The organism is Mixta sp. BE291, from assembly GCF_031457955.1.
GTDB lineage: Bacteria > Pseudomonadota > Gammaproteobacteria > Enterobacterales > Enterobacteriaceae > Mixta.
In genome coordinates this window covers 288,183-345,068 of the sequence record NZ_JAVDXN010000001.1, presented here as the reverse complement: position 1 = coordinate 345,068, position 56,886 = coordinate 288,183, and the positions used below count along the sequence as shown (strand labels likewise).

Here is a 56,886-nt window from a genome sequence, read left to right as displayed (position 1 = left end):
AAGAACCCCAGCGCTGACAAGGTAAACGTCACCATTAACACCAATAGCGTTGATACCAACCATGCCGAACGCGATAAACATCTGCGCAGCGCCGACTTCCTTAATGTCAGCAAATTCCCACAGGCCACCTTTGTTTCAACCGGCGTGAAAAAAGATGGCGACGAACTGGATATCACCGGCAACCTGACGCTGAATGGCGTCACCAAACCGATCACACTGGAAGCGAAAATGCTGGGCCAGGGCGACGACCCCTGGGGCGGCTACCGTGCTGGCTTTGAAGCAGAAACCACGCTGGCGCTGAAAGATTTCAACATCACCAAAGATCTCGGCCCGGCTTCGCAAGAAGTGGAACTGATGATTTCCGTGGAAGGCGTGCGCCAGAAATAAACCAACGCGACACATAAAGCTAACGCGTAAAAGCCAGGCGCTTAAAAAGCTCCAAGGCTAGAGTTAGGGCTAAGTGCTAAGGCTGAGAAGTGTTACGTGCTACGTGCTACGTGCTACGTGCTAAGTCTGAAAAGATTTTAGACTAAAAGGCTAACGCGAAACTTAAGGCGGGGGGAGTCCCGGCAGAAGAGTAAAGCGTCCCGCGCCATGAATGGCGCGGGCCGAGCTGTCAGGGATGACGTTTTTTGCGTCTTTACGATCGGCCGGGACTCCCTGCGCAGGCACGGTTAATTCCGCTGAAACCTGCGCACCCACAAGCAGGCACGGTTAACCCCGCTGAAACCTGCGCACCCACAACCAGGCACAATTGTGCGCCCTGGAACCCTCGCACCCAAAAGCAGGCACGGTTAATCCCCGCTGAAACCCCCGCACCCACAAGCAGGCACGGTTAATCCCCGCTGAAACCCCCGCACTCACCCAAAAGCACAGTGAAGAAGCCCCCTGAAACCGCTGCTACCTACTTATCTTCAGACGGTGCCGGAATCGTCAGCGTGGCATTTAACAGCCCGCGCGACTTATTGAAAACCTTATTACTGGTCTCACGTCCGGCGCGACGCGCGCGCTGCTCCTCTGGCGGCAACGCAGCCTCCTCCATACACATCGGGCTACAGCAATGCTGAAACTTCTCGGCGCAGGAAGGACACTGAATAAACAGCAAATGACAGCCATCGTTCACGCAATTAACATGCGTATCACACGGCGCGCCGCACTGATGACAATGCGCAATCACATCATCGGAAATACGCTCGCCCATACGCTCGTCAAAAACAAAATTCTTGCCTTTAAAACGCAGCGGCAAACCCTGCTCACGCGCACGACGCGCATACTCAATAATGCCGCCCTCAACGTGATAAACCTGCTCAAAACCGTTGTGTAGCATCCAGGCGCTGGCCTTCTCACAGCGAATACCGCCGGTGCAATACATAACGATCTTCTTATCTTTCTTATCCTGCAGCATCTCCACCGCCATCGGCAGCTGATCGCGGAACGTATCGGCAGGAATCTCCAGCGCCTGGTCAAAATGGCCCACTTCATATTCATAGTGGTTGCGCATATCAACAAACACCGCATCGGGATCGTCCAGCATGGCGTTCACTTCATCTGCCTTCAGATAGGCGCCCACCTGACTGGCATCAAAACTCTCATCCTCAATGCCATCGGCCACAATGCGATCGCGCACCTTCAGCCGCAGCACCCAAAACGATTTTCCGTCATCGTCCAGCGCAATATTCATACGCAGATTATTCAGCGCCGGATCAAAGCCGTACAGCGTCTCCTGCATGCGTGCGTAAAGACTCGCCGGCACGCTGATCTGGGCATTAATCCCTTCATGGGCGACATAAATACGGCCAAACACCTTCAGTTCGGTCAGCGCCAGATAAAGCGCATCACGAAACGCCTTCGGATCGGCAATGGTGAAATATTTATAGAAAGAGACGGTCGTGCGCGGCTCGGTTTCGGCCAGCATGCGCGCTTTCAGCTCTTTATTTGAAACAAGGTTATGTAACACTGGCATGGTGTTCTTTCCCAATAGTGAGCGTTTTTTTGCGGGCGACATCATACCTGATTTAACAGTGAAGCAAAGCGTTGCAGCATTTTTTCTACATTTGACGATCCCTTCTTACCGCACATACTGACAATTAACCGCACTGCCAATCGCGCTACACCGTGTTATACCATTAGCGAACTTACTATCACGCAAGTGATAACAGATGGAGAAAAAAATGAGTCAGCTTTTTACGCCGCTAGAACTGGGCAACTTATCGCTCAGCAACCGCATCATTATCGCGCCAATGTGTCAGTATTCAGCGGAACAGGGCAAAGCCACACCCTGGCACCGTATTCACCTGGGACACCTCGCCTTATCTGGCGCTGGGCTGCTGATTATCGAAGCCACCGCCGTTGAGCCTGCCGGACGCATTACGCCGCAGGATCTGGGCCTGTGGGATGATGAAACCGAGCAGGCGCTGGCGGAAACCATCAATGACGTAAAACGCTACGCCACCATGCCGCTGGGGATCCAGCTGGGTCACGCCGGACGTAAAGCCTCCTGCGACGTGCCATGGCGCGGCGGCGGCTTCCTCACTCCGCAACAGGGCGGCTGGCAAACCTCCGCGCCTTCCGCCCTGCCCTACAGCGAAAACGACGGCACCCCGCAGGCGCTGACCAAAGAACGCATTGCTGAAATCAAACAGGCCTTTATCGATAGCGCCATCCGCGCCGATCGGCTCGGCTTTGATCTGGTGGAAGTCCATGCCGCGCACGGCTACCTGCTGCATCAGTTCCTCTCGCCGTTATCCAATCAGCGTGACGATGAATATGGCGGCTCGCTGGAAAACCGCATGCGTCTGGTGCTGGAAATTTATGATGAGGTGCGCCGCGTCTTCCCGCGTGATAAAGCGGTGGGCGTGCGTATTTCCGCCTCCGACTGGGTCGAGGGCGGCTGGGACGAAGAGCAATCTGTTGCGCTGAGCAAAGCGCTGGAAGCGGCTGGCTGCGACTACATTCACGTCTCCAGCGGCGGCCTGTCGCAGCAGCAGCAGATCAGCGTCGGACCCAATTATCAGGTGCCTTTCGCCGCTGGCATTAAAGCAGCCATGACCACCATGCCGGTGATCGCCGTAGGCTTGATCACCGAGCCAAAACAGGCGGAAGCGGTGCTGGTCAGCGGCGAAGCTGATGCCGTGGCGCTGGCACGCGCCATGCTTTACGATCCACGCTGGCCGTGGCACGCCGCCGCCGAACTGGGTGAAAAAGTGCAGGCGCCACCACAATATTGGCGTTGTGAGCCGCACGAAGTGAAAGGTTTGTTTAATCTTTAATGCTTTCCGGCAGCGCAATAACGCGCTGCCGTATCATCTGGCTGATATCCCGCTTTCAGCAATAAGTAAAAAAATGGCACAATAGCGCCTTTAAACTGGACACTGCAGCATTTTTGACCTGCTGCAACGCATAACTGGAAGAACATGACTCAGTTGCCTACATTTTCTCGCGAATTATTACATCCGCGTTATTGGTTACTCTGGCTTGGAATTGGCCTACTCTATTTCGTGGTTTTGCTGCCCTATCCGGTGCTTTATCACCTTGGTTGTGGTTTGGGACGTGTTTCAATGCGCTTTATGAAGCGGCGCGCAGCGATCGCCCAACGTAATATTGAACTCTGCTTTCCGCAGATGCCGCCCGCTGAGCGCGATGCGCTGCTGAAACGCAACTTTGAATCCGTGGGTATGGGTTTCCTGGAAACCGGTATCGCCTGGTTCTGGCCTGACTGGCGCGTGCGCAAATGGTTCACCGGCATCGGTGATGAACATATCCAGCAGGCCAAACGCGAACAAAAAGGCATCCTGCTGATCGGCATGCATTTTCTCTCTCTGGAGCTGGGCGCGCGCATGTTCGGCTTGCTCAATCCAGGCATCGGCGTTTACCGTCCTAATGACAACCCGCTGATCGACTGGCTGCAAACCTGGGGCCGTATGCGCTCCAATAAGAGCATGATCGATCGCAAGGATCTGAAAGGCATGATCCGCGCCCTGAAGGCAGGCGATATCATCTGGTATGCGCCCGATCACGATTACGGCCCGAAAAGCAGCGTCTTTGTGCCCTTCTTCGCCGTGCCGGACGCCGCCTCCACCAAAGGCAGCTATATGCTGGTGCGCACCGCGAAACCGGCGGTGATCCCTTTTCTGCCGCGTCGTCTGCCGCACGGCAAAGGCTATGAGCTGATTGTTTTGCCGGATGTGAAAGATGTGCCAACGGATAACGAAGAAGCCACCGCACGGCGCATGAACCAGATAGTCGAGGAAGCGGTGCTGATGGCGCCGGAACAGTATATGTGGCTGCACCGCCGCTTTAAAACCCGCCCGCCCGGTAAAGAGAAGCTTTACTAACCTCTTCTTTTCCCTTTCGTTCCGCTTTAGGGCGAAAGGGTCTGTTTCCCCTGCCCCGAACAGTTTTTTTAGCGCTGGCGCTATGCGGCGGCAAAACTTCGTCTATTCTTTCCTGAAACCATCCTTGAGGAGATTAGGAGAGACTGATGAGCATGTTTAGCACACTGGAAGAAGCTATCGATAGCGCCCGTGAAGAGTTCCTGGCGAATAACCCCGAACTGGATGAAGACGAGATTTCAGTCGGTCAATTCAATCTGCAAAAATATGTGATGCAGGATGGCGAAATCATGTGGCAGGCGGAGTTTCTCGCGGATGAAAGCGATGATGGCGAGCTGTTAGCAAACCGCACCGGTGAAGCTGCACAGGCTGTTTTCGAAGGCGACTTCGATGAAGTTGAACTGCGCCAGGAATGGATGGCGGAAAACACGCTGCATGAATGGGACGAAGGGGAATTTCAGCTGGAGCCGCCGCTGGATACCGAAGAAGGCGAAGCGGTGGCGCAAGAGTGGGAAGACAGCGGCAGCAATAACGAATCTGACCGCTGGTAACGTGCTACTCATAAGGCCCGTGTTGGGCATCGACCGGTAACAGCAGCGTATCCAGCAGGGCCGACAGCGGCACGTCGAGAATGGTAAGAAAACGCCACGGCGTGTCGCGCACATCCCACTGTACACCGGGATAGTATTGATTGCCGTGCCCCTGTCCGGGCACGGTACGGCTGATAATACTGCCGCAGCCGGTTAACAGCAGTACCAGCGTCAGCAGGGCTGCGCTGCGTAATCCTCTTTTCACTCTTCACCCTCTCTGTTTCAGTCGGCATCATACCGGCCGCCGGTGTTCTGCGCACACTTATTAAAAATAGCCCAAAGCCGCAGCGGACAATAAAAAAGCGGCCCGCAGGCCGCTATTGAATCGTGCTTATCGATTACCGGTTATTTCGCTGGCGCTAACGCCAGTGGGTTAAGCTGCAGCGTACGATAGTAATCCTGCCACTCATGGTACTTCTCTGCATTCTGCCACAGGCGATAGTGCAGGCGTGCCAGCGTCACCGGATCGCTAATCAGCGCCAGACGCTCGTCGCGGCTCAGCTTCGCTGGCGCATCGCTTAAGGCGTGTTCGACCCGACGGTCACGCGCATAATCCAGCAGATCGCTTTTCAGGTGACGCGATGTCGCCAGCGCCGTCGCCAGCGCGTTAAATGACGGATGGAACAGCGCATGCATAAAGCCATGCTTCAGCGCACGCTGGCGGTTGAGCTGCAGATAGGCATCGGTATCCACCAGTTCTTGCGGCGGCGCATACTCTTCCGGGATCAGGAACAGCTTCGCGCGTTTCGTTGCCAGCCCGTTGCTTGCCCGGCTGGAAACCACCGACACAAACGGCGACAGAATCAGCGAGAAAACAATCGGCGACAGCCACCACAGGAAGTTCAGATCCAGCCAGCCCATGCCGACCGCCCAGACGATCCCGAGCAGCATCTGCGAACCGTGGCGACGGAACGCTTCGCTCCACGGCGTGGCGTCATCGTCACGCTGCGGCGAGTTCCATACCACTTCCCAGCCCAGGAAGGCGCTGACCACAAACACCGTATGGAACAGCATACGCACCGGCGCCAGCAGCACGGAAAACAGCATTTCCAGCAGCATTGACGCCAGCAGACGCAGCGCGCCGCCATAGCCTTTCGCGCCCTTGAACCAGATCAGCACCACGCTCAGCAGCTTCGGCAGGAACAGCAGCACCAGCGTGGTGGAGAACAGCGCGATCGCCAGCTCCGGTCGCCACTGCGGCCACACCGGAAACAGCTGGCGCGGCTGCAGGAAGTACTGCGGCTCCATCAACGTATGCACCACCTGCAGGGCGGTAGAGAGCGCCAGGAACAGGAACCACAGCGGCGCAGAAAGATAGGACATCACGCCGGTCAGGAACACCGCGCGGTGAACCGGGTGCATCCCTTTCACCAGGAACAGACGGAAGTTCATCAGGTTGCCGTGACACCAGCGACGGTCGCGCTTCAGCTCATCCAGCAGGTTCGGCGGCAGCTCTTCATACGAGCCGGGCAAATCGTAAGCAATCCACACGCCCCAACCGGCGCGGCGCATTAGCGCAGCTTCCACGAAGTCATGGGAAAGGATCGATCCGGCAAACGAGCCTTCGCCCGGCAGCGGCGCCAGCGCACAGTGCTCGATAAACGGCTTCACGCGAATAATCGCGTTGTGGCCCCAATAGTGCGATTCGCCCAGCTGCCAGAAGTGAAGCCCGGCGGTGAACAGCGGCCCGTACACGCGGGTGGCGAACTGCTGACAGCGCGCATAGAGCGTATCCATACCGGATGCCTTCGGTGAAGACTGAATGATACCGGCGTTGGGATTCGCCTCCATCATGCGCACCAGGCCGGTAAGACACTCGCCGCTCATCACGCTATCCGCATCCAGCACCACCATGTAGCTGTACTGGCTGCCCCAGCGGCGGCAGAAATCATCGATGTTGCCGCTTTTACGTTTTACGCGACGGCGACGGCGACGATAAAAGATCTTCCCTGCCCCGCCGACATCACGCACCAGCTCCATCCAGGCTTTCTGCTCGGCCATGGCAATATCGGCATCGTAGCTGTCGCTAAGGATATAAACATCGAAATGTTCGCTCTCTCCGCTGCGTACCACCGATTCCCAGGTCGCGCGCAAACCGGCAAAGACGCGTTCCACATCTTCGTTACAGATCGGCATAATCAGCGCGGTGCGATGATTAGGATCGATCGGCTCATTGCCGGTAAGCGTATAAGAGATACTGTACTTATCGCGCCCAATCAGCAGCTGTAAAAAGCCCATCAGCGCCGTCCAGAAACCGGCCGACACCCAGCAGAACAGAATCGCAAACAGGAACAGGATCCCGGTTTGCAACACATAAGGCAGCAGCTGCAACAGCGACTGTTGCCAGTTCTGGTTGATCATATCCATCGGGTCGATCAGCGCCCAGCCCTGGTAAGGCAGAATGGTTTTCATATACCAGGTGGCGACCACGGTCTGGAAAATGGTCAGAATCAGCAGGATATAACGGCGAATCGACCCCACATGACGCCATTTATCTTCCTGACGCTGCTCTTCCGCCGAGGCGTAGCGCGGCGCTGATTTCCGCCCGCGCAGCGAATCCCACGCGCGCACCAGCGGGTTGGTACGCCAGACTTCCGGGAACATTAGCGAACGCTTTACCGGCGGCATCGCCTTCAGCGTGGTACGTCCGAGGTAATCTTCGCTAAACTGTTTGCCGTCATCCAGCGAGTCCGGCCAGCTCATTTCAATACGCGACTTTACCGAGGTCAGCGGCGCGTCGTCGGGACGCGCTTCGGCCGGGCCGTCGTGGCCCAGCTGCTGATGCAGGTTGCTGTAAACTTTACCGCCCGCCTCCGGGGCGGGCAGCGTTGACGATAGCGCCGCTTTGCCTTCTGGCGGCAGCGGCAGCGCGTCGATATAGTCAGCGGGAGTTAGGATTGATTTATTCATTGGCAGGCAACTGATAGCTCCATGTTTCCGTCAGCGCTTTATCACCGTTAACCAGTGCGGCACGCATTTCGGTCGGCTGCTTATTGTCTTTTACGCGCATACGCAGTAGTAAACGCCAGCCTTTGGTCACCGGGTTATAGCGTACGTTTTGTTCAACAATCTCACCGTTATTGCCGATGCTGACCTGCGGCGTAACCGGCGTATTATCCGGCAGCGCGCTCATCTCCTGGCCGACAAAATCCACCACGAAAGCGAGCGTGCCGTCAGGCTGGCGCACCAGATTCGACTGTTTCACATCGCCGGTTGAACGCAGCGTGTTTTTCACCCACGCGGTCTCTGGCGAATGCAGCTGGTCTTCATCACGGGTAAAGTGCAGACGATATTTAAAGTTCATTTCCTTGCCCGGCTCCGGCAGGTTCTCCGGCGTCCAGAAGGCGACGATATTGTCGTTGGTTTCATCTGCCGTCGGGATCTCAACCAGCTCGACGCGGCCTTTACCCCAGTCGCCCTGCGGTTCGATCCAGCCGCTGGGGCGCAGATCGTAGCGATCGTCGAGATCCTGATACTGGTTGAATTCGCGTCCTCGCTGTAACAGGCCAAACCCTTTCGGACTTTCCACGGTAAAGGTGCTGACCGCCAGGTGTTTCGGGTTATTCAGCGGACGCCAGATCCATTCGCCGTTACCGGCATGAATCGACAGACCATTGGAATCATGCAGAGAAGGACGATAGTTGACTATCGGAGAAGGCTGATTCGGGCCATACAGGAACATACTGGTCAGCGGCGCAACGCCCAGTTTGCCGACTTTGTCGCGCAGGTAGACTTTGGCCTGCACATCGACATTGGTGTCTTTGCCCGGACGCAGTATAAAGCGGTAGGCGCCGGTGGCGCGCGGAGAGTCGAGCAGCGCATAGATAACCAGCTGTTTATCCTGCGGTTTCGGACGCCCAATCCAGAACTCCCGGAAGCGTGGGAACTCTTCGCCGGAAGGCAGCGCGGTATCGATCGCCAGCCCGCGAGAAGAGAGGCCGTAAACCTGACCGCCGCCAATCACGCGGAAATAGCTGGCACCGAGGAAGCTGGTGATTTCGTCATCTTTATCTTTGGCATTTAACGGATAGAGCACTTTAAAACCGGCGAAACCCAGGTTCTTAATGGTTTCCGGATCGTGCTGCACATTGCCAAAATTAAAATATTCCGGATTGTATTTGATTTCCCGCACTGAGTTAGCGGTGATTTCGTGAAGTTTCACCGGGGTATCGAAATACATGCCCTGGTGATAAAACTCCAGCTTGAATGGCGTTTTCAGTTTATGCCAATAGGCTTTATCGTGATTAAACTGAATCTGCTGGTAGTCAGCATATTTCATGTCACGGAACTGAGAGGGCAAATTGCTCTTTGGCGCTTCAAAACTTTTTCCGGCTAACGATTTTGCCTCTTTTGCTACATCATCAATGCTAAAAGCCCAACTGTTGTTGGTCGACAAGGCAAACAGAACCGCCGCGCTTACCCAGCGCAGTTTTTTCAGTTCCGATTTATTTTTGTTAGTAATCAGCACATCCCCCCCTTTCGTGTGCTTAAATCAATCCCATCCATATTAATGGATTATTCGGTTTTCCGACAGTATACCCGCCGTTTTGTTCCTGTATTCTCTGCCTTTCGGGCCTAACTCTTCGTTGATCGTCTGTTACAGAATCGGCTGATATTATATGGATTCCCGTTCCGGTAAAGTAAAGCGCTTACTTTTGTCAGGTTCAGGGCGAACCGGTATATAAAACGTACTAAAACTGGATGACTATGCGTACTAAACCCCAGCAGCGTGAATATTTCTTTGATTCTATTCGCGCCTATCTGATGCTTCTTGGCGTTCCTTTTCATGTTTCTCTTATTTATTCCAGCCACCAGTGGTCCGTAAATAGTGCGGAGTCATCGCTGTGGTTAACCGTGTTTAATGATTTTATCCATGCTTTTCGCATGCAGGTGTTTTTTGTCATATCCGGTTACTTTTCTTATATGCTCTATTTGCGCTATGCGCCGCGCGAATGGTGGAAAGTGCGCGTTGAGCGCGTCGGCATTCCCATGCTCAGCGCCATTCCGCTTATTACGCTGCCTCAGTTCTTTCTGTTGAAGGAATGGGCCGGCAAAATCCACGGCTGGGCGCAATTTTCGCTGTATGAGAAAGTGAATACCTTAGTCTGGGAGCTGACTTCCCACCTCTGGTTTTTACTGGTGCTGGTGATCTTTACCACGCTTGGTTTACTGCTGTTTCGGCACCTGCGCCGCGCCGCGCCGGAGGATGCCGTCGCGCCTGGCTGGATCGTCATGACGCTGGCGATCCTGTTTTACAGCCTTTGCTGGTGCGTTATGCGCCGCCTGATCTTTACCTTTCAGCCCGCGCTGCTTACCGACGGGCTGTTTAATTTTGTGGTGATGCAAACCCTGTTCTATCTGCCCTTCTTCTGCCTTGGCGCGCTCGCCTGGCGCAATCCGGCGCTGAAGGCGCGCTTTGTACGCTTTAATCCCTGGACGCTGCTCGGTTCGCTGCTGGCGTTTTTCGCCTATATGGCTAACCAGCGCTACAGCAGCGGCGAAGGCTGGCTGTATGAAATCGATGCGGTGGTATCGATGCTGATGGGCCTGTGGATGGTCAACGTGGTGTTCGCGTTCGGCCACCGTTTCTTAAATGCCCATTCGCCGCGCATTACCTGGCTGGTGAATGCCTCGCTGTTTATTTATCTGGTGCATCATCCGCTGACGCTGCTGTACGGCATCTTTATTACGCCGCACATTGCCAATAACGCGCTGGGCTTTATCGCCGGTCTGGTGTTTGTCTTCGGCATCGCCTTTATTCTGTATGAAATTCATCTGCGCATTCCGCTGCTGCGCTTTCTGTTCTCCGGGAAAAAGGCGCGCCCCTGAGCAACGAACGGGCAAGGATGCCCGCTACAACAGCCACTCTACCGGCAAACGCCACACCAGGCGCACCAGCAGACGCTGATAAAAGCGCGTTTTCGGCTCATGCTTATGTACGATTTCACCCGGCTCGCCTTCATATTCCACCCAGTTAACCCGGCCCCATTTATCCAGCCGTAACGTCCAGGCACGCTCGCGCATCTCTTCAACAAAGCGCTGATGGATATTGCTTGCCAGTACCTCGCTTTCGATCAGCAGCCCCATTTCGGTGTTCAGCACCGCCGAGCGCGGATCGAAGTTAAACGAGCCGATAAACACTTTTTCGTTATCGACGCTAAAGGTTTTGGCATGCAGGCTGGAGCCGGAGTTGCCGGTTAACCCGCGATCGTGCGGCTTCTCTTCGCTGTGGGCCTGCGGCTTAAGCTCATACAGCTTTACGCCGTGGCGCAGCAGCTTTTTCCGCCATTTGGCATAGCCTGCATGTACCACCGAGACATCATTGGCCGCCAGCGAATTAGTCAGAATAGCGATTTTAACCCCGCTGCGCACCAGCCCCAGCAGCTGCGCCACGCCCGCGCGCGTCGGCACAAAATAGGCGGAAATAATATCGAACTGCTGCTGCGGGCGACCAATAACCTCCAGCATCCGCTGCGGTAACAGCGTGCTGCGGCGCGCTTTACCCAATCCTTTGCGCGGATCGTCGCTCAGCAGCCGCGTCGGCGCCCAGATCATCTTTAATTCGCCGCTGTCCAGCTGCGACATATAGCCGCACGATTGCAGGCGTTGCATATAGCGCAGCACCTGTTCGCTCTCGCGCCAGGCTTCCGGCAGCGTCACCGCCGCGTGCGAATCGTCCGGCGCGTCATCCACTACCGCAGAAAACGCGGTGACCGCCTTGCTCTGCCAGTAGCGCTCAAAATCGGCCGCCACCTCTTCCACCACCGGGCCAATCGCCATCACATCCAGATCGGAAAACAGCGGCTGCTTACCTGCGGCAAAGTATTCATCGCCGATATTACGCCCGCCAACGATGGTGACCATATTATCCACGGTCAGGCTTTTATTGTGCATGCGCCGGTTCAGACGCGCGAAATCGCTGAGATAACCCAGCGCCCGCAGCGTGCGGAAAGAGAACGGATTGAATAAACGGATCTCGATATTGGCATGGCGGTTCAGCTCGCTCAGCGTTTCATCCAGCCCCATGGTGTTGTTGTCATCAAGCAGCAAACGCACGCAAACGCCGCGCTCCGCCGCCTCCAGCAGCGCGCTGAACAGCAGTCGCCCGGACATATCGTTTTGCCAGATGTAATACTGAATATCGATGCGCTCTTCCGCCATCGATAGCAGCTGATAGCGGGCCGCGAAGGCATCCAGCCCATCGCTTAAGGCGTGGATACCGCTGTGCTGAGGATGCTGAACGGTACGCGGTTTGACGGCCCTGGCGAGGCGAGTACGGCTGTCGGCAGGCGAAATGGTATCCTGCGGGTAAAGCGCTTCAGCCATTATTTTTCCTTTTTTTATCAACCTGATGGTTATTATTCACCGGCTGCTCCGCTGGCGTTATCCGACTGTTCTGAATACTGTTGATAGAGACGATAGCTTTCATCGTCAAAGCAGACCAGCCACACCTGCTGCGGATAGTCGTGTTGCTGCAAAAACTCGCGAACGGTGCGCAAAGCGATCGCCGCCGCCGCCGCTTTAGGGAAGCCATAAATGCCGGTGCTGATAGCGGGAAAGGCGACGGTGGCAAAGCGGCGATCCGCCGCCAGCTGCAGGCTATTATTATAGGCGCTGGTCAGCAGTTGCGCTTCGCCATGACCGCCACCCTGCCACACCGGGCCAACGGTATGGATCACCGCGCGCGCCGGTAAATTGCCTGGCCCGGTGATAACCGCCTCTCCGGTCGGGCAGCCGCCCTGGCTCGCCGCCAGCTCGCGGCACTCGGCTAACAGCGCGGGGCCTGCCGCGCGATGGATCGCGCCGTCCACGCCGCCGCCGCCAAGCAGACTGCTGTTGGCTGCATTCACAATCGCGTCTACCGGCTGACGCGTAATGTCGCCCTGGATAATACGTAGTCGGCTCTGCATGTTTCGCTCCTTGTCATATTCACGGTGAAAATCGGGGCACGGGTGCCATTTAGTCTAGACTTAGCGAAACCTTCCGTGCCTGCCTTTTTACAGGAGAAGACCCGCATGCGAGTTACCTCACCCACTGTGCCATCGCAGCGTCACCAGCCGTCCCTGTTTAACAGTTTCTTTCAGGGCAGTTTTCCCTGTTCTACCGCCTGCCGCCGCGAAGGCAAGCGCCTGGATATGATCATTAGCAGCGGGCACGATATGCTGATTCATAAGGATTATGCCGCGCTGGTGGAGCATCGCCTGTTAACCGCACGCGACGGCGCGCGCTGGTATCTGATTGAGAAAACGCCCGGCGAATATGACTGGTCCTCTTTTCTGCCGATGGTGCATGCCGCCAGCCAGCACGGCATCCAGGTTATCTGGGAGGTGGCGCATTTTGGCTATCCGCAGCATATCGATATCTGGTCGGAAAATTTTGTCGCGTCCTTTGCCCGCTTCGCCCGCGCCATGGCGGAAGTGATGCGCAATGAGGGCATTGAGCAGCCTTTTTTCACGCCGATTAACCAAATCTCTTTCTGGTCATGGGCGGGCGCGGAAGTGGCCTGGCTTAACCCTTACGCCAGCGGGCGCGGAGCGGCGTTAAAAAAACAGCTGGTGCGCGCCAGCCTGGCGGCGATTAGCGCGATCCGCGAGGTTTATCCGCAGGCGCGCTTTGTGTTAACCGACCCGTTAGTGCATGTCGCCCCCGTCGCCGACAACGACAGCGCACGCGAAGAGGCGCAGCGTCAGCACCTTGCGCAGTTTGATGCCTGGGATATGCTGTGCGGCAAACAGTGCCCGGAGCTGGGCGGCAGCCCGGAGGCGCTGGATGTTATCGGCCTAAATTATTACCCCGATAATCAATGGCTGAGCGACGGCACCACCTTAAACGCCACGCATCCCGCCTGGCGTCCGCTGCATCTCTTGCTGGAGGAGGTCTGGCAACGCTATCAGCGCCCGATGCTATTAGCGGAAACCGGCGCGGAAGGCGAAGCGCGGGTCAACTGGCTAAACGTGGTGGCGGACGAAGTGGAGCTGGCGCTGGATCAGGGCGTGGCCATTGAAGGCGTTTCGCTCTATCCGGTAGTGGAATATCCGGCCTGGGCTGACGATCGGCGCTCGCCTGGCCCGCTGTTCGGCCTGCCCGATCCCAACGGCAGCCGTACACTGTATGAGCCGCTGGCGCTGGCGTTGCGCAGTCAGCAAATCAAATTACAGAATCGGGCGAAAGGTTAAGGCGACGCCGTATGGTCAGCTTATGACATCCATAAGGTGACAAGCAGCACAAAGAAGATCAGCGTAAGAGAAGTGAGTAACAGCACCACGATGGCGAATTGCGCATCGTCAAGCGGCAGCAGCTCTTCTCTTTCTGGAGGTTCAGGCGGTAAAGATTCATTCATTTTTCATTATCATCGCAAGCAGGCATAACCGATAAACCGGATACCGCTCTGCTTCTGCAATGCGGCCGCTCAGTGTAACACAGCGCGCTGACATCGTAACCGCATACTGAAGCTGCGCTAACGTTTATTGCCTGAGCGGCGGCAAAGGAGGTTAAGGTTGCCAGCCGCCGCCCAATGCCCGGTAGAGATCGATTTGCGCCAGCAGCAAATTACTCTTCAGCTGCACCACATTCAGCTGCGCGCTGAACAGCGTACGCTGCGCATCCAGTTCATCCAGATAGGAAGCATAGCCATTTTGATAGCGATTACGCGCGATACGCAGCGTGTCGGCGGCGATCTCCTGCTGTTTTTCCACTTCCTGTAGCTGCGCCTGGGTTTGCTGGATGGCATCCAGCGCATCGTTCACTTCGCTAAAGGCGTTACGCACCACTTTTTCATAGCCGTAAAGCGCCTGATTACGCGAAGCCATCGACACATCCACCTGTGCCGTCAGCGCTTCACGGTTCAGCAAAGGCGCCAGCACGCTGCCGCCAATGCTCCACAGGCGGAAAGGATTATCCACCAGCTGATGCAGCACCGACGATTGCAGGGTGCCGGAGGCGGTCAGGTTAAGCGAAGGCAGCAGCTGCGCCTGCGACGAGATCAGCGTTTGGTCCGCCGCCAGCAGCAGCCGCTGCGCCTGCACAATATCGGGGCGACGCTGCAGCAGCGCCGACGGCAGCAGCGCAGGCAGACGCTGCGGCATCACTTGGGTAAAGGTTGACTGGCGGGCAATACGGCGCGGATTCATGCCGACCAGAATGCTCAGCGCGTTTTCCTGCTGATGAATTTGATGCGTAAGCTGCGGAATTTGCGCCTTCGCCGCCTGATATTCCGAGGCGGCCTGCATCCACTCCAGGCGTGAGGTATAGCCCGCGGCAAACTGACGCTGGGCCAGATTAAGCGAGTTTTCACGCGTCGCCAGCGTCGCCTGGGTCACGCGCAGCTGCTCATCCAGCGCCAGCAGCGAAATGTAGCCGGAAGCCACCGAGGAGGCGATGGTCAGTTCGGCAGCGGCGGCGGCGGCCTGTTGTGCCGCCAGCGATGCGCGTGCGGCGTCGATACTGCTGCTGCGCGCCCCCCACAGATCCACATCATAATTAGCCTGCAATAATCCCTGATAAACGTTGCCTTCGCGCGGTTGTCCGGTCGCGGCTGACAGTGAGCGCGCGCGCGTTGCGCCCACGCCGACATCCAACGTAGGGAAATTATCGCCAGCGGCGGCGCGCAGCTGCGCCCGATATTGATCGACGCGTGAACGGGCGGTAAGAATATCGGGGTTATTACGCAGCGCCTGTTCCACCAGCCGGTTAAGGTCAGGATCGGCAAAGGTACGCCACCAGTTCGCCTCCGGCGCGGCGGACGGCCCGACCTGCTCGCGCCACTGCGGTGGAATCGGCAACGAGGACGGCGCCTTATCAACCTCGCTGGCGCAGCCAGCCAGTAACGGGATCAGCAACGCCAGCGCCTGCGGTTTCCAGCGCATCATGACTGCGGCTCCTCTGCCCCGGCGGTATCAATGCTCACCTCTACCGACATCCCCGGACGCAGCCGCGCCTGGGCATCATCCGTAATTTTGATGCGTACCGGGATGCGCTGTGCGATTTTCACAAAGTTGCCGGTGGCGTTATCGGGTGAAATGGCGCTGAATTCCGAACCGGCCGCCGGAGAGATAAACTCCACTACGCCATGAAACTGCGCGTTGTTCAGAGCATCCACGGTAAAGGTGACCGGCAAACCAGGACGCACATGCGCCATCTGCGTCTCTTTCATATTGGCGATAACCCATTTTGCCTCCGGCACCAGCGACGTCAGGCGGGTGCCCGCCGAAACATACGCGCCGCGGCGCACGGAGATCTGCCCCAGCTGCCCCTCTTCCGGCGCGATAATGCGCGTGTTGTCTAAATCGATTTGCGCCAGCCGCAGCGCCGCCTGCGCATTGGCGACATCCGCCTCCAGCGAGGCGCGATTAACGATGGTGGTTTGCCGATCCTGTCGCGAAACCTCCAGCGTCGCCTTCGCCTGTTGCACGGCCGCGACCGCCGCGCTGTTAGCGGCACGCGCCGCGTCACGCTCGCGGATCGAGAGCGAACCGTCGGCCACGAGATTTTCCACCCGTTTTAAATCGAAACCGCTTTTGGCCGCCTGCGCCCGGGCGTTTTCCACCTCCGCCTGGTTACGCACAATCACCGCTTCCGCGCTGCGACGCTGCTGCTGGTTATTGGCTAACGCCGCCTGTTTCATCGCCAGCTGCGCCTGCGCCTGCTCGACCCGCTGCCGATAGATACGATCGTCAATGGTCATCAGCACCTCGCCTTTATGTACCGGCTGCAGATCCTGGACGTTTACCGCGGTGATATACCCGCTTACCTGCGGGCTGATAAAGGTTATCTGGCCGCGCACATAGGCATTTTCCGTGGTTTGCACCGCACTGGTAAATGGCCACAGCTGCCAGGCATACAGGATCACCAGTACGCCGACCAAAGCAATGCCGCTACCCACGGCGATAGAAAGAATGCGAAATTTATTGGTGCGCTCGCGCTCGGCGGTGTTGACGTCTTCCTGCTGGCTCATTGTTTCTCTCTGCTGACGGTTGGTGCCGGGATCGCGGCAGCGGCGGCATCGCGTTGCTGCTGGCGGCGGGTAATAATGCGCTGACGCGTCAGGCGATAAAGCACCCAAACCAGGGTACAAAAGGCCATGCCGGCGGTCAGTAAATAGGTGTCATTCCACGCCAGCACGTTAGCCTGTAACGTGGCGAGGTTTTGTAACTGCGCCACCGCCTGCGCGCTGAGCAATACGTTATCGCCCTGTTGGCTGTTAAACAGCGCGCTGTACTGGCTCAGGCGCTCGGTGACGTTGGGATCGAGCAACGAAAGCCGATCGCCCAACAGGCTGGAGTGATATTTTTCCCGCCAGACCTGAAACGTGCCGAGCATGGCGGAGCCGATCAGGCCGCCTAAATTCTGGCTCATGCCGAACAGCACCACGAAACTCACCAGATTTTTCGGCTGGGTAACCACGCGACCAATGCCCAACAGCATCGCCGGAGCCATAAAGAACGCGCTGCTGAAGCCCAGCAAAAACTGGCTGAGGTACATATTGTGCGGCCGCGTCAGCGGGTTGGCATGGCTATCCATAAACGAGGCGATCATCATAATCAGCAACGAGGTGACAATCGGCCAGCTAAAATGCGCAGGCTTTAGGGTCAGCGCGCTGGCGGCAATCCCCAACGCCACGCCGCCAATGATCGCCAGCGCCAGGCCGCGTAGCTGATCGTTCAACAAACCGATCTGCTGCAAAAAGCCAATCGCCCCGCTGTTCTGTTCCGCCAGCACCACGCGCATCATGATCATGACAATGCCCAGCCGGATGATGGCACCGTTGCTTAGCCAACGCGTATTGATCAGCGGATTTTTGCGGTTATGCTCAACCACTATCGCGCTGACAATCAGCACCAGCGACAGCGCCAGGCAGATCCCAAGCCACGGCGTATTGAACCACCATTCGATGCGTCCCAGCGACAGCACGCCGCACAGCAGCGCCATGCCCGGCGCCATCAGCATAAACGTGAGGAAATCCATTTTTTCAAACACTTTGCTGCGGTCGCTTGGCGGCAGCTTCAGCATCAGTACACATCCCAGCGCCACCATCGCCAGCCCCAGTTCAAACAGGTAGAGCCCGCGCCACTCCTCCAGCTGTAACAGCTCGGAAGAGAACAGCCGCGCCAGCGGAATCGCCAGCTGCGAGGCGCTGATGCCAATCGCCAGCGCCTTCAGGCGATGTTTGGCAGGCCAGGCCTGCACCTGGTAATAGATTCCCAGCGAGCTCAGTGCGGCCGCCACCATGCCGTGCGCGGTACGTACAATCAGCGCCGAACTAAGATCGTTAACAAACAGATGGAAAAACGCCACCAGTACATACAGCAGCAGAAATGCCTCAGTAAAGATGCGCAGGCCGAACTGCTGGCGGAACTTCACCAGCAGCAGGTTAATCGAGATATTACCCATCACATACACCGCCGGGAGCCAGGCGATTTCGTTAGAGTAAGCGCCAAAGGTGCCCTGGAGATTAACCAGATTGGCCGTAACCAGCGCATTACTCAGCGCGCCGGTTAAGGTAATGAGCAGGCCAACCAGGCCAAAAGCGATACGTTTGTTGGTGGGATGAATCGGCGTTGAAGGCGAACCCGGCAGCACCGGCTTTTCATGCGGCTGCCACTGGCGCGGAACATAGGGATTTGATTTAGCCACGTCAGAGAGATCCTGTTTTATCCAGCAGCTGTTGCAGGACGCGTTGGGCGACCGCCAGCTCATCGCTGTTAATATCCGCCAGCAATTCAGCGCGTAGCTGGTCCGCTTCCACTTTGACGTTTTCAAACACCGCCCAGCCTTCGGCGGTGACAATCAGCAGACGCTTACGACGATCCTCTTCCGGCTGTAGGCGTTCGATTAGCCGTTGCGTTACCAGCCGATCAATCAGCGGCACCATGCTGGCCTCCTCCAGGCCCAGCACCTGCGCCAGCGCCTTTTGCGTCATGGGTTCGCTTTCGCTGGCCAGCGTGGCGATAGCCAGCCAGCTGTTCATGCTGAGGCCGCTCTCTTTTAACCGGCGACCGATAGCCAGCCGCCAGGCATGCGCCGTCCGCTGCAGCAAACGAGGAAAACGCTGAGAAGCATCCAAAATATAAGGCACCTAATGGTTAGACTTCTATGTAAATAAACATCAGTAAGTATAGGCGTTGCGTAGAGGGGTTGTGAATAATCTGATGGGGTTATTATGAGGTAAAACCTGTTTCTTGAGAAAAATCTTAGTCCACAGCGTTTTTGCCCGTTTTTTTAAAATTTTTTTAGCAAATGTTACAAGCGAAACGTTTTTATGTGCGAACTGTATAGCTTTTTACTACTTAGTTAGCAATGCAACTATTTGATTACTAATAGATAGCATTTTTTGTATAAGTATCCTTTGTACAGCTTTGCCTTTTTTGTATAACTTTATCTGCGCTGAGCTACACAAAGCTCTGTAACGAATGATGCATTTGCGTCGCCTCTGAAGGTGTTTAACTCGGATTTCCACCTTCAGAGGTTTTTTTTCGCCTGAAGGATGTCTTACATCCTGCTTACACCATCATTTGTTGTTGACCGTAAAAATGAAACGTTGGCCATGTTGGCCAATCCCTTAAGCCTTTACGCGCTGCCAGCCGCGTTAAAGAGGATGAACATGCAGACGACTACCTCGCAAACCGACAAGGACATTACCGATTATTTTAACCTGCAGGAGCAGGGAGCCACGAACGAAGGCGAAGTGCTGGGTGCCGTGGTGGCGGAGATCTTGCAGGCAGGCCAGCCCGTAACCAATAAAGCGATTATCACCCGCCTTATCCAGCGACTTGAGCTGGAGAGCGATGTGGTGATGTTAGATATTTATCGTCATGTTCTGGAGCTGGTGGTGAACAAAACGGAAGACGATATTATTGGTTAAGCGCCCCGTTTGCCCGGCTGTCGCGGGTAATCGAGCGGTGTGATGATTTAAGCCGGTTTCAGACGGGCGCTTTCCTGATGGAGAGGCCCGGCCTGAAACTGGTATCAGCAAAGAATTACAGGTAACATGCGCCTCTTGTCCGCGATGGGCAACTCAGACCTTTCAGATCCATGATGCACCCTGCTGCATCTGACATGACGACAATAAGAGCCTGCATTATTATGACTACCTCTTCTGAGGCGAACGCTGAAAAGCACGCCGACAGCGAGCTGACCGTTGCCCGCGTATTGCGTTCGCCTAAGTTATTCACGCGCGAATGCCTGGCTGGCGTGATTACCGCGCTGGCATTGATTCCTGAAGTTATCTCATTTTCCGTGATTGCTGGCGTTGATCCCAAAGTTAGCCTGATTGCGTCGGTGGTGCTGGCGCTTACGCTCTCGCTGCTGGGCGGTCGTCCGGCGATGGTGACCGCCGCTGCCGGTTCGGTTGCGCTGGTGATCGGCCCAATGGTGCGCGCGCACGGCGTGGAATACATTATGCCCGCCGTATTGATGGGCGGCGTGATACAGATCCTGTTCGGGCTTGCCGGACTGGCGCGTATGATGCGCTATATCCCCCGCTCGGTGATGCTGGGCTTTGTCAACGCGCTCGGCGTGCTGATCTTTTTCGCGCAGGTGCCGCACGTTTGGGGCCAGGCGCTGCCGGTATGGCTGCTGTTTGCGCTGACGTTGGTTATTGTGCTGCTGTTGCCGCGTATTTTAAAGAGCGTCCCTTCCCCGCTGGTGGCGATTGTGGTTGTTACCGCCATTGCCGTTTTTTGTGGCCTACATGTGCCGAACGTTGGCGATGAAGGCCCGATGCAAGCTGGCCTGCCAGGACTGAACCAGCTGGCCGTGCCGCTGAACCTGGCAACGCTGCAAATTATCTGGCCGACGGCGGTGAGTGTCGCGCTGGTAGGCATTATGGAATCCCTGTTAACCGCCAAGCTGGTAGACGATATTACCGATACGCCGTCCAGCAAGCGTCGTGAAAGCTGGGGGCTGGGCATCGGCAACATTCTGGCGGGCTTTTACGGCGGTATCGCCGGTTGCGCCATGATTGGGCAGACCATCGTTAACGTTGAACTCGGCAAGGCGCGTACGCGTATCTCTACCGTTGCCGCCGCGCTGGTGCTGCTGCTGCTGGTCACCGGACTTAGCGCGCTAATGGCGCAAATTCCGATGGTGGTGCTGGCGGGGATTATGATGATTGTTGCGCTGAAAACCGTTAACTGGCATAGCCTACAGCCCGCTACGTTAAAGCGGATTCCGCTGTCGGAAACCGTGATCATGGTGCTGACGGTCGCGATGACCGTCTGGACCGGTAATCTGGCGATTGGCGTGGTCGGCGGCGTGGTTCTCGCGATTCTGCTGTTTGCCCGCCGCGTGGCGCATGTTATTCATGCCGAGCGGCAGCTGAGCGCCGACGGCGAAGCGGTACGCTATGTGGTGCGCGGCCCGCTGTTTTTCGGCAGCAGCAACGACCTGTTTGAGCATTTCGACTATGCGCACGATCCGCAGGATGTCACCATCGATCTGACGCATGCGCAGATTTGGGATGCCTCCAGCGTTGCGGCGCTTGATGCTATCGAAAACCGTTATCAGCGCTATGACGCTAAAGTGAAAATTATTGGTTTAGATACGCGCAGCAGCGATTTTCATCGTCGCCTGAGCGGCACGCTGTAAGCCAACCCGCTGATTAACCTTTATTCGCCCGCCTTCGTCCGGCGGGCTTTGCCCAGCGCGTTCAGCGCCAGCAGTGCTAAAAAACCGCCAATCAGCAGCAGAAAACCAGCACCGGTCATTTTATACAACCAAATCCCGCCAACGCCCCCTAATAAAAACGCCGTGATGGTGGAGCCATGCAGCATCAACCGCTGTAGATAGATGGGGGAATATTCTGTTGATTCTTTGCGACGCACAATATCCACCAACATCGCCAGTTCTATGCCGATATCGGTTGCCGTACCGGAAACGTGGGTGGTGCGCACGCGCGCGTTAGAAATGCGCGTAACCACCGCATTTTGCAGACCCATTAAAAAGCTCAGGCTGAGGATCATCAGGATCCCGCCCGCGACCTGCGGGAAAAACACCTCTGCCGCGCCTAACAGCAGCAGCAGCAACGCCTCCAGTAAAATGTTTATCGCATAGACGGAGCGGATGCCATGGCGGCGCCCATGATTAATCAGCAGGGTAGAAAAAGTCGAACCGAGAATAAACAGGCAGACTATCTCGAAAAAGAACAGCGCCAGCGGCAGCTCAGCGCGCGCCAGCCGCTCGGAGAGAGAGGAGACATTGCCGGTCATATTGGCAGAGAAAAACCCCACCGCCTCAAACGCGGCGGTATTTAGCGCGCCCGCGACCAGCGCAAGCGTTGCGGCCAGCCGACTATCGGTAATAAAGGTTCTGGCCTCATCCTGACGAATTAACATAGTGAGTAATGACGTGGCAAGGTAAGCAAGGCGCTATTATGCGCTTTTTCAGCCGCTTTCGTTTGTCGATTGTCAAAAAGCGCCCTGCTGTTGCTGGTTTCTTTTCATCATGGCCGCCTTATGGATTAACTAACAGCAGGCCTGCTGGCTCTGAGAAAACTTTCGCTGCCAGACTGATAATTTGCACAGGACTCGACAGGCAGCATACGAAACCATTTAGTATGTTGTAACTAAGTAGGGGTATAGTGGTGCCGGGTAGCAAACCAGCGATGCTGGACGGCAAATCAGCGATGCCGGGTGGCAAATCAGCCGCGATCTGTCTCCTGCTGAGCTGTAGAAACCGGAACATGAAAATTAAAAAAGCCCGTCGAAGCGAGCCTCTTTTTTAAACACAGTGATAAAATCATTCCGATTTCTTTTCAGTATTGAACAGAAGATTGCCGATTTTCTTTATAGTTAATATCAAACCCAGCGTGCAAAAAACCATCACAAAAAATTTCGAAAAATTGCATGGGAATGAATACCAGCTATTTTTAAATCCAACGCTTGCTCCGTTGAGTAATGGCCCCGAAAGTAACATACCGGCACCTATTGAAATTAAGTCAATAGTTTTCTTTTTCATCACCAGCTGCAACCATTATCACCACAGTCAGAAGATGAGCTTTCGCTGCCGCTATGCCTCCAGTAGCCCTCCCAGCCACCATTGCGGCTGGCACCCGTGACCTGGTTGCTTTCATTTGCAGTTAATAATTTCATATAACCTCCCGATGCGGATTAAGCATAACCATATTCCCCGGAGTAACATGAAAATCAAATAATCTTCAGTTAATAATTAATTGCCATCAGGTAATTTAGTTCAAATAAGGCCTGTTAGAAAATTTATTATGTTTTTGAAACAACGATGATATCACGGGGAAAAGCATCTGGCAGATGCGCTGTGTCGGTATAGATAACCATACCGGCCAGAGCGGATGCAGGCAGGAAAACAGCGAAAAACCAGAATCTCATGATTAAAAATCAATTCATTCCCTTTGTGAAAGTTGATATCGTCGCCATACCCACTCTCATTAAGTGGGTATGGGATTAGCAGCGTTGATTAAATGGAGAATTAAAATTATGGCTATACCGGCATATCTTTGGCTAAGGGATGATGGTGGTGCGGATATTAAAGGTTCAGTTGATGTACAGGACAGGGAAGGTAGTATAGAAGTACTCAGCTTTATGCATGGACTGAGCATACCGACAGACAGTCATACCGGGAAACTAACAGGAACAAGGGTTCACAGTGCTTTAGAATTTGAAAAAGAGTTTGATTCATCAAGCCCGTATCTCTATAAGGCAGTGTCATCTGGTCAGACATTGAAAAGTGCAGAAATAAAATGGTATCGCATTAACCACGCAGGTCAGGAGGAAGAGTATTTTAATATGTTCCTTGAGGGTGTGAAGGTTGTCTCTGTAAACCCGTTAATGCATAACATTAAATCCATAGAAAATATGAATCATCTTGAGTCGGTTACTTTACGCTATGAAAGGATAACGTGGCAATATTGCGACGGGAATATACAGCACTCTGACTCATGGAAGGAACGCGCTTAATTAAATGCGATTATGGCGCATGAGTGCGCCATATGAGGGAGGAATTATGACTTGGGTTTATGATGTAAGAAAAAAAACATTTATGCAAAATGGGAAATATCTATTTGATGCGCTATACGCTGGAGCTGAAGGATATAAAGATGACCCAAGCCTGGAATGCGAAATCAACAAAGGTCCTTTACCAAGAGGAAAATACAAAATTGGAAGTCCTATAGCAAAACACCCAACAGCAGGCCGATTCGTACTTCGCTTAACACCTTATGCAGGTAATAATATGTGCGGTCGGGCTGGATTTCTGATTCATGGCGACAATGGCTATGGCACAGCGTCTAATGGATGTATTGTTGCTTCACTGGATGTCAGGAAGAAAATTGCCGATAGTGCTGACAGGGAGTTAATCGTAAAATGAAATGGTTACCTTTGATTCCATTATTTTTTTCTTTTCCATGTTTTTCTGATACTTCATCTTTAAAAGAACAGCAAATCTATAGTAAGGTAACAACCGCAATAAGTATGGGAAACAGCAAAATCATTTCAGAGAATGAGTATGAAGATATTTCTGGATATATCTCCGAAGGCCAGCAACGCTGGATAAAATTATACCCAAATTTAAATAAAAAACCCTTTCTGAGAGTAACTTATTTTCAGGAAGGGTTAAATATATCAATGGCATATGCATTATCTGAAAATCCGTCAGAGGTATTAAATTTCGTTAACGAAAGGAATATCAACTTTATATGTGGAATTCCTTTCATTGAACCTACTCAGGATGAAATCAAGAAATACTACTCTAAAACCAGAGCTGCAATTATGTCTGTAAATTCCGATACAATCTGGAAAGACAAATGTTTAACTACAATGGATAAAGTCATCGCAAGCGACATTTCATCAGCGGAGGAATGACGATCTCCGTAAAATCACTCCTGTCTGTGGCTAATCCCCATCCAGGCAAACCAGTACATCATTGTCAAAAGGCTCAGAATCCTGACCCTCCTTATAAAATTAATCGATTAACTATAGCGTATACTGATTTTCCATTGATAAAAAACGCCATCCGTGGATGGCGTCAGGTGTCCGTATTGTCAGGCTATATTGTCAGGTCAGTGAGTCACATCGCCCCGGCCTTCCAGTAGCCCTGCAATAGAGATATCTTCATCCAGTGCTTCCCAATGAATACCACGTGGACTGAGTTCAAAGTCATTCAGCTGCTCCGAAGACGCATGAAGCAAACGCGGAAACCACGCCAGCGGCACACCGATTGTCCGGGCATCGTTCAGTTCGACCCACATAGTGGCGTCATCGAATCTGACGTTTTTAGCTGAAATAGTCATTCCATGCCTCCAGAAACAAGATTTGGTTAGCTTCAACGGTTGCCGATAGCTCTTTAGTTCCAATCTTTTCAGAGCAGCGCTACAATAAGACCAGTTAAAAGCATTACTTAAAGCACCCTAAAGAGGTTTCAAATGCCCAACTATCTGCACGCTAATACTACAGCCAGCATTTCCGAGCTGAAGAAAAATCCTATGGCTACCATTCAGGCTGGTCATGGTGAACCTGTTGTTATCCTGAACCGCAACGAACCAGCCTTCTACTGTGTACCACCGGCGATGTATGAAGCCATGATGGAAATCATGGAAGATATCGAGCTGGCGAAGATCGTGCGTGCGCGCGAAGGTGAAGCTACTATTCCGGTAGACCTGGACGACTATGCATGACATATCGGATTGAGTTCAAAGAAACGGCATTGAAAGAATGGAAGAAGCTGGACCCGACCATCCGCAGCATGTTTGTCAAGAAGCTGCAGGAAAGCCCCAGGGTAGAAAAGAACACGCTCCGCGAAATGAGCGACTGCTACAAAATCAAGCTGAGGGCCGCTGGCTACCGGCTGGTTTATAAAGTCCCCGACGGTGTGCTAGTGATAGAAGTGATAGCCGTAGGCATCCGGGAACGGAACAGTGTTTACGGCGACGCAAAGAACAGATTGAAATAAAAGAGCAGCTGATTAGCAGCAATAAAAACAAAAAAACCGCCCTTGGGCGGTTACGACATTACTTCATATTGCTTTGATTTTATTCGGTATTGTTCGTGGTGCCCGGGGCGGGACTTGAACCCGCACAGCCATACAGCCGAGGGATTTTAAATCCCTTGTGTCTACCGATTTCACCACCCGGGCAGGGTGTAAAGTGGAGGCGCGTCCCGGAGTCGAACCGAGGTGGACGGATTTGCAATCCGCTGCATGGCCACTCTGCCAACGCGCCTTAATTCCATTTGATCGTCCGAATTCGAACCATCTAATTCTTCATGGGAGCAGAATCTTTTTTCAGATGCTAACTCGTTGATTCGAGAAGTTTTTTCGCGTTCCCTCATCAGATGGACGGCATTATGGCCTAACTTACCGCGCTTGGCAACCCCCTAAACTTAAATTTTTTAAGAAGCTTTTCCATGCCAGACAAGGCTGTACGAATCATCAACGCTTTCTGTTCTGTTTTTACCCTGCTCGCTCAAAGCATCGCCAGCGTCCCCGATCTGATAGCGAACCGCTATAAGTTATAGACCGGTTTTTGCCGTAGCGACAGCCCCACGGTACATTGGCTGATGCATATAACCCTCCCCTTACCAGGGCGTAGCGCGCTTATCGATCACGCTCCAGCGCAGATACATATCGCAAGCGGTCATAAAATCGGTGTGCCACTGCCAGTAAAGGTGCAGGAAGTAGCAGGCGTTTGCTGGCAGGTAACAAATCAAGAAATAAAGGCTAAACGGCAGTTCCACGGACAGTAACGCCAGCAGCGCATTGATCGCCACAATCCACAGCATCTGCAGCGTAACGAAACCCACCAGCCGGAGAGCCAAAGGTTGCGTCTGCAGCGAGGCACAGGGAACCGCAGCGGAAAAAGAGAAATCTATTTCCTGTAAAAACATTCTGCCGAAAAACAGATACTTTTTGGACCAGCGGGCAAACAGCAAGCTGATGCTGAACACCACCCCACAAAGAATAAACATCGCCACCGTCAGCTGCGGCGACAGCCAGCCGTGCGCAAGCGAGAAATCAGGGTTATTTTTCAGCGGGCTGACCGTCAGGAGATTCAACGCGCTATTAATCAGCACAAAGCAGGCTGTATAGCGGTAAAGCGTAAGACGCGGCACTTGCTCCCGCACCCTGCTCAGCTGCCGGATATATACCACGCGCAACGCCCTGAATATTAGGTAAAGCAGTAAAGGCAACAGGCAATACAGGCCTAAAATAGCGTACCGGCTTGCCAGCAGCGCAAACCCGTAGCTGACCAGCAGCCAGCAGCCGAGCGCGGTAACCGCGCAGACCATCAGCGGACAACAGCAAAAGTCTGTGATACGAGAGAGCGGCTTAGCGCTAAAGCCGGTGAGATCAACGCCTCTGACTGCGCCTTTATACATCCAGTAGGCTTTCAGATCGTGAATAAGGTAGAACAGTACGATAGCTACAATACCGCTGAGTGCGCCCGCATCTTCCTGGTTGAGGGCATAGCCATTATTTTTCCACAACAAGCCCCACAGCACCAATAAGATAAGGTAAATCAACGGCAGTAGCCTTTTGTCCTGATAGCGGGTAAAAGCCAGATAATCGGGGATCATCATCGCCTCACTGGTCAGCCAGAATTTTTCTGCAATGCACTAACCGCTGCGGCGCAAAAGCGGGGAAATCGTTCAGCAGCGCAAGCAGCCAGGCTTTATGACTGACGTCAATCAGCAGCGGCGCGGCTTCTGCGGCTAAAAGCTGCGCAAGACTATCGCGCCATTTTACGGTGTGGGTTAAATGCAGCGCCAGGTTTTCCCGAATCGCCTCCGGCTGATCTTCCGGCTGACCGCTGACATTCATCCATACCCGATGCCGCGGCGGCGTGACCGTCATCGTCGCCAGCAAATCCCGCATCGGCTGCACCCCTTGCTGCATCAGGCGCGTATGCCACGCGCCGCTGACGCCCAGCCTGATGGTCTCGCAGCTGGCGCGACGGGCAAATACGCTTAGCGCGGCAGCGGTTCCTCCGATCACCTGCTGGCGACAGCTGTTATCACAGCTGATATCCAGCTCAGCGCCATATTCCCTAATCAGATCGCGGGTTGTCAGATAATCCAGCCCTTTTATCGCCAGCATACTGCCCGGCTGCTGTTTGCTTAGCGCATGCATCGTTGTCGCGCGAAAGTGAATCAGGGCGAACAGGTCTTCCAGCGTTATCGCCTCCGCGGCATATAGCGCACTGTACTCCCCCACGCTATGACCGCAGGAAGCGATGATATTTACGCCTTTTTCCCGCAGCAGCGTATAAAACGACAGATTGATGGCGGTCACCACCAGTTGCTGCACCGGCGTTTGCACCAGCTTGTTTAGCGGGCCTTTTAAACAGGCGCGCCGGATATCGCTACCCGCTACATCGCTGGCGCAGTCCCAAATGCTGCGGGTTTGCTGATTGCGGTTCCAGAGATCGGCACCCATGCCGATCATCGGGTTTCCCTGGCCGGCGAAAATTAACGCCACCGGCTGTTGTTGATGTTCCATATCCTGTTTCTCAGAAATAATATTTAAACCCGGAATAAAGCCCCGCCGTTTTGCCAAACAGGCCAAATTCAGTGGCGTTGCCGCCCTGCGTGCAATAGACGCCGCTGTAGATATCCGTATTGCGCTGCCGTAACGGCTGATTAACATGCAGCCCCAGCAGTGCGCTGCGATCCTGCAGATTAACCCTGGCGTACGCCTGCAGGCTGGCGCCATCGCCAATCATCAACGTGGCGTAAGGATGCATATAGTGTTTGCCCTGCAGGCGGCCCTGATTGGTAACATTGTCGATTTCCGCCGCCATTAAATATTGGTAGGCATCCCAGGCGCGATCGACGGGCGCAAAACCGCTGCGCTGATGTAAATAACGGATAAAATCCACCTGCCTGCGCCACTGATGGCGAGAATAGCCTTCGCTCTGGAAATAATATTCCACGCCAAACTGGCTGAACTTTTGCGTGCTGTACTGCCCCGACAGCGCCAGCTCGATGCCTGGCTGGTGCTGTCGCTGAAAAAGCGTCGAGGGAAAGGCGTAACGCTTTATCTGTTCAGCGCGCTGCTCAGCGAAATGACGCCACTGCTGCTTTGCGTGCCAGGCCAGTTCGACGTTAAGCGTCCACTGCGGTGCGGGATGAAAACGATCGGCAACGGCCAGCGTTGGACTATCGCCAAGTCGCAGGCTCAGCGTTGGCGTATGGTTGGGCAGACGATAATCACTATAAGAAAACAGATAGCGTTCGTGGGCGTTGGCGCGTTGCAGCGCGCGCCAGTTCCCCGAAGATTCGTAGCGCCTGTCGATACGCGCCAGCTGCGGCGCAACGGTCAGCGACCAGGCATAGCTGAGCGCCTCCTCTGATAAGCGCACGCCCCATGCGGATTCGTTATAGATCGCCTGTAGCGTGGGATGATAAATCCGCCCCGCTTTAAAGCCTGCATAGGCGTTATGCAGCAAATCCGCCGGTGACGTAAGATAAAACAATCCCGGTTGCGCGCTAAATTTACCGGCGGTAATCAGCCGCTGGTCTGATAGCGGGTAAGAAACCGTTAGCCGATGAATTATCGCTCGCGTCCGGCGCTTTTCCTTTTCAAAAGCGCCGGGCGTCCGCCAGGGATAAGAAGCCAGCCCCGCCAGCGAAACATCCACGCTCAAGCCGCTCGCGGTCAGCTCGCAGCGGTTTTCGTAGCGCATAGCCAGGTCGCTTAGCGTGTTATCTTTCCGGTAGGGATGTTGCTGCATGATTTGCCAGCGCGAGGCCTCTCTATGCGTCCCGGCCTGCTGGAGGTAAAGCTGAATATCCGCCTGCGGCAGGCAGGCCGCCGAAAGGCGAAGCGGCAACAGCAACAGCGCCAGCGCCAGCGGTCGCCAGCCGACGTTTGCCATCAGCGCCCTCCCCGCTGCAGATACGCTTTGGTGAAGTGGGAAACGGGAAGCGACTCCAGGCGAATATCGCTGTAGTCCATAACCGAATAGCCCTTCGCATGGCGAAAATCCTCTACCACAATGCGCGTTGGTCTGGCTTTGCCCAGCACCGGCTGATAACGCTGATAGCGCACGCGTTTTAGCAACTTATCATCCAGTGAATAGTAATCTGCCGCCCAGGGCCGATAGTCCCCGCCTTGTTCTACCCAATAAAGGATGCGCGGCCAGCTGGCGGCGGGCGATTTACGCTTCAGTTCCAGCTGATAACAGCGCTTTTCACCGCAGGGTGCTGCTCCGGTAAGTTGCGCATCATAGGCATATTCGAAGTTGGTCACGATGAGATCACCATTGGCGATCTGCCCCAGCAGCCTTTGCTGCGGCGATACCGGCATCGGCCGCCGCAGCTCTGGCGTATAAAACCAGAGCTGATACCAGTCCGACAGCAGCATTTTGCCTCTGTCGTGCGGCGGCCAGACAAAGCGCACCAGCGCCCGCGCATCCGCTGGCTGGCCATTTTCCGGCTTGATAAAGCGCATCGAGACATCAAGGATCTGTTGGTTAACCGGCTCAGACGCGGAGGTAAATTCCCGTATCGTGACCGTATAGCGAAAAGGCTTATTGGGTGAACGCACCTCATCCGCACGACGAATAATCTCCAGCGCCGGTGGCGAGGCCACCCCTTCTGCGCTGGCAAAAAGTAATAGCAGGGCAATCCTTGCCGATTTCATGGCTTTTCCTTTAGCTGAATTTAAACGCGTCCGCGATATTCAAACGGGAGGCGCGTATCGCCGGTAAAATGGCGGCCAGGGCGGAGGTCACTACCGGTAACAGAAAGGTCACGGCAAACAGTTCAGCGCTGTCGGTTTTGATAAAGGCGGTATAGCCGTGGGTTTGTCCGGGCGAAGGCGGCATCGCAATCCCCTGTAAATTAACCAGCCCGGCCAGCACCGATCCCACCAGCAGGCTACCCAGCCCGCCCAGCCCGCCGATAAATATCCCTTCCAGTAACAGCAGCCGGTTAATAGCAAGCGGCCGCAGGCCAATGGCGCGTAGCGTGGTGATCTCGCGGGTACGTTCAACGATATTCATGGTCATGGCATTGCCGATCATAAAAATAACCATCAGCGCCACCATCGCCCGGATAAAGAAAGAGATGCCGGAGAGCAGGCTTTCCACCTGTTGATAGAATGGCGACACCTCTTTCCAGCTGCGGATGGTCAACGGCAGGTTTTTCTCATCGATAACGCGCTGCAGCTTCGCACGAAACGCCAACACATCGGCATCGTTTTTCAACAGGATAAGCACTTTAGTGACGCCCTGCGTGCCCATGATGCGCTGGGCGGTCACCAGCGGTACTTTCATTGCCACGTCGTCATAATCTTTAATGCCGGAGGAAAATATGCCGCGCAGTTTTAACGAGAGCGCTCCCTGTCCGCCGCTGCTGTTCACCACCATTACATCCAGCCAGTCGGCATAGTGCGCGTTAAGCGTTGCGGCTAACCCGCTGCCCAGCGTCGCCTCCAGGGGTTTAATGCGCGAGAGTTCGCTCCCGGATATCTGCTTCTCAAAAGCGCCAAGTTTCAGCGCCGGTAACGGTTCAATGCCCAGCGCGGAAAAATAGCTTGCGGTTTCATTTTCATAATGTGAAATAACGCCGGTGAACTCCAGCTGACCGGACAGCGTGGCAATCGCCGACGACAGATCGGGATGGTTTTCTATTTCCGCTTTCAATGTTGGATAATCGTGAATCAGGCTCAGGTTTCTGTTTGCGGTCTGGAAATAGACGGGATTGTAGAGCTGAAGATGACCCACATTCATCCTGATGGTTTGCTGTTTCAGGATCCAGAACGCGTAATCGCTAAACCCGCCCCAGCAAAAAACCGCCACGCCGCCGATAATCATCGCCATCAGCGTCGAAATGGAACGCCGCTTGTGGCGGAAAAGATTCAACAGCGCGAAGGTGGTTAGCTGCCTGCTGCAGAGCGCGCAATAAAGCACAAAACCGCTAATAAGCGCGGCGGCGATCGCGCTGATGATAACCGCCATTTACTTTCCCTCCGCTAAAGGCAGCACGATTTGCGTGGCTTCGCTGATATCCCAGTCGGGCGTGGCATCCGGCGCTAACGCCAGCGCGGTCAAACGCGGACTTTCCTGCTTTAGCTGGTTCAGCAGCGCGTGCGCGTGCGCCTCTTGCCCACAGCTGACAAGGGCGCGATAACGCATATATTTCACCTTGCTGCGCAGCGCCTGCGGGAAGGTTTGCGCACTGTTCAAAATAAACTGCGTGTCGCTGAGCGCGATAACACAGCGTCCGGCAGACGCGGGAAGAAAGGCGTCGATACGCGCCCTTAAATAGCGCACGCGCGCATCGGTTTCATTACGCTCTGCGGCCTCATCCAGCCAAAAGAAGCCTGCACGGGCATACTCCGCAGCCCCGATCATGTCGTTTTCCTCCGCCCGCTGCGCCGCCAGCTTTAATGTGCCGTAGGCGTAGAACATCAATGAGGTGACGTTTTTCTGCTGCTGATATTCCGTAAACAATGTTTCTGTCACCCTCTGCAATTCGGCACGGTTCACGGGAAACTGATGCTGGATAATGTTTTCCACCGCTGGCGGCACGCGGTTTTTCTCCGCCTGCGCGCTGAAAAGCACCAGCAAACTCAGCGCACAGCTCAGCCTGTGGTTAAGCCTCATCGATGCGTCCATCCCTGATTGCAACCACGCGTCCGGCGCGCGCTTTTAACTGCGCCGAATGGGTTGAGATAACGAACGTGGTGCCGGTTTCCTGATTGATCTTGATAAGCAGATCGACAATCGCCTCGCCGGTTGCGGAATCAAGGTTGCCCGTCGGCTCATCCGCCACCACCAGCTTCGGCTGATGCGCCAGCGCTCTGGCGATGGCGACTCGCTGCTGCTGCCCGCCGGAAAGCTGCCCTGGTTTACGCTGCGCCAGATGCGCCAGCCCGACGCGCTGCAGATAATCCCATGCACGCGCGTTGGCCTCGTTTTTCTGATAGCGCCCGTTAAGCAGCAGCGGATAACAGACGTTGTCGAACGCGCTTAGCACCGGTATCAGGTTAAAAAACTGAAAAATAAAACCGAGGTACTGGCTGCGGATGGCGGAAAGCTGTTTCTCATGAAGCGCGTTGAGCATCTTGCCGAAAAACAGCACCGTTCCGCTGGAAGGTTGGTCGATGCCGGATAAGATATTCAGCAGCGTGCTTTTGCCGCTGCCTGACGGCCCGCACAGCGCCACAAATTCGCCGTGCGCGATCTCCAGGTTTATTGCCGTAAGCGCATCGACCTTACCCTCATTATGGCCGTAGCTTTTACTCACCGCGCTTAGCGCCAGCGCTGGCAGCTCCCTGATATGACTGGTCATTCCTGCGTCCTTACGGCTGATATCGCGTGTCGAAATAGTGATAACTGCCTGACGCGTCCGGCATTACCGTGCGCATTTCCCCGCCAGAGGCGGCGTGACGCGCCAGGTAAACCCAGCTCAGCGCTGGAGAAACACAGCCGCTGTCGCCATACTTTTCGCTCAGGCTGATGATTTCTGCGGTCGGTTGCAGCACAGGCAGCTGGGGGTGTAAACCGGCAACGGCGATCTGAGCGGTATCGCCGTATAACCTTTCCAGCGTCGGGGCGTTAGCGGGCAGAGGCATGTAGCTGCCGCATGCCACCTGAAACGGGCTCGCGCGCTGGCTAAAAATAAAGCAGCCGACGCGCTCTACGGAGATATTCATATGGATCTCCCGGCTGGCGTTGTTAACGCTCTGCGCCGTGGAAAAAGCCAGCAGCGGAATGGCGCGATACGCGGCGCAGATCACCACAAAATCAAACAGATCCCAGTTCAGATAATCCTGCGTCATGCTTATTGCCTGCATCAAAGCGTGCTGTTCTCCGCGTACTTTGCAGGTAAATCCCTTTACCGCGAACTTTTTCAACAGGCTTTTGGGCAGGCTATCCAACATGGTGACATGCAGGGCGCTGGTGATGTTTTCAAATAATCCCGACTCGCCCCAGGCATCGACATAAATCAAAGCGGTACGCGATTTCAGCAGTCGCATGCGCTCTTTCGTCGCCAGCTGCATCAGCGCCTGGTCGGCGGCCTGCTCTACCGCCTCAAGATAGGGCAGATAGTCTGGCTTGCGGATCATCTCCCGCGCATAAAGCTGGCTGTCGCAGCCGAAACGTTTAAAAAGCCAGCCCTGAGCCTGCGTGGCTTTTATCGCCAGGTTATAGAGGTGCGATTCCCAGACGTTTAACCAGCTGGGATGGTAGAGGTAAAACGTCTCCCGCGGCTCCATCAGCGCGAAAGCAGATAAATAGCAGTTATTCATCTTCGCCCTCCCGCCGCACCGCGTCAGACAGCAACACAGCGATAATCGCCCCGTCCACGCTGACGCCGGTTTTCAGCAGATGCGGTTTATCATGCGTGACCGTTTCCTCGCCGGTCAGCAGGTAGGGCGCCAACGCGTTTATAATGGCGTCATTGGCCCGTGCCGGAATCAGCTCGCGCTGGGTTAAGGCGTGGTGAGCGATAATAAGATCCACCAGGCCAGAACTGGTGGCGGTATAGCCAATCTGCCCTTTATAAGCCAGCAGCGGCAGCGGAACGTCCGCTAATAACTGAACGAGCGCCTGCGCCTCAGCCTTATCACTGCTTTGCGCGCCGTTGCCGTGGGGTATAATTGCGCAGAGATCGGCCAGCCCCACGCCGGTTTGCAGCAGCGCTTTTTTCATCAGCCTGAACAGGCTGGCGGTTAACCAGGCGCTGTCATGGCGTCGGTTTGCGCCGATCTGCTCGTATAGCGACCGCAGCCGGATGCCGCCCCTGAGCTGGCGGGCAGCACGATGTCGGCGGCTTTCCAGCAGCATGACGCATAGCCCTTCGGCAGCCAGCACGCTGTTGCTGCGTTCGCCAAAAGGCTGCACCTCTTCGCTCGCCAGCATCGACTGGCTTTCCAGAAACCAGAGATCCTGCGTTTTGATCTCGGCGCAGCCGATCACCATGATCAGATCGACACCCCCCTTTTCAATCGCCTGGCTGCCAATATGCAGCGCCGCCAGCGCCGAATTGCTGGCGCAGTTGAGATTGGGCGGCAGATGCCGCAAGCCATAGCGTTGCGCCAGCTGATGCGCCAGGCGATCCTGCGACATATTTGCCGCATGCAGCTGCTTTACCGCGGGCGTCAGCTTGATATCTTCGATATCGTTGCGGTCGTAGAACGATTTATACGCTTTGGCATCCACCCTTGGTCCCTGCCCCGTCAGATAAACCCGCACCTTTTCTCCGCTCAGGCAGCGCTGATCCAGCCGCGCCTGTTCGAGCGCGTGGTCAATCAGCGCCAGCAAGCGCGCAAACAGGCTCTGTTGGTCAGAAGGCAGCGGCGCATAGCGCCAGTTCCGTTTAAATCCGCCTTTGATGGCATCGCTGTCAGAGTTAAACCATGCGCGGGTCGCTACCTGCTTGCCCTGTCGCAGATTGGCAATCAGCTCATGATGGCTGCTGGCGAACGGCAAGCAGAGGCTGTAACCCGCAATCATCGCTGCGTTATCCACGCCGTTGCCCCTTGATCACCAACGCGTAATAGTTTCCGGCTTCGTTTGCGCCCAGCAACAGCAGGTGCGTGAGCGACAGCGCCTGCGGTTGCCGAACAAAATTCAGCCGCCGATCGCAAAACTGCTGCGTATAGGGAATGGCCGGCACCCGCTGCTGCCTGAAACAGTCGATCAGTACCGCCAGGTTCAGCAGCCCGGCGCAGGAGGCGACAAAGCCAAAGAAGGCGTTATAGTTCACCACCGGCACCTGCGGCTTTTCCTGCCGGAAGGTTTGCCAGATGGCCTCAACTTCTGTCGCTGCACTTTGCTGGCTGCCATTGCTGCTGCCGCAGACCAGATCGATATCTTTGGCGGTCAGCCCGGCATCCGCCAGCGCCCTGCCGATCGCCAGCGTCATCGCCTGCGTTTTCTCGTTTACTTGCCCTGGAGTAAAGTAACTGTTGCTGCACGCCTTGCCGTAACCCACGATCTCCGCCAGCACCGTCGCGCCTCTGGCAACGGCGGTTTCAGGCGCTTCCAGCAGCAGCATGCAGGCCCCTTCGCCGGGTATAAAACCCTGCGGCGTCTTCGCGTAGATCTGATAATCCTGCGCATCCGCCGTGAGCTGTAGTTTCTGCGTGAGAGCATCCATATACAGCGCCATTGAGGGGAAATGCTCATCCGCGCCGCCAACAATCACCTGTGATTGCAGCTGCTGACGAATGATTTCATAGCCATAGGTCAGCGCGCCCAGCGCCGCGTTTTCGCCGGTTGCCAGCGTGGTGGTGTAGCCTTTAATACCTTCAGAGATGCCGCAAAAAGTGGCAATCGCATTCATTAACGAGCCAGGAAACTCGGAGGTGCGCACCTTGCGTGGATTGGGCTGTAGACTTTGCAGATATTTCCCAGTGGTTTCCTGCGGGCCGCGCGCCATGCCCATGATCAAACCGATCTCATCGCCATCTTTGCTGATTTTACGTTTGCCGCTGGTTAACGCCGCACAGAGCGCAATCAAGGCAAATGTGCCGCCGCGCGTCGCCTTGCGCCGATCGTAACGGCGCAGATGCCGACGCGGGTCCAGCCCGCCGATCTGGAAGGTGTTAAAGTTCGGGTTATGCTCCGGCAAATGCGCAGCATCGTCTGGCAGGCTGGCACCCAGCACGGTTTCAAACTGACGAGTGGCGCGCAGCACAGCCAGCAGCTCGCCCACTTCCGCCAGCGTATCCTGATGAAACGCCACCGGTTGCAGCGTAACCGGCCGCTCAGATGACCAGATCGCCTCCAGCATGTCATTGATGGTGTGCCCAAGCGCCGTGACCGCGCCGACGCCGGATATCGCCACGCGCTGTTCCTGATAGGCGCTAACCGGCACCGATGCGGGTTGGGTACTCAGCACCAGGCTGCAATTATTGCCGCCAAAGGCATAATTGTTTTTCACGAAAACGTTGACCGCTTTTTGGCGGAAGTCATTGGCGACATAATCGAGATCGCAGTTAGCGCGAGGCGTGGCGAAATTCAGCGTTGGCAGAATGCGCTGTTCCGGTAAGGTCACCAGACAGGCGATAAGCTCCACCACCCCCGCCGCGCCAATGGTATGGCCGAAAAAGGACTTGGTGGAACTCACCGGCAGGCTGGCGCGCTGCGGGAACACCCTTTTCATCGCCAGCGTCTCAGTGCGATCGTTAGCTTCAGTGCCGGTACCGTGCAGATTGACATAATCTACCTGCTCCGGCGCCACACCGGCATTGTGCAGCGCTTTTATCATGACCTGCACCGCACCGTTCGCCCGCGGATCCGGCCCGGTTTCATGCCAGGCATCGCATGAGGTGGCGTACGACAGAATTTCTCCGTAGAGCGTTGCGCCACGATCAACGGCATGCTGATACTCCTCCAGTACCAGCGCGCCCGCGCCTTCGCCGATAGACATGCCTGGCGTGCCGGAGAAAGGCGTGCAGGACTCGGCATGCATCACATTCAGCGCGTAAAAACCGGCGAAGGTAGGCAAATAGATCGGTTCGGTCCCGGCGGCCAGCATAATCGGGCTTTTGCCGTTCTGGATATAATCAAAGGCCATGCCGATGGCATTGGGGCTGGCGGTGCAGGCGGTGGCGACCAGTTCGACGCCGCCTTTCAGCCCCAACAGGCTGGAAACGCTGGAACAGCAGGAGGAGAAGCCGCCGGAGAAGATCGCTTTCGCCAGCGAAAAGTCATGCATGCGCCGCTCAAAAAGCGGTAGAAAGGCTTCGGTTCCGGCGGAAGAGACGCCGATAATCAGCCCGGCCTGGTCAAGCAGCGCCTGCTGCTGCTCCAGTCCCGCCTGCTTTAGCGCATCGCGGCCAACCTTCCAGGCCCAGAGGGCGGCATTATCGAGCGAGGCAATCACCTCATCAGCAAGCCCATCGACCTCGCAACAGCGGATTTCCGCTGCACGCGCCTGGTCAAACCAACGGGAAAAGCGCTGGCTGTCAGCAACCGCGCAGCGTTTACTGAACAGCGCCTGGCGAAAGTCGGCGATATTATCCGCCAGCGGCGACAGAATCCCCATTCCGGTAATAACGACTCTTTTTCTGTTTTTCATCATGCTCCCTGCCGACGACCTCGCGATAAGCGTTAGTGAACAGGTATCAGAGCCGCGCCGGGCTGGTTGACTACCTGGATTCAATTTTTTGCCCTTATCCTTTTATTCCGCGCAGCGCGGTTTCGTGCCATCAATAAAGCTGTGTTCCGTTGGGCTGACCCGCATGCTGAGGTTATAGAGGAAAGGCAGATTGTGCGTCATGGCAGCCACCTCGCCCGCGGCGGTTTGCAACGTGAAGCCCTTGATATCCGCCCAGGCCCATTCGGCGTCGATCATTGCCAGTGCAATAGATGATCCGCGTGCGGGCGAATACGCGCTATTGATCACCTGGCCCACCGCCTGCTTATCTACCAGCAGCCGATCGTCCACACGAATCTCTGCGCTTGCGTCCAGCGGAAGAACGCCGATAAGCTTACGCGCCGCGCCGTTATGCGCGATCGCCTCTATCGCCGCTTTGCCAACAAAGTGCTCCTTGCCGTATTCAACGGCCCATTGCAGCTGCAGTTCGACGGGATGGAGCAGATCGCCCTGGTAGCGCAGCGCATCCCAGCAAGGGTTTTCAACCCTTACGGTTTGCTGATAAGCCAGGCCGCCCGCTTTCAGCTGGAATTTTTCCCCCACCGCCAGCAGCCTTAACCACAGTTGCGTCAGCGCCGCTTGCTCGCCCACTATTAAATAGGCATATTCGCCATGTTTACCGCAGCGGAGAACCATCAGCGCTTCGGCGGCCTGCATAAATTCGTGATAGGGCAAGCCGATAACATCAAAGCCGTAAATTTCCGCCAGTATTTCCCACGCGTAAGGCCCTTCCAGCAGTATCGCTCCCCAGCCCGCGTCATCCAGCACGCTAATTTCTGGCGTCTCCTGAATATCCAGCTCATCGGCCTTGTTTAAGGCCGACTGCAAACAGGCGACCATTTCCGTGGCGGTGATATTTTCTGATAACAGGTAATAGCCTGCTTCTGCGCAAAGGATATAAACATCACCGCGCACGGCGCCCTTTTCATTCAGCACCAGAGAGTAAAGCGCCTGCTCATCACGCAAGGTAGCGACATCGGCCGAAACGCAATAATTCACCAGCGCCCAGGCATCTTCACCCGTTACGCGGACCAGCGACATATGGGAATAATCCACTAACAGCGCGTTTTCTCTTACCGCGCGGTATTCAATAGCCGGTTCGTAATAAGCGGCAGGCAGCGTTTTATTATTATAACGGCCCATTTTTGCCCGGTGAGCCATATGCACATCGTGAAGCACGTTCATTGTCTGTTTTCCGCTAATGGTTGGGATTGGTCGGCACGTTTTTTCGCAATAATAAAAGAGGCCATATTATTAATGGTGCGCATCCAGGCGGGATCGTCACCTTCGCTCACCTTAATATTAAAAACGTTATCCAGCAGCACCAGAATTTCGGTGGCATCTACCGAATCAAGCTTCAGACCATTACCAAACAGCGGGCTATCATCATCAATCTGGCCGGGCTGGCGTTGAATATTCAAACGCTGAATCAGCTCTGTTTTCAGCGTCAACAGAATGGCTTTGCGCTCTGCTATATCCTCTTGCATCGTACCCATGATAAAACTCCCTGTTCTATTTTACTTCCCGGTAATTAATAATCGTTCCGTTACCGATCGTTTTTTTGCCAACGCGCGCACAAACGGAATAATGTTTAAACCCTTTACGATCTGAAAAAATAAGCTGGCTGGTTACCTCGATAGTATCTCCAGGCCAGGCGATACCTTTAAACTTAAGGTTCTGCGCAGCCAAAAAACCCTGAACCTGAGCGCGGCGCGTGCGAATAATATCGCGCAGGTTTTCATCATCTATTTTACTGCAAATATCACGCAGCGATTGCAAGTCAATATCGTAACGTGCGCGATAGATATCGCATACGTCAGTTAAAAAAGAGAAATACTCGCTTGCCTGACCGAAAATTTCAGCAATCATTGCGCCCGGCATAATCGGGTTATCGGGGAAATGCCCCAGCATATAAGATTCATTGTAAGTAACATGTTTAATAACGTCGATTCTGCCTTTTTCACCATATTGATAGTGATTAATCCGATCAACCATCAATAGGGGCTGCCGCCAGCCGCCCATTTCCAGGAAAACCTGCGGCGGAATAAAATGTTTACGCATACATCACCGCATTACCAGGCCGCCATCAATAACCAGGGTTTGCCCCACAATGTAACTTGATGCGGAGGAGCTTAAATAAACAATCGTATTGGCCACTTCTTCACAGCGCCCCAGACGTTTTAGCGGAATCGTTTGGGTTACCTCCCTGACGACGGTGCGCGAGACTTTTTTAACCATTCTTGATTCAATCATCCCCGGCGCTACCGCATTGACCCGCACGCCCCCTGATGCCAGTTCCGCAGCCAGCGTGCGGGTAAAACCCAGCATGCCGCTTTTGGCAGCGCTGTAGTTGATCTGCCCGACGCTGGGAACAATCGCCGCAAGGGAAGCCACATTCACGATCGCGGGCGCTTCGGCGGCCCTGAGCAGCATCAGTGTCTCTTTGGTCAGCCTGAACGCCGTTAACAAATTGGTTTCTATCACGCTACTGAACGCGGCGACACTCATCGCGGCGAACAAACTATCCTTTACGATACCGGCGTTATTCACCAGCACATCAAGCTTACCTGCCGTTGTGGTCAAATAAGCTGAGAGCTGCTTGACCGCTTCGGCATTGGCTAAATCGCACTGGATAATATCAAGCCGTTCACCCTGCGGATGACGCTGTTTTAATTCTGCCAGCGCGTCGCCGTGTAAATGATAAAGGGCATAAACCCGGCATTGTTGCTGCAAAAACTGCCTGCAAACCGCCAGCCCAATATCTCCGCTGGCTCCGCTAACCAACACGCTTTTATTGTTGAGATCGTTATACAGATACATAGTCACGCTCTGTGAGATTAATTATGGGTAACCACAGCAACCACGGCAATAGCATATGTTCGACAATGGGAAATGGTTAATGAAATTTTCGCACTGCCTTTTTTAGTTAAAACCTTTTTCGCTTCGCCATGCAATAGAATATGCGGGCAGCCATATTCATCATGGATGATTTCAATATCATGGAAACGGATTCCGTGACGAAAGCCGCTCCCCAGTGCTTTTACCATTGACTCTTTAGCGGCCCAAAAACCCGCTGCCCGTTCATGATCGGGATTATCGGCATTGATTTTAATGATTTCCCCCGGCGTAAATACGCGCTGCAGAAAGTCCATTTTCCACTCTGATAGCGCTCGTTCGATTCTTGCGACTTCAACGATATCAGTGCCAACAAAAAGCGTTATTCCTGTTTGCGTCATATTGTCATAGTTGATAGTAGAGATTAAAACTCATGGTGGCTTTATTGGCTGTTATTTTATCGGGATAAAGCAGCGGAACAGAGAGCGACAGATCATAGCCCAGCGATTTAAATTTTCCTTTAAAGCCGGTTGCCGCCCCAATTAATCTTTTTGTCTTCTCGCGCCGCTGCGCAGAGCGTGACATAGCTACTTCGCCGTAGTCGATACCGCAATAATATTCCGCATCAGCTAAGCCAGTGTTGACAGAAAAAGTATTTTGCAGATAAAACCCTTTATCGCCATAAAACCCGGCGCTGTTTTCAAAACCGCGTACGCTCCAGCGATGACCAATAAATAATTGATCCTGTAATACTAAGGCCGCTGGCGCATATTGCATACCCAGATTAAGATCATAAAGCGCCTGCATGGAACGATAGTTTAGCCGCTTAAGGTAGTTAATATTGAGGTTAAACAGTTCGCTGCCTGAGCTGACGTCGCCCTGCGCCATATCAGGCGATAAGTGCCCGCCAAACCAGCGGGTAAAACGTTGATAGCCAAGGGTGCTGTTTAACATCGCGGCAGGGTAATTTTGCTTATAGTTAATGCCCAGGTGGATATTGCTCATATCGCGTTTTTGTAATGCCAGCCTGATATCCCCCAGCCGATAATCAGATTTTCTTCGTAATGCCTCAATAAACATGGTCACTTTTTTGTCTCTGTCACGATAAAGCGTTCTGGACGTTTTAATGCTGGCGTAGTGATTGTGCCCATTATAATTAAGATTAGGTACATCAACCGTTATTGACTGCCGGGACAGACTATAGCTGTAAAAAAACTCATGTTCCCAGTAGCCCAGCGGAAAAGAGTACCAGGCGCTGATGCTGTGATAACCGCCTGATGCACTGCGACTGCCGGAGAGATAAAAAATATCGTTGATATGCGCCATGTTATAAGCATAGCCTGACAGCCCGGTCAGCATTTGCCCGGTGCTTTTATCACCCCAGTTATTAACCGAGGCGCGAATATTCCAGCGCTGTTGCCGAACGGTATAAATTACGATACGGCTATACCCCTCTCGCTTTCCCGGCTCGATGTTGATTTTAACGTCCACGCCCGGCACGCGTTGTAAATTCTCCAGCCCCTGCTCAATATGCCTGACGTTAAGAATATCACCTTGACTAAACGGTAAAATAACGTTGGCAACGCTATTCTGTTCAATAACGATCTCATCGATTTTTCCAGGGACAACATTCAATATCAATAAATTAGAGGATAAGTCCTGCTGCGGGATTTCAATACGCGTGGTGATGTATCCCGCACGTATAAACCTGTCCTGCAGGCTTTGCGCCAGCCTGGAGATCCCCTGTCTGCCCAGGCAGCGCCCCGCTATATTTTTTCTGATTTTCTTTATCGCGCTATCCTTAAGGAAATTATGGTTTAACATTACGCGCTTGATTCTGAAGCAAGGTGATTCGTCAGGAATGTTAATTTCACTGCTCTTTGTGGTCGCAAGGGAGGAATAGATATCTTTTTTCTTTATCTGGTTTTGCTGCCGAATGACATTATCATTGTGCTGTTGTTCCTTTATCAGCTGATTAACCTTGCTTTCTGCTACAGCGGGAAGGTGGTAAAACGTGCACAGCCCCAGGACGATAATTATTTTTTTCATTAATTAACTCAACGGATAAAAGCGACAGGAAACCTGACGCTTTTATAAAATGACTTATTTACAGTCCAATAACCGCACCGCTATTCTTTACCTCATCCGCTTTTAAATCCAGGCCAGTCGCGCCACCCAGGTAAGCGTTGCCTCCACTGTTAAATATTTTTTTCGCACTTACTTTAGCCGTTGCTGAAGTCAACATGTAATGATAATTATAGATGTTTCTGACGGCACTAATCGTTAGCTGACCATTACTTACCATGTTGCCTTCATTCAATAAATCACCTTTAACATCAACGGTGGCTGATGATGTTCCTCGCATATTACTGCCCCAACTATTTTTCAAATCGGCACCAGAATTAATTATCAGTTGGTTATCTGAGGCGATATCTTTATAATTAAATATGCTGTTTTTGGCGATAATTTTTAAAGCACTTGCGGCGCTAACGGCGTTGCGATTAGAAAAAACACCCTCAATTGCAATGGTGTTATTGCCATTGCTATTTATCCAGCCATAGTTAGTGAAGGTGCTGCCTACGTTAAGCGTTAAATCTTTATCGGCGGAGATAATGCCAGTGGCGTTATTATGAATTAAATCGCCTGAGCTACGGTTTGACAGCGCAGCACTATTAATCGTTGCGCTTCCTTTGCTGTTTATTACCGCATAATTGTTATTGATATCATGAGCATCAAGCGATAAAAGCCCTGAGCCAGCGGCAATTCTGCCGTAAGAATTATTGATATAGTTTTTTGCCTTAATGGTTAACTTACCAAACTCAGAAACAAGACGGCTGTTATTATTATTCACCTGACCCGCGTTAAGGGTAAGGCTTTCCCGACCAACCATCCCGCCCTTTTGATTTGGCATCGCGAAGTAACCGCCATAGGTATCAGCAAACTCCTGCGCATTGCTGTTATTGACCAGGTTGGCGGCGGTGATGCTTAAATTTTTATTGGCTACCAGCAACGCAGCGCTGTTATCGACCGCCGATTTAGCATGGATCGTCACATCCTGGCCGTTAATTAACCCGCCTTTATTATTAACGCGCCACGCCTGGAGTTCGATGTTACCTTCGTCAGAATTAAGGATACCAATGCTATTGGTAAACTCATCGGTGACATCGATACGGATATCGCCAGTAGTGCTTATACCTGCCTGGCCATTTAACATCGATTTCGCTTTAACATACAGATTTTTCTCGCCGGTCAGTTTACCCTGAAAGTTATCGACCCCAGACGTAGTGGTTATCGAAATATCGCCTTTCGCGGCAATTTGACCAGTGCGATTATTCAGCGAGGCGGTTTTGATCTGAATCCCTCCTGCACCGGCAATGATGCCCTGCGAGTCCTGACTGAAGGTATCCGCCGTGCGCGTGCTGCCATTGTTCACGCTGCCCCTGACGGCATCAAGGTGCACATGTCCAACAGTAGAGCGTATCAGTCCCTGGCGGTTTTCTATATTTCCGTTACTGCTGATATCCATATCGCCTGTGGCTTCGATAGTGCCATTGGTATTATTCACGCGGTTGGTCGCTACGCCGACATAACCGCCTTTTATCAAGCCGCTGAGGTTATCCAGCATTCCCGCCTGCAGCATGACGACGCCCGCATGCATCCCCACCGCGTCGCCTTTGCCTTTATTTGTCAGGAGCTTATTGTGAGTATTGACGCCCAGAGTGCCCCCAGCCGATATTTTACCGTTAATGTTGTTAAAAGTGCCGCTATCAATATAGACATCCTTTCTCGCTGCGATATTTCCCAAATCGTTATTATTGATCTCTTTTTTATTGGTATTGATATGAATAGCGTTTTCGCTGTTTATTTTACCGGTGAGGTTATCCAGATTTCCCTGCGTTTTAATGCTGATTAATCCGGCCGATTTTATTTGCCCACGGTTATTAACAAGTTTACCGTTACTGTCGATTTGTATATCGGCTGTGCCAGCGATGATCCCACTATTGCGTACGCCTACGCCTTTTTCACTGCTTATCAGGCTAATCTTGTTAGCATACATTCCGCCGATGGCCGCGACGTCGATACCATAATTACTGCGATTTCCGGCAGCTTTTACCGTGCCGCCAGGCTTGCCGTTAATATCAACATAGTTATTGCCTGCCACCATCGATAGCTCTTCCGCATAGACTTTGCCTTTAACCGTGATGGATCGCGCCAGAACTTCGGTTGGCGAGCTGTTTTGCAACTGTGTAAGCGTAACGCTACCGCCGTTAACGTGATATCCTTTCAGTATTCCGTTCTGCATATCGGGTTTACCGGCAGTAACGGTGACTTTTTCTGCATTAATAAAGCCACAGCCCTGGCAGCTGATACCATTTGGATTGGCAATAATTAGATGCGCTTTGCTTCCGGCGACCTCCATCAAGCCCTGTAACGCGCTCTGATTTTTTGAGGTAACTTCGTTAAGGATCACTTTCGCCGCGCCTGAAGTCAGATTACTGTTCCCTTTTATTTGACCTGCCAACTGGGTATTAATCGCATTCTGACTATTGTTAAATATCATTCCTTTTTTATCTACGTTAAATTTATCGTAGATATTATGCGAAATACCGTGATCGTTCGCTTTTTTAATATCGATAATCGTTACCTCATTGATTACTGAAACGCGGGTGTTTTTTTCAGCAATGGCAGAGGATACATTGGCGAAAGACAACAGAATAAATGCCGCAATCGGATGATATTTAGTGCAAGTGCGCTTGCTTATGGCGTTGTTCATATTTTACCTGTTATAACGATCATTGTTGTTTATGTCGAAAAGCGTTAAAGCAAGCACTAAACAGCGGATGTCCGCTGTTTTATTATGCTTTTGCCTTTTTCGACGGCAAATTTGCTAACAATAAATTTGCGCTGCAATATTTCCATTTGCTAACGGTAAGTCTTACGGGCGCGCTGAACCGATGCCCGCTGTAGCGCCAATGTTTTTCTAACGTTATATTTAACGAGGCGCCAGTCATTAATTAACCCGGTACGCGGCAATATATGTGGTTACGGCGTAGCCTTAATGATGTTTGCAAGATACGCTTTTAAGCTGGCTGGGGTAAATCGTAAATCATAGTAAAAAACACGGATACATAACTTAAGCAAAGAGCTGCGTGCAGTTGCCCCATGACCGGGAAATAAAAGCGGGAGGGATTTCGGAAACGCAAAAAGGGCCTTACGGCCCTTTTCGGAGAGTTACAGCCAGGATAACCTTCTGCAACGTAGAATTTGGAGCGGGAAACGAGACTCGAACTCGCGACCCCGACCTTGGCAAGGTCGTGCTCTACCAACTGAGCTATTCCCGCAAACATCAGCCAACAACCCGCTGATTTTTTTCATCTTCCGGTCTATACCCGTCCGATGCATTGCATTCTACTTTGCTGTACCGATGAGTCAACCAGATTATCCGCACGCGCTATTCGTTTGCTGCTTTTTACACCATCTCGATCAGTGTTCAAGCAGATCGCCGCGCGCCGCGCTTAAATACTGAAACATCGACCAGAAAGTCAGCACCGCAGCGATATAGAGCGCCACAACGCCAACGGCGGAAACCAGCTGATTGGGATGCCATAACAGCGCCACCAGCGCCAGCATCTGCGCCGTGGTTTTAACCTTACCAATCCAGGAAACCGCAACGCTGCTGCGCTTGCCAATTTCCGCCATCCACTCGCGCAGCGCAGAGATAATAATTTCACGCGCAATCATCGTCGCGGCAGGCAAGGTGATCCACCAGGCATGAAACTGTTCCGCCACCAGCACCAGCGCCATGGCCACCATCACCTTATCGGCAACCGGATCAAGGAAGGCGCCAAAGCGCGTTGATTGTTTCCAGCGACGTGCGAGGAAACCATCAAACCAGTCAGTAATCGCCGCGATCACAAAGATAATGGCGCAAAGCATCGGCCCCCAGTGAAATGGCAGATAGAATGCCAGCACAAAAAAAGGGATTAGCACAACACGAAACAGGGTGAGCAACGTCGGTATATTCAATTGCATAAGGTACGCTAACTGTCTGGCATGAGTAGGGTTTACCCGTATGTTGCTACATTGCCACCAGGGATTCAATGCTAGTGTTTTAACGAGTAAAAGATTTTCTCCGCCAGGGCGTGAGAAATGCCTGGCACTTTGGCAATTTCCTCTACCGAGGCGTTCATCAATGGCTGCAAACCGCCCATATATTTTAACAGCTGCTGACGCCGTTTAGGGCCTACGCCTTCGATACTTTCCAGCGCGCTGGTATTTTTGACCTTTGCCCGCTTATTACGATGCCCGGTAATGGCGTGATTATGCGAATCATCACGAATATGCTGAATAACATGCAGCGCCGGTGAATCAGGCGGTAACGAGAAGCCCTCGCCTTCCGGCTCTAAAAACAACGTTTCCAGCCCGGCTTTACGATCGCTGCCCTTCGCCACGCCCAATAAAAGCGGATGCTGTTTATCCCAGCCCACGTCCAGTTCGGCAAACACCTGCTTCGCCTGCCCAAGCTGCCCTTTACCGCCGTCAATTAAAATGACGTCTGGCACCTTTTCCGCTTCCAGCTCTTTACCGTAACGCCGCCGCAGCACCTGGTTCATCGCTGCATAGTCATCGCCCGGCGTGATGCCGTTGATGTTATAACGGCGATATTCCGCCCGCACCGGGCCATTACTGTCAAATACCACACAGGAAGCGATGGTTTGCTCGCCCATGGTATGACTGATATCGAAACATTCCATGCGGTTGATGCGCGGCAGCTTAAGCACCTCCGCCAGCGCCGACAGCCGCTGATGAATGGTTGATTGCTGCGTGAGTTTGGTTACCAGCGCCGTGGCGGCATTGGTACGCGCCAGTTTCAGGTAACGAGCGCGATCGCCGCGCGGCTTGCTCTGAATATGAATGCGACGGCCCGCCAAATCGCTCAGGGAGTCCGCTAACAGCTCGCGCTCCGGCAGATTAAAATCAAGCAGGATTTCACCCGGCAAGGTGCGCGCTTCGCTGCCCTGCAAATAGAATTGTCCGACAAAAGTTTGCACTACTTCCGCCAGCTCGGTGCCGCCTGGAATTTTCGGGAAATAGCTGCGGCTGCCTAATACCTTGCCCTGACGAATAAACAGCACGTGCAAACAGGCCATACCGGCATCATACGAGACGCCAATTACATCAAGGTCATCGCCCTGATTAGAGACAAACTGCTTTTCGGTAACCCGGCGCACCGCCTGGATTTGGTCACGCAGGCGCGCCGCCTCTTCAAAGCGCAGCCCCTGACTGGCCTGCTCCATGCGGCTCACCAACATATTCAGCACCTGATCATCCTTACCGGCGAGAAACAGCCGCACATAATCCGTTTGCTGAGCATATTCCTCTTCGCTGACCAGCCCGGCGACGCACGGCCCCAGACAGCGACCAATCTGATATTGCAGACAGGGACGCGAGCGGTTGCGATAAACACTGTTTTCACACTGCCGTATCGGGAATATTTTTTGCAGCAGCGCCAGGGTTTCACGCACCGCATAGCCATTCGGGAACGGGCCGAAATATTCGCCTTTGGCGTGTTTAGCGCCACGATGGATCGCCAGCCGTGGATGGGGATCGCCGCTTAGAAAGATATAAGGATAAGATTTATCGTCGCGCAGCAGCACGTTGTAGCGCGGCTGATAGAGCTTGATGTAGTTATGTTCAAGCAGCAGCGCTTCCGTTTCGGTATGGGTAACGGTGACATCAATATGCGCGATATTGGTCACGAGCGCTTCGGTTTTACGGCTGGCAAGGTTGCTGCGGAAATAGCTGCTGAGGCGCTTTTTCAGATCTTTCGCTTTACCAACGTAGATAACCGTACCGCCACTGTCATACATCCGGTAAACGCCCGGCTGGCTGGTGACGGTTTTCAGAAAGGATGGGGCATCAAAAACTTCACTCACTACTGATCAACGACTCCGCATTAAACAGGCCATGCCGGATGGCCAGATGCGTTAACTCTACGTCACCATTTATATTCAGTTTACTAAACATACGATAGCGGTAGCTGTTAACGGTTTTCGGGCTCAGATTAAGCTGTTCAGAAATATCTGTGACTTTCTGCCCTTTGGTAATCATCAGCATAATCTGCAATTCCCGTTCCGACAAACAGCTAAAGGGAGATTCTCCCTTTTCCGGCTCGATTTGGCTCAGCGCCATCTGCTGAGCGATATCAGAGGCGATGTAACGCTGGCCCGCATGAACCGAGCGAATCGCGCTGATCACTTCCTGCGGCGCGGCGCCTTTACTCAGGTAACCCGATGCGCCAGCCTGCATCACTTTCGCCGGTAGCGGATTTTCCGTATGGATAGTCAGCATAATGATTTTAGCATCGGGATTAAAACGCACGATTTTACGCGTCGCCTCCAGGCCGCCAATACCTGGCATGTTCATATCCATCAGGATCACATCGACCTGATTGGTTCGACACCACTTCACCGCATCCTCGCCGCAGCATGCTTCGCCGGTTACCTGTATACCTTTGATATCTTCCAGTATGCGGCGGATCCCTGCGCGTACCAGTTCGTGGTCATCCACAAGAAGAATGCTGATCAAAAGAGGATTTCTCCGGAATGGTGATGTTTATAGGCGACACGTTAATTAACCGGCCTAATGTTACTCTCTTTCGGGGCGGGTTTGAACATAATTCAGCGTTTTTTTAGGCGTGGCGCATTGTTGGCTGCGGCAGCTGTTATTTAGCCAGCAACCGGACTAATTCCCGCCCGGCGATAATAACCCGTTAAATCCGTTAAAAAATAAACAAAAATTAGATAAAAATCTAAAAGTGTTTATATACAACGGGTTAAATTAAATAGCTCTCTGTTTAGCGACTGCTGAAATAACGTGCATAAGCGGTTTTTACGCCATTTTTAATAGACCCGTTTGTTTATTTTTACGCTGCCGTTCCCGGCGGCAGTTTATTCCTGGCTATCCGGCGTTAACTGAGAAAACAGTCTCATAATTTATGTTATACTTTCCTGCTATTGCTGATTTAACCCGCTGTTCAAATGTTTGTATCGTTTTATCAAGGAGAAGCTATGGGCTATAACGATTTTAACACTTCGCAGGAAACCGAAAAGCTGGCAAATGAAGTGGCCTGTTTAAAAGCGATGGTCACCATGATGCTGAAGGGAATGGGCCAGGCGGATGCCGGTAAAGTGATTATCAATATGGAACGACTGATTGCCCAGTTAGACGATCCTCAGCAGGCTGAAACCTTCTCTGACACCATTGGTCAAATTAAAGCCGCCTACCGCCGCTAACGCTGTCAAACCCATTGATTTTACGCCGTTACTCACGCATGTTAGCGGTTTGAACACGGAGTGAACAATGGGTCTGTTGCTGAAAGCGCTAATTGGCGCGCTGGTTGTGGTGGCGATTGGGATTCTGGCAAAGAGTAAGAATTACTATATCGCAGGCCTGTTGCCGCTGTTCCCAACCTTTGCGCTGATAGCGCATTATCTGGTCGCAACTGAAAAAGGCGTGGAGGCGTTACGCACCACGCTTATTTTTGGCATGTGGGCCATTCTGCCCTATTTCTTCTATTTACTTTCGTTATGGTTTTTCATCGGCGTCATGCGGCTGCCTTTTGCGCTGGCCAGCGCCGTGCTGTGCTGGGTTCTGGCCGCGTGGTTACTGATTATCTTATGGACGCGCTGGCATTAACGTCCCGATTGCCAGTTAATGGAAACGCCCAACGAAGGCAGCACCTCTTCCGGGCTAAAGCGCCGCGCGCCGCGATATTTTTCCGCCAGCTCAGGCTGTTTAACCGGAATCTTAACGGCGAAAAGGTTATCTTCGGACTGAATCAGGCCCGGTGTTAAGGGTTCAAAGGTTACCTTGTGCTGCTCGAACATCTGCTCCAGCATTGGCGTTGCGGCGCTGACTAAATAGTCGATGCCAGAGAGCTCAGCCAACTGAACCGCATGCCAAAGAATGGTTAACGGTAGCTCCGCGTCCACATCCAGCCGCGCTGAAAAGCGAGACATTTCCCATACTGCTTCTTTACGATCGAACGGCACGCTGATGCCTTCAACGTTGCCCGGCTCCTGCCACTGCATCAAACGCGCGCAGCCACAAATCCCCCTGCGCGCATCCCAGGCAAGAAGCCAGGTGACATCAGAACGGTCAAAGCGATCATACTCCTGGCCCGGCGTACTGAGCCGGGAAGGTATTGACCACCCTTCGCCGCGTGCAAATACGCTATAGCGATAACTACCCAGTTCCGCCAATAACGAGGATGGCATATCCTTTAGCTGGGTTTGGATAATCTTCATCATATTCCCCTGTCGCACTCCCTCGTTTAAGCCGTAATCGTACGGCGTTAGCCCAGCTGATACCCAGGCCGCAGGGTAGACAACTGGTTAACCATATGAAACTACTAAATTTAGTAGTTGCGTTAACGCTCACAATAAACCCATCGCCGCTGCGTAGCTGGCCACCTGCGTTTTATTTGTGGCGTTAAACCGCTTTTGCAAATTCTTTTGATGAAAATTTACCGTATAGGGCGAGATAGCCAGGATCAGTGAGATTTCTACCGCCGTTTTTCCTTCTGCCGTCCATTTTAATATTTCCAGTTCACGCTGGCTTAAGGTTATATCCAAAATGCGCATTGCGACATCGTCTAAACGCTGTAAAGTTTGCAATGACAGATCCAATAGATACTGTAGTCTTAATTGTTGTTCCGGCAGTAATGTCAGCATATTCGCCGCCTTTTTAGAAGACGCCGACAATATTCCAATCGCCCGATTAAGCGCCATTAATGAACAAGATACACCTGAAACCAACCCATGCTGTTTTGCCTCCTGCCAGAATATTTCATTCCGGTCGGAAACGGCATCTTGCCACAGTATAAATTTTCCCGGCAGTTGGCAAATCTGAAGAATAGGATCGACAGCATAATAATTTTCGTTCTCATATCGCTTTAGCCAACTCTTTGGATAAGTAGAGAAAAGAAACGTTTTAGGGCGCGTAAAAGGCAACGGATGGCGGATAAGTAAAGCAAACTGCTCTAGCCCCAGCGCTTCTATCTGCTGCTGTAATGTATTCGTTAACTCTTTAGTGTTATTTAGTAAATGAAAGCGTGCCTCGACCTCCTTGCGCCAGGCGAAGTAATCATCGAACGTCATTAAAGCCTCACCGGTACGCGAAGCCTGCTCGCGCCATGGTTTAAGTCAAACTGCCACCGATGTAACAAAAAATTAAATGCTCTCGAAAAAATTCTTTTAATTATATTGCCTGCATACCCTCTGGTAGGCCCGGCGCCACATTTACGCTCCGTTAAGAAATCGTAATCTAATTGCCGAAGCCGTCGTCGCGTTAACCCTTATAATTTAGTAAAGTTATATTAATCAATTTTTTAAAGGCCAAAGATAGCATCGCCGCCGATTAAGAATAAGATTTTTCTTAAAATTATTCAATCCCCTTGCAATTCCAGCCGCATCGTTCCGCAAGGGTCGTAAACGATCAATAAATTTTCTCCGAAAAAAAAAGGCCGCGATGCTATTCCATCACTGAAATATTATAGCAAAACCGATAACAGAAGCTGATTGTTAGCACGGTTATCGTGGTGAAAAACAATTGCTTGCTAACGGCTTTGTTAGTTCATAGCGAATAATACTTCAGAAAACCCGCATTAATTTTCATTAAATTTTGCTTACCTGTTTTACGCTATTTCGCGCTGTCCTGCGGGGCGGTAAATTTGTTGGGTAACAGGCGCGACGTGAATTAGCGGCAAAGCGTGTAACCCCGCATTCCTAAATGAAAATGGCTGGCGTGAGCGGCGTTATAATCAGGCCCCAGTGAATTGCCAAACCATGCGCAGCTGCTGTTAAACCACTGATGCAGTAATGTCGATTCCTCACTTGTTTTGTGCCAGTCACGACCGACACCGATCCGCGTCCCTTTTGCTAATCGAAAGGCCGTGACATCCCATGCATCGGCGGTGGCATGTTCACTTAATCTGCCCTGCGCGCGATGATAGATGTTGCGACAGGCGTAGCTGCCAACATGCTCAATACGCCTCAGCGGTGATTTAAGCGGGCTGTTTTCAGCCAGCTGATTCGCCTGAATCACAAACATGGTGCTGCTTACCGCCAGCGGACAACTGGCCAGAAAGCTACTGCTTAACGTCACGTCGCCAAATCGCTGAATACGAATAGGTTTCTCCAGCGGGCAGGCGCCGGTGACGGCGGCCGGTTGCGTAAAGCTGACGAACCCCGCTGCACGCGCGCGCTGTAGCACTGCCAGGCAGGCCGCAGGATCATGCCGAAGACGCTGAAGCTTATAACGGGTAATGGGACCTGGCGCATCGGTAACCTGCAACGGCGTAAAAGGATTCCAGTGCGATGGCAAATGGCGCTGTAGCCAGGGCACGCTTGCCAGCCCGATCAATATAATGATCAGCATTACCGCCATGGTTTTCACCCGTATCGCCCCTCCCGTCACCCGCTACGCTTGCCAATAATTGTAGTCCGTAGGGCGATCTTTACAGGGAAAATTGCCTGTACTGCGGCTTTTTGCGGCGATGCTGGATAAAAGTTGCGCCTTCTCGCGGTTTGTAAATAAATGATGCCAACTTAAGCCGTTTAATCCTGTAGGATTGGCAAAAATCATTAGCTGATATTCTGTTAATTACACTATCTTATGCCAACTTACCTGCCGGTAAGCCTGATAAATATCGGCCAGCAGAGCCGTACGACATCACAGACAGGAACCACTCCATGACAGATGAAACCAAAGATACGCTGCAAAATGCAGAAAATCCGGATAAGCTCCGGCGCAGTCTACATAACCGTCATATTCAGCTGATAGCGATCGGGGGTGCCATCGGCACCGGCCTGTTTATGGGCTCCGGTAAGACCATCAGTCTGGCAGGCCCGTCGATCATTTTTGTTTATATGATCATCGGTTTTATGTTGTTCTTTGTTATGCGTGCCATGGGCGAGCTGCTGCTCTCCAATCTGGAATATAAATCTTTCAGCGATTTCGCCGCCGATCTGCTTGGTCCGTGGGCGGGTTATTTTACCGGTTGGACTTACTGGTTTTGCTGGGTGGTGACGGGCATAGCCGACGTTGTCGCCATCAGTTCCTATTTTCAGCTCTGGTTCCCGGACTTTTCCATCTGGATGAGCGCCCTGCTCTGCGTGGTGGTTTTCCTTGCGCTGAATATCGTGACGGTCAAGCTGTTTGGCGAGCTGGAGTTCTGGTTTGCCATTATCAAAATCGTGGCGATCGTGGCGTTAATTGTTACCGGCATTGTTCTGGTCGCGATGCACTATCCTTCCCCCGGCGGCGGCACGGCTTCGCTGTCCAACATCTGGAATGAAGGCGGCATGTTCCCGAAAGGGCTAAGCGGCTTCTTTGCCGGTTTTCAGATCGCCGTGTTCGCTTTCGTGGGGATTGAACTGGTGGGCACCGCCGCCGCCGAAACGCACGACCCGCATAAGGTGCTGCCGCGGGCGATTAATGCCATTCCGCTACGCGTGATCATGTTTTATGTGCTGGCGCTGATGGTGATTATGGCGGTTACGCCGTGGAACCATGTGGTGGCGGATCGCAGTCCGTTTGTTGAGATGTTTATGCTGATTGGCCTGCCCGCAGCGGCCAGCATCGTTAACTTTGTGGTATTAACCTCGGCCGCTTCTTCGGCTAACAGCGGTATCTTCTCTACCAGCCGCATGCTGTATGGCCTGGCGGAACAGGGCGTAGCGCATCGCGCTTTTGGTCGTCTTTCCGCGCGCGCGGTTCCGACGGCCGGGCTGCTCTTCTCTTGCCTCTGCCTGCTGGTGGGCGTGGCGCTGATTTATCTGATCCCGAACGTTATGACCGTGTTTACCATGGTTACCACCGTTTCAGCCATCCTGTTTATGTTTGTCTGGAGCATTATCCTCTGCTCTTATCTCGCCTACCGTAAAAAGTATCCGCAGCGCCATCAGCAGTCGCAGTTCAAAATGCCGCTGGGCAAGCTGATGTGCTGGGTTTGTATGGCTTTCTTCGTGTTTGTTATTGTGCTGCTGACACTGCAGGAAGATACGCGTCAGGCGCTGATGGTAACGCCGCTGTGGTTTGCTATGCTGGGCCTCGGCTGGTGGTTGCGTAGCCGTAAGGCGGCGGCGCGCTAAACGTTAGTCACGGGCCACGCTGGCTCTGGCGAGGTGATTATCTCAGGGGCGAACGCGCGTTCGCCCCTTTGTTATTACAGGCGCTGGCGAAACTGTTGCCACATCTGCGACAAGGAAGGCCGTGGTGAATCCAGCCGTGAAGGGTGAGGCTCCCGCGCCTGCGGGCTGCCCAGATCAAATGTAAAGGTAAAGTCTGGCGCTTCGCCCATACGTAAATCGCTGATAAGCAGCCTCCCGTCGCGCTGCTGCAGGGCAAAAAAGCCGTGGCTAAACCAGGCAACGCGCTCGACGTAGTGATCCCCTTTCAGCTGCTGATACAGCGGTGCGCCGCGATCGTGTGCGCTAAGCTGTAGCGGACGGTTCGGCGACAGCAGCGACCAGTACCCTTCGTAGTAACGCTCAGGCGTGACGGCAACCACGCGCCAGACCAGCGTATTGAGCGCGGTAGGGGTCACCAGTAGATGAGGCTTCGCGCCCAGCTGGTGCGTCACCTGCGGCGCGACCTGATACAGCGCAATACCCTGTATCGCCATGCTCCACAGTAGATAAGCGGAACTGATCGCCAGACCGATCCTGTTCCAGCGCGGCTCGCGTCGCCACAGCGCCACAATCAGACAAATCACCAGCGGCAGCGTATAAAGCGGATCGATAATAAAGATGCTGCCGATCGCCCAGGGGTAATCGGTAAAAGGCAGACCTAATTGCGTGCCATATACCGTCATCAGATCAAGCAGCGGATGAGTAATTAACGCCAGCCAGACCGCAGGCCACCAGCTGGCCCACTGAAAGCGCTGTTTGATCGCGCCGGCAATCAGCCAGGCCAACAGCGGTGAAACCAGCGTTAACCAGACCAGCGCATGGCTTTCGGTGCGATGCAGCGTCATATTGCCGATCGCATCGCCGTGATCGACAAACACATCGAGATCGGGCAAGGTGCCGCAAAATGCGCCAACCAGCGCCGACTTCCACAGCGGCGCTTTGCGCCCCATTACCGCCATGCTTACCGAGGCGCCCAAAACCAGTTGGGAAACGGAATCCATGCTTGCTCCTGCATTGCCACGTGAGGCTATAAGTCTGGCGCAATTCCGCTTCGCTGAGGGTAAAGTTTTTTAATCACGCCTTAACGCACGCGAATGGCTTCAATCACCATCTGTTGCACGTTAGCCAGCGCCTGATTAAAAAAAACCGCATCATTCAGCGTCTGGCCGGTAATTGCCTCAACCTGTACGGCAAAATCCGCGTAGTGTTGCGTGGTGGCCCACAGCATAAACACCAGATGTTGCGGCTCTACCGACGCCAGCCGTTTTTGCCTTACCCAATTTTCAATTACCCGCGATTTATCATCAATCAGCGCTTTCAGGTCGCCTTCCAGCTCCGCTTTTAACAGCGGCGCGCCTTGCAGCATTTCCAGGCAGAACAGCCGTGATGCCTGCGGATGGTCGCGCGACACTTCCATTTTCAGCTGGATATAGTGCCGGATTGCCGCCAGCGGATCCTGATCTTCGCGCAGCGCCCGTAACGGCGCCAGCCATACATCAAGGATATCTTTCAGCACCGCAACATAGAGCGCTTCTTTGGAGGGAAAATAGTAGAGCAGGTTGGTTTTCGACACGCCAGCGCGCTCGGCCACTTTATCGAGGCGGGTGCCATGCATGCCAAACTGCGAGAAATATTCCAGCGCCGCGCCCAGAATGGCTGAACGTTTGGCGGCGGCTGCCTGCGAGCGACGTGTTGGTGCCTTATTTACCACGGGTGTCCGATCCTTTTCCCTGAGCCGCCCGCACCGCCTCTCGCAGCTGACCGGCCAGGTTACGCATTGAATTGATAAGAAAGTCCTGCTTTGCGCCAGCCTTTACTTTTCTACCGCCGGTTGTTTTCTGGTTGCTCTTTTCAGCTT

Annotated in this window: 56 protein-coding genes and 3 tRNA genes (2 of these 59 running past the window's edge); 16 read left to right on the top strand and 43 right to left on the bottom strand. The window is 53.4% G+C overall.

The genetic code is table 11. The features are described from left to right. Window positions 1–387: the 3' portion of a YceI family protein gene (locus tag J2X14_RS01540; protein ID WP_502889928.1), read on the top strand. The gene continues 192 nt to the left of window position 1, outside the view; the window shows 387 of its 579 coding nt (coding positions 193–579); the start codon falls outside the window, past its left edge; its stop codon occupies window positions 385–387. Between the two features lie 517 nt (window positions 388–904). Here the strand turns inward: J2X14_RS01540 and trhO are convergent. After that, the gene (gene trhO / locus J2X14_RS01535) at window positions 905–1,963 is read right to left on the bottom strand and encodes an oxygen-dependent tRNA uridine(34) hydroxylase TrhO (RefSeq protein WP_352409459.1); all 1,059 of its coding nucleotides are present in this window, start codon (window positions 1,961–1,963) and stop codon (window positions 905–907) included. Between the two features lie 208 nt (window positions 1,964–2,171). On the opposite strand from trhO, the gene J2X14_RS01530 reads away from it, so the two are divergent. The 3 genes from J2X14_RS01530 (at window position 2,172) to J2X14_RS01520 (ending at window position 4,882) form a co-directional block, all read left to right on the top strand. Continuing rightward, window positions 2,172–3,269, top strand: a complete 1,098-nt coding sequence (locus tag J2X14_RS01530) for an NADH:flavin oxidoreductase/NADH oxidase (RefSeq protein WP_352409458.1) — start codon at window positions 2,172–2,174, stop codon at window positions 3,267–3,269. Between the two features lie 144 nt (window positions 3,270–3,413). Further along, window positions 3,414–4,334: a Kdo(2)-lipid IV(A) acyltransferase gene (locus J2X14_RS01525; RefSeq protein WP_352409457.1), complete on the top strand. Its 921-nt coding sequence runs from the start codon at window positions 3,414–3,416 to the stop codon at window positions 4,332–4,334. Window positions 4,335–4,480: 146 nt separating this feature from the next. Continuing rightward, entirely contained in the window at window positions 4,481–4,882 is a 402-nt protein-coding gene (locus tag J2X14_RS01520; protein WP_352409456.1) for a MysB family protein, read from the top strand. 4 nt (window positions 4,883–4,886) lie between these two features. Here J2X14_RS01520 and J2X14_RS01515 read toward each other — a convergent pair whose 3' ends face one another. The 3 genes from J2X14_RS01515 to J2X14_RS01505 form a co-directional block, all read right to left on the bottom strand. After that, entirely contained in the window at window positions 4,887–5,126 is a 240-nt protein-coding gene (locus J2X14_RS01515) for a YceK/YidQ family lipoprotein (RefSeq protein ID WP_352409455.1), read from the bottom strand. 140 nt (window positions 5,127–5,266) lie between these two features. Next, a complete protein-coding gene (mdoH, locus tag J2X14_RS01510; RefSeq protein ID WP_352409454.1) occupies window positions 5,267–7,831 on the bottom strand; it encodes a glucans biosynthesis glucosyltransferase MdoH in 2,565 nt (854 codons plus the stop codon). Continuing rightward, complete coding sequence (locus tag J2X14_RS01505; protein WP_352410110.1) at window positions 7,824–9,359, bottom strand: glucan biosynthesis protein G; 1,536 nt, start codon at window positions 9,357–9,359, stop codon at window positions 7,824–7,826. The genes mdoH and J2X14_RS01505 overlap by 8 nt, the downstream gene beginning before the upstream one ends. A 269-nt stretch (window positions 9,360–9,628) precedes the next feature. Between J2X14_RS01505 and mdoC the strand changes: the two genes are divergently transcribed. Then, window positions 9,629–10,750 carry a glucans biosynthesis protein MdoC gene (gene mdoC, locus J2X14_RS01500; protein WP_352409453.1) on the top strand — a complete coding sequence of 374 codons (1,122 nt, stop codon included), beginning with the start codon at window positions 9,629–9,631 and terminating at the stop codon, window positions 10,748–10,750. A gap of 24 nt (window positions 10,751–10,774) precedes the next feature. Here mdoC and J2X14_RS01495 read toward each other — a convergent pair whose 3' ends face one another. Together J2X14_RS01495 and J2X14_RS01490 are read right to left on the bottom strand one after the other, a co-directional pair. Then, complete coding sequence (locus J2X14_RS01495) at window positions 10,775–12,247, bottom strand: phospholipase D family protein (protein ID WP_352409452.1); 1,473 nt, start codon at window positions 12,245–12,247, stop codon at window positions 10,775–10,777. A 32-nt stretch (window positions 12,248–12,279) separates the two neighbouring features. Then, window positions 12,280–12,831 carry an O-acetyl-ADP-ribose deacetylase gene (locus J2X14_RS01490; protein WP_352409451.1) on the bottom strand — a complete coding sequence of 184 codons (552 nt, stop codon included), beginning with the start codon at window positions 12,829–12,831 and terminating at the stop codon, window positions 12,280–12,282. 105 nt (window positions 12,832–12,936) lie between these two features. On the opposite strand from J2X14_RS01490, the gene J2X14_RS01485 reads away from it, so the two are divergent. Beyond that, the gene (locus J2X14_RS01485) at window positions 12,937–14,097 is read left to right on the top strand and encodes a beta-glucosidase (RefSeq protein WP_352409450.1); all 1,161 of its coding nucleotides are present in this window, start codon (window positions 12,937–12,939) and stop codon (window positions 14,095–14,097) included. A gap of 20 nt (window positions 14,098–14,117) precedes the next feature. Here the strand turns inward: J2X14_RS01485 and J2X14_RS01480 are convergent, their stop codons facing one another. The 5 genes from J2X14_RS01480 to J2X14_RS01460 form a co-directional block, all read right to left on the bottom strand. After that, the gene (locus J2X14_RS01480) at window positions 14,118–14,261 is read right to left on the bottom strand and encodes a hypothetical protein (protein WP_352409449.1); all 144 of its coding nucleotides are present in this window, start codon (window positions 14,259–14,261) and stop codon (window positions 14,118–14,120) included. A gap of 151 nt (window positions 14,262–14,412) precedes the next feature. Continuing rightward, the gene (locus J2X14_RS01475; protein ID WP_352410109.1) at window positions 14,413–15,786 is read right to left on the bottom strand and encodes an efflux transporter outer membrane subunit; all 1,374 of its coding nucleotides are present in this window, start codon (window positions 15,784–15,786) and stop codon (window positions 14,413–14,415) included. After that, entirely contained in the window at window positions 15,786–16,874 is a 1,089-nt protein-coding gene (locus J2X14_RS01470) for an HlyD family secretion protein (protein ID WP_352409448.1), read from the bottom strand. The genes J2X14_RS01475 and J2X14_RS01470 overlap by 1 nt, the downstream gene beginning before the upstream one ends. Next, window positions 16,871–18,553, bottom strand: coding sequence for an MFS transporter (locus J2X14_RS01465; protein ID WP_352409447.1), 1,683 nt, complete (start codon window positions 18,551–18,553; stop codon window positions 16,871–16,873). The genes J2X14_RS01470 and J2X14_RS01465 overlap by 4 nt, the downstream gene beginning before the upstream one ends. A 1-nt stretch (window position 18,554) precedes the next feature. Continuing rightward, window positions 18,555–18,986 (bottom strand): MarR family winged helix-turn-helix transcriptional regulator, encoded by a 432-nt coding sequence (locus J2X14_RS01460; protein WP_502889955.1) that lies wholly within the window; start codon window positions 18,984–18,986, stop codon window positions 18,555–18,557. A gap of 534 nt (window positions 18,987–19,520) precedes the next feature. On the opposite strand from J2X14_RS01460, the gene J2X14_RS01455 reads away from it, so the two are divergent. Continuing rightward, the gene (locus J2X14_RS01455; RefSeq protein ID WP_352409445.1) at window positions 19,521–19,781 is read left to right on the top strand and encodes a biofilm/acid-resistance regulator YmgB/AriR; all 261 of its coding nucleotides are present in this window, start codon (window positions 19,521–19,523) and stop codon (window positions 19,779–19,781) included. 221 nt (window positions 19,782–20,002) lie between these two features. Beyond that, a complete protein-coding gene (locus tag J2X14_RS01450) occupies window positions 20,003–21,505 on the top strand; it encodes a SulP family inorganic anion transporter (protein WP_352410108.1) in 1,503 nt (500 codons plus the stop codon). Window positions 21,506–21,525: 20 nt separating this feature from the next. Here J2X14_RS01450 and J2X14_RS01445 read toward each other — a convergent pair whose 3' ends face one another. Together J2X14_RS01445 and J2X14_RS01440 are read right to left on the bottom strand one after the other, a co-directional pair. Next, window positions 21,526–22,251 carry a YoaK family protein gene (locus J2X14_RS01445; RefSeq protein WP_352409444.1) on the bottom strand — a complete coding sequence of 242 codons (726 nt, stop codon included), beginning with the start codon at window positions 22,249–22,251 and terminating at the stop codon, window positions 21,526–21,528. 621 nt (window positions 22,252–22,872) lie between these two features. Next, window positions 22,873–23,007 carry a hypothetical protein gene (locus J2X14_RS01440; RefSeq protein WP_352409443.1) on the bottom strand — a complete coding sequence of 45 codons (135 nt, stop codon included), beginning with the start codon at window positions 23,005–23,007 and terminating at the stop codon, window positions 22,873–22,875. Between the two features lie 360 nt (window positions 23,008–23,367). On the opposite strand from J2X14_RS01440, the gene J2X14_RS01435 reads away from it, so the two are divergent. From J2X14_RS01435 to J2X14_RS01425, 3 genes are read left to right on the top strand one after another with little or no spacing between them, the layout of a single operon-like run. Next, window positions 23,368–23,847: an Hcp family type VI secretion system effector gene (locus J2X14_RS01435; RefSeq protein ID WP_352409442.1), complete on the top strand. Its 480-nt coding sequence runs from the start codon at window positions 23,368–23,370 to the stop codon at window positions 23,845–23,847. A gap of 46 nt (window positions 23,848–23,893) precedes the next feature. Then, the gene (locus tag J2X14_RS01430) at window positions 23,894–24,256 is read left to right on the top strand and encodes a tlde1 domain-containing protein (RefSeq protein WP_352409441.1); all 363 of its coding nucleotides are present in this window, start codon (window positions 23,894–23,896) and stop codon (window positions 24,254–24,256) included. Beyond that, the gene (locus J2X14_RS01425) at window positions 24,253–24,750 is read left to right on the top strand and encodes a hypothetical protein (protein WP_352409440.1); all 498 of its coding nucleotides are present in this window, start codon (window positions 24,253–24,255) and stop codon (window positions 24,748–24,750) included. Before J2X14_RS01430 ends, J2X14_RS01425 begins: the two co-directional genes overlap by 4 nt. A 197-nt stretch (window positions 24,751–24,947) precedes the next feature. Here J2X14_RS01425 and J2X14_RS01420 read toward each other — a convergent pair whose 3' ends face one another. Continuing rightward, on the bottom strand, window positions 24,948–25,178 hold the full coding sequence (locus J2X14_RS01420) for a DUF2442 domain-containing protein (protein ID WP_352409439.1): 231 nt from the start codon (window positions 25,176–25,178) through the stop codon (window positions 24,948–24,950). Between the two features lie 132 nt (window positions 25,179–25,310). Here J2X14_RS01420 and J2X14_RS01415 point away from each other — a divergent pair, with 132 nt between their 5' ends. Both J2X14_RS01415 and J2X14_RS01410 read left to right on the top strand, forming a co-directional pair. Next, complete coding sequence (locus J2X14_RS01415; RefSeq protein WP_352409438.1) at window positions 25,311–25,562, top strand: type II toxin-antitoxin system Phd/YefM family antitoxin; 252 nt, start codon at window positions 25,311–25,313, stop codon at window positions 25,560–25,562. Continuing rightward, entirely contained in the window at window positions 25,559–25,837 is a 279-nt protein-coding gene (locus tag J2X14_RS01410) for a type II toxin-antitoxin system RelE family toxin (RefSeq protein WP_352409437.1), read from the top strand. Before J2X14_RS01415 ends, J2X14_RS01410 begins: the two co-directional genes overlap by 4 nt. Window positions 25,838–25,933: 96 nt before the next feature. Here the strand turns inward: J2X14_RS01410 and J2X14_RS01405 are convergent. The 23 genes from J2X14_RS01405 to uvrY all read right to left on the bottom strand — a co-directional run bounded on the left by J2X14_RS01405 (window position 25,934) and on the right by uvrY (window position 49,422). Then, a tRNA-Leu gene (locus J2X14_RS01405) sits at window positions 25,934–26,020 on the bottom strand. An 11-nt stretch (window positions 26,021–26,031) separates the two neighbouring features. After that, window positions 26,032–26,105 (bottom strand) — tRNA-Cys (locus J2X14_RS01400). Window positions 26,106–26,460: 355 nt separating this feature from the next. Beyond that, window positions 26,461–27,462, bottom strand: coding sequence for a YcdU family protein (locus J2X14_RS01395; protein ID WP_352409436.1), 1,002 nt, complete (start codon window positions 27,460–27,462; stop codon window positions 26,461–26,463). Window positions 27,463–27,466: 4 nt separating this feature from the next. Further along, the gene (locus J2X14_RS01390) at window positions 27,467–28,381 is read right to left on the bottom strand and encodes an ACP S-malonyltransferase (RefSeq protein ID WP_352409435.1); all 915 of its coding nucleotides are present in this window, start codon (window positions 28,379–28,381) and stop codon (window positions 27,467–27,469) included. A gap of 10 nt (window positions 28,382–28,391) precedes the next feature. Beyond that, complete coding sequence (locus J2X14_RS01385) at window positions 28,392–29,759, bottom strand: hypothetical protein (protein WP_352409434.1); 1,368 nt, start codon at window positions 29,757–29,759, stop codon at window positions 28,392–28,394. Then, window positions 29,759–30,526: an outer membrane lipoprotein-sorting protein gene (locus tag J2X14_RS01380; protein WP_352409433.1), complete on the bottom strand. Its 768-nt coding sequence runs from the start codon at window positions 30,524–30,526 to the stop codon at window positions 29,759–29,761. The genes J2X14_RS01385 and J2X14_RS01380 overlap by 1 nt, the downstream gene beginning before the upstream one ends. A gap of 10 nt (window positions 30,527–30,536) precedes the next feature. Beyond that, a complete protein-coding gene (locus J2X14_RS01375) occupies window positions 30,537–31,844 on the bottom strand; it encodes an ABC transporter permease (protein WP_352409432.1) in 1,308 nt (435 codons plus the stop codon). Continuing rightward, window positions 31,845–32,492, bottom strand: a complete 648-nt coding sequence (locus tag J2X14_RS01370; protein ID WP_352409431.1) for a hypothetical protein — start codon at window positions 32,490–32,492, stop codon at window positions 31,845–31,847. Further along, on the bottom strand, window positions 32,482–33,180 hold the full coding sequence (locus J2X14_RS01365) for an ABC transporter ATP-binding protein (protein ID WP_352409430.1): 699 nt from the start codon (window positions 33,178–33,180) through the stop codon (window positions 32,482–32,484). The genes J2X14_RS01370 and J2X14_RS01365 overlap by 11 nt, the downstream gene beginning before the upstream one ends. 10 nt (window positions 33,181–33,190) lie before the next feature. Next, entirely contained in the window at window positions 33,191–34,141 is a 951-nt protein-coding gene (locus J2X14_RS01360) for an ATP-binding protein (protein WP_352409429.1), read from the bottom strand. Further along, window positions 34,134–35,363, bottom strand: coding sequence for a beta-ketoacyl synthase N-terminal-like domain-containing protein (locus tag J2X14_RS01355; RefSeq protein ID WP_352409428.1), 1,230 nt, complete (start codon window positions 35,361–35,363; stop codon window positions 34,134–34,136). Before J2X14_RS01355 ends, J2X14_RS01360 begins: the two co-directional genes overlap by 8 nt. Continuing rightward, on the bottom strand, window positions 35,356–37,923 hold the full coding sequence (locus tag J2X14_RS01350) for a beta-ketoacyl synthase N-terminal-like domain-containing protein (protein WP_352409427.1): 2,568 nt from the start codon (window positions 37,921–37,923) through the stop codon (window positions 35,356–35,358). The genes J2X14_RS01355 and J2X14_RS01350 overlap by 8 nt, the downstream gene beginning before the upstream one ends. Before the next feature lie 99 nt (window positions 37,924–38,022). Beyond that, window positions 38,023–39,183, bottom strand: a complete 1,161-nt coding sequence (locus tag J2X14_RS01345; protein ID WP_352409426.1) for an aminomethyl transferase family protein — start codon at window positions 39,181–39,183, stop codon at window positions 38,023–38,025. Then, entirely contained in the window at window positions 39,180–39,494 is a 315-nt protein-coding gene (locus J2X14_RS01340; protein ID WP_352409425.1) for an acyl carrier protein, read from the bottom strand. The genes J2X14_RS01345 and J2X14_RS01340 overlap by 4 nt, the downstream gene beginning before the upstream one ends. 16 nt (window positions 39,495–39,510) lie before the next feature. Continuing rightward, a complete protein-coding gene (locus J2X14_RS01335) occupies window positions 39,511–40,059 on the bottom strand; it encodes a hotdog family protein (protein WP_352409424.1) in 549 nt (182 codons plus the stop codon). A 3-nt stretch (window positions 40,060–40,062) separates the two neighbouring features. Then, window positions 40,063–40,818 carry an SDR family oxidoreductase gene (locus J2X14_RS01330; RefSeq protein ID WP_352409423.1) on the bottom strand — a complete coding sequence of 252 codons (756 nt, stop codon included), beginning with the start codon at window positions 40,816–40,818 and terminating at the stop codon, window positions 40,063–40,065. A 17-nt stretch (window positions 40,819–40,835) separates the two neighbouring features. Then, on the bottom strand, window positions 40,836–41,234 hold the full coding sequence (acpS, locus tag J2X14_RS01325; protein ID WP_352409422.1) for a holo-ACP synthase: 399 nt from the start codon (window positions 41,232–41,234) through the stop codon (window positions 40,836–40,838). A 4-nt stretch (window positions 41,235–41,238) separates the two neighbouring features. Further along, the gene (locus tag J2X14_RS01320; RefSeq protein ID WP_352409421.1) at window positions 41,239–42,882 is read right to left on the bottom strand and encodes a ShlB/FhaC/HecB family hemolysin secretion/activation protein; all 1,644 of its coding nucleotides are present in this window, start codon (window positions 42,880–42,882) and stop codon (window positions 41,239–41,241) included. A 58-nt stretch (window positions 42,883–42,940) separates the two neighbouring features. After that, window positions 42,941–45,607 carry a two-partner secretion domain-containing protein gene (locus J2X14_RS01315; RefSeq protein WP_352409420.1) on the bottom strand — a complete coding sequence of 889 codons (2,667 nt, stop codon included), beginning with the start codon at window positions 45,605–45,607 and terminating at the stop codon, window positions 42,941–42,943. A 492-nt stretch (window positions 45,608–46,099) separates the two neighbouring features. Continuing rightward, window positions 46,100–46,175: transfer RNA gene (locus J2X14_RS01310), tRNA-Gly, on the bottom strand. A gap of 142 nt (window positions 46,176–46,317) precedes the next feature. Continuing rightward, window positions 46,318–46,866 (bottom strand): CDP-diacylglycerol--glycerol-3-phosphate 3-phosphatidyltransferase, encoded by a 549-nt coding sequence (gene pgsA, locus J2X14_RS01305; protein WP_352409419.1) that lies wholly within the window; start codon window positions 46,864–46,866, stop codon window positions 46,318–46,320. A gap of 71 nt (window positions 46,867–46,937) precedes the next feature. Further along, window positions 46,938–48,770 carry an excinuclease ABC subunit UvrC gene (gene uvrC / locus J2X14_RS01300; RefSeq protein ID WP_352409418.1) on the bottom strand — a complete coding sequence of 611 codons (1,833 nt, stop codon included), beginning with the start codon at window positions 48,768–48,770 and terminating at the stop codon, window positions 46,938–46,940. Then, window positions 48,763–49,422 (bottom strand): UvrY/SirA/GacA family response regulator transcription factor, encoded by a 660-nt coding sequence (uvrY, locus tag J2X14_RS01295; RefSeq protein WP_352409417.1) that lies wholly within the window; start codon window positions 49,420–49,422, stop codon window positions 48,763–48,765. The genes uvrC and uvrY overlap by 8 nt, the downstream gene beginning before the upstream one ends. Window positions 49,423–49,904: 482 nt before the next feature. On the opposite strand from uvrY, the gene J2X14_RS01290 reads away from it, so the two are divergent. Both J2X14_RS01290 and J2X14_RS01285 read left to right on the top strand, forming a co-directional pair. Next, a complete protein-coding gene (locus J2X14_RS01290; RefSeq protein ID WP_352409416.1) occupies window positions 49,905–50,129 on the top strand; it encodes a DUF2594 family protein in 225 nt (74 codons plus the stop codon). Window positions 50,130–50,196: 67 nt separating this feature from the next. Further along, window positions 50,197–50,532 carry a GlpM family protein gene (locus J2X14_RS01285; protein ID WP_352409415.1) on the top strand — a complete coding sequence of 112 codons (336 nt, stop codon included), beginning with the start codon at window positions 50,197–50,199 and terminating at the stop codon, window positions 50,530–50,532. Here the strand turns inward: J2X14_RS01285 and J2X14_RS01280 are convergent. The 3 genes from J2X14_RS01280 to J2X14_RS01270 form a co-directional block, all read right to left on the bottom strand. Continuing rightward, entirely contained in the window at window positions 50,529–51,143 is a 615-nt protein-coding gene (locus J2X14_RS01280) for an acyl-homoserine-lactone synthase (protein ID WP_352410107.1), read from the bottom strand. The genes J2X14_RS01285 and J2X14_RS01280 overlap by 4 nt on opposite strands. A 129-nt stretch (window positions 51,144–51,272) precedes the next feature. Further along, window positions 51,273–51,995: an autoinducer binding domain-containing protein gene (locus J2X14_RS01275; protein WP_352409414.1), complete on the bottom strand. Its 723-nt coding sequence runs from the start codon at window positions 51,993–51,995 to the stop codon at window positions 51,273–51,275. Window positions 51,996–52,593: 598 nt separating this feature from the next. Continuing rightward, entirely contained in the window at window positions 52,594–53,292 is a 699-nt protein-coding gene (locus tag J2X14_RS01270; RefSeq protein ID WP_352409413.1) for an extensin-like domain-containing protein, read from the bottom strand. A 296-nt stretch (window positions 53,293–53,588) separates the two neighbouring features. Here J2X14_RS01270 and cycA point away from each other — a divergent pair, with 296 nt between their 5' ends. Further along, window positions 53,589–54,989 (top strand): D-serine/D-alanine/glycine transporter, encoded by a 1,401-nt coding sequence (cycA, locus tag J2X14_RS01265; protein WP_352409412.1) that lies wholly within the window; start codon window positions 53,589–53,591, stop codon window positions 54,987–54,989. Window positions 54,990–55,063: 74 nt separating this feature from the next. On the opposite strand, the gene J2X14_RS01260 is transcribed toward cycA, so the two are convergent. The 3 genes from J2X14_RS01260 to J2X14_RS01250 form a co-directional block, all read right to left on the bottom strand. Further along, window positions 55,064–56,029: a metal-dependent hydrolase gene (locus tag J2X14_RS01260; protein WP_352409411.1), complete on the bottom strand. Its 966-nt coding sequence runs from the start codon at window positions 56,027–56,029 to the stop codon at window positions 55,064–55,066. Window positions 56,030–56,109: 80 nt separating this feature from the next. Next, window positions 56,110–56,739: an HTH-type transcriptional regulator RutR gene (gene rutR, locus J2X14_RS01255; protein ID WP_352409410.1), complete on the bottom strand. Its 630-nt coding sequence runs from the start codon at window positions 56,737–56,739 to the stop codon at window positions 56,110–56,112. A gap of 102 nt (window positions 56,740–56,841) precedes the next feature. Continuing rightward, window positions 56,842–56,886: the 3' end of a DMT family transporter gene (locus J2X14_RS01250; protein ID WP_352409409.1), read on the bottom strand. It continues 864 nt past the right edge of the window; 45 of the gene's 909 nt are visible here — the last part of the coding sequence; the start codon falls outside the window, past its right edge; it ends in the stop codon at window positions 56,842–56,844.

Bases quoted from the DNA above. Each gene is read 5' to 3' on its own strand.
- J2X14_RS01280 (WP_352410107.1), bottom strand. From the start codon at position 51,143: ATGAAGATTATCCAAACCCAGCTAAAGGATATGCCATCCTCGTTATTG.
- J2X14_RS01525 (WP_352409457.1), top strand. From the start codon at position 3,414: ATGACTCAGTTGCCTACATTTTCTCGCGAATTATTACATCCGCGTTAT.
- J2X14_RS01445 (WP_352409444.1), bottom strand. From the start codon at position 22,251: ATGTTAATTCGTCAGGATGAGGCCAGAACCTTTATTACCGATAGTCGG.
- J2X14_RS01425 (WP_352409440.1), top strand. From the start codon at position 24,253: ATGAAATGGTTACCTTTGATTCCATTATTTTTTTCTTTTCCATGTTTT.
- mdoH (WP_352409454.1), bottom strand. From the start codon at position 7,831: ATGAATAAATCAATCCTAACTCCCGCTGACTATATCGACGCGCTGCCG.
- J2X14_RS01430 (WP_352409441.1), top strand. From the start codon at position 23,894: ATGACTTGGGTTTATGATGTAAGAAAAAAAACATTTATGCAAAATGGG.
- J2X14_RS01435 (WP_352409442.1), top strand. From the start codon at position 23,368: ATGGCTATACCGGCATATCTTTGGCTAAGGGATGATGGTGGTGCGGAT.
- J2X14_RS01485 (WP_352409450.1), top strand. From the start codon at position 12,937: ATGCGAGTTACCTCACCCACTGTGCCATCGCAGCGTCACCAGCCGTCC.
- J2X14_RS01495 (WP_352409452.1), bottom strand. From the start codon at position 12,247: ATGGCTGAAGCGCTTTACCCGCAGGATACCATTTCGCCTGCCGACAGC.
- J2X14_RS01390 (WP_352409435.1), bottom strand. From the start codon at position 28,381: ATGGAACATCAACAACAGCCGGTGGCGTTAATTTTCGCCGGCCAGGGA.
- J2X14_RS01415 (WP_352409438.1), top strand. From the start codon at position 25,311: ATGCCCAACTATCTGCACGCTAATACTACAGCCAGCATTTCCGAGCTG.
- J2X14_RS01520 (WP_352409456.1), top strand. From the start codon at position 4,481: ATGAGCATGTTTAGCACACTGGAAGAAGCTATCGATAGCGCCCGTGAA.
- J2X14_RS01320 (WP_352409421.1), bottom strand. From the start codon at position 42,882: ATGAAAAAAATAATTATCGTCCTGGGGCTGTGCACGTTTTACCACCTT.
- J2X14_RS01290 (WP_352409416.1), top strand. From the start codon at position 49,905: ATGGGCTATAACGATTTTAACACTTCGCAGGAAACCGAAAAGCTGGCA.
- J2X14_RS01345 (WP_352409426.1), bottom strand. From the start codon at position 39,183: ATGAACGTGCTTCACGATGTGCATATGGCTCACCGGGCAAAAATGGGC.
- pgsA (WP_352409419.1), bottom strand. From the start codon at position 46,866: ATGCAATTGAATATACCGACGTTGCTCACCCTGTTTCGTGTTGTGCTA.
- J2X14_RS01375 (WP_352409432.1), bottom strand. From the start codon at position 31,844: ATGGCGGTTATCATCAGCGCGATCGCCGCCGCGCTTATTAGCGGTTTT.
- J2X14_RS01370 (WP_352409431.1), bottom strand. From the start codon at position 32,492: ATGAGGCTTAACCACAGGCTGAGCTGTGCGCTGAGTTTGCTGGTGCTT.
- acpS (WP_352409422.1), bottom strand. From the start codon at position 41,234: ATGACGCAAACAGGAATAACGCTTTTTGTTGGCACTGATATCGTTGAA.
- trhO (WP_352409459.1), bottom strand. From the start codon at position 1,963: ATGCCAGTGTTACATAACCTTGTTTCAAATAAAGAGCTGAAAGCGCGC.
- J2X14_RS01285 (WP_352409415.1), top strand. From the start codon at position 50,197: ATGGGTCTGTTGCTGAAAGCGCTAATTGGCGCGCTGGTTGTGGTGGCG.
- J2X14_RS01260 (WP_352409411.1), bottom strand. From the start codon at position 56,029: ATGGATTCCGTTTCCCAACTGGTTTTGGGCGCCTCGGTAAGCATGGCG.
- J2X14_RS01530 (WP_352409458.1), top strand. From the start codon at position 2,172: ATGAGTCAGCTTTTTACGCCGCTAGAACTGGGCAACTTATCGCTCAGC.
- J2X14_RS01395 (WP_352409436.1), bottom strand. From the start codon at position 27,462: ATGATGATCCCCGATTATCTGGCTTTTACCCGCTATCAGGACAAAAGG.
- J2X14_RS01450 (WP_352410108.1), top strand. From the start codon at position 20,003: ATGACTACCTCTTCTGAGGCGAACGCTGAAAAGCACGCCGACAGCGAG.
- J2X14_RS01365 (WP_352409430.1), bottom strand. From the start codon at position 33,180: ATGACCAGTCATATCAGGGAGCTGCCAGCGCTGGCGCTAAGCGCGGTG.
- J2X14_RS01475 (WP_352410109.1), bottom strand. From the start codon at position 15,786: ATGCGCTGGAAACCGCAGGCGCTGGCGTTGCTGATCCCGTTACTGGCT.
- mdoC (WP_352409453.1), top strand. From the start codon at position 9,629: ATGCGTACTAAACCCCAGCAGCGTGAATATTTCTTTGATTCTATTCGC.
- J2X14_RS01490 (WP_352409451.1), bottom strand. From the start codon at position 12,831: ATGCAGAGCCGACTACGTATTATCCAGGGCGACATTACGCGTCAGCCG.
- J2X14_RS01420 (WP_352409439.1), bottom strand. From the start codon at position 25,178: ATGACTATTTCAGCTAAAAACGTCAGATTCGATGACGCCACTATGTGG.
- J2X14_RS01410 (WP_352409437.1), top strand. From the start codon at position 25,559: ATGACATATCGGATTGAGTTCAAAGAAACGGCATTGAAAGAATGGAAG.
- J2X14_RS01440 (WP_352409443.1), bottom strand. From the start codon at position 23,007: ATGAAATTATTAACTGCAAATGAAAGCAACCAGGTCACGGGTGCCAGC.
- J2X14_RS01335 (WP_352409424.1), bottom strand. From the start codon at position 40,059: ATGCGTAAACATTTTATTCCGCCGCAGGTTTTCCTGGAAATGGGCGGC.
- J2X14_RS01385 (WP_352409434.1), bottom strand. From the start codon at position 29,759: ATGGCAAACGTCGGCTGGCGACCGCTGGCGCTGGCGCTGTTGCTGTTG.
- J2X14_RS01275 (WP_352409414.1), bottom strand. From the start codon at position 51,995: ATGACGTTCGATGATTACTTCGCCTGGCGCAAGGAGGTCGAGGCACGC.
- J2X14_RS01455 (WP_352409445.1), top strand. From the start codon at position 19,521: ATGCAGACGACTACCTCGCAAACCGACAAGGACATTACCGATTATTTT.
- J2X14_RS01330 (WP_352409423.1), bottom strand. From the start codon at position 40,818: ATGTATCTGTATAACGATCTCAACAATAAAAGCGTGTTGGTTAGCGGA.
- cycA (WP_352409412.1), top strand. From the start codon at position 53,589: ATGACAGATGAAACCAAAGATACGCTGCAAAATGCAGAAAATCCGGAT.
- J2X14_RS01340 (WP_352409425.1), bottom strand. From the start codon at position 39,494: ATGGGTACGATGCAAGAGGATATAGCAGAGCGCAAAGCCATTCTGTTG.
- J2X14_RS01350 (WP_352409427.1), bottom strand. From the start codon at position 37,923: ATGATGAAAAACAGAAAAAGAGTCGTTATTACCGGAATGGGGATTCTG.
- J2X14_RS01380 (WP_352409433.1), bottom strand. From the start codon at position 30,526: ATGAAATCGGCAAGGATTGCCCTGCTATTACTTTTTGCCAGCGCAGAA.
- J2X14_RS01470 (WP_352409448.1), bottom strand. From the start codon at position 16,874: ATGAGCCAGCAGGAAGACGTCAACACCGCCGAGCGCGAGCGCACCAAT.
- J2X14_RS01315 (WP_352409420.1), bottom strand. From the start codon at position 45,607: ATGAACAACGCCATAAGCAAGCGCACTTGCACTAAATATCATCCGATT.
- J2X14_RS01360 (WP_352409429.1), bottom strand. From the start codon at position 34,141: ATGAATAACTGCTATTTATCTGCTTTCGCGCTGATGGAGCCGCGGGAG.
- J2X14_RS01480 (WP_352409449.1), bottom strand. From the start codon at position 14,261: ATGAATGAATCTTTACCGCCTGAACCTCCAGAAAGAGAAGAGCTGCTG.